Origin of the sequence: Aeromonas sp. 601027 (genome assembly GCF_049174455.1) — a bacterium.
Taxonomy (GTDB): domain Bacteria; phylum Pseudomonadota; class Gammaproteobacteria; order Enterobacterales; family Aeromonadaceae; genus Aeromonas; species Aeromonas veronii_A.
The window spans coordinates 1-57,182 of sequence record NZ_JAAKTN010000014.1 but is presented as its reverse complement, the minus strand read 5'-3'; the positions used below and the strand labels follow the sequence as shown (position 1 = coordinate 57,182).

General features: G+C 54.1%; 53 protein-coding genes, 2 tRNA genes, 1 pseudogene and 1 riboswitch (1 of these 57 running past the window's edge). Of the genes and pseudogenes, 38 read left to right on the top strand and 18 right to left on the bottom strand.

Annotated features, from left to right (window positions below; all coding sequences use genetic code 11):
- Positions 1-535: the 5' portion of an amino acid ABC transporter ATP-binding protein gene (locus G5193_RS16965; RefSeq protein ID WP_075115892.1), read on the bottom strand. Its footprint begins 236 nt before the window's first position; only the first 535 of its 771 coding nucleotides appear in the window; it begins with the start codon at positions 533-535; its stop codon lies off the left edge, out of view.
- A gap of 106 nt (positions 536-641) precedes the next feature.
- On the opposite strand from G5193_RS16965, the gene G5193_RS16960 reads away from it, so the two are divergent.
- Together G5193_RS16960 and G5193_RS16955 are read left to right on the top strand one after the other, a co-directional pair.
- On the top strand, positions 642-1,184 hold the full coding sequence (locus tag G5193_RS16960; RefSeq protein ID WP_416004608.1) for a hypothetical protein: 543 nt from the start codon (positions 642-644) through the stop codon (positions 1,182-1,184).
- A gap of 216 nt (positions 1,185-1,400) precedes the next feature.
- Positions 1,401-1,682, top strand: a complete 282-nt coding sequence (locus G5193_RS16955; protein ID WP_005337180.1) for an RNA recognition motif domain-containing protein — start codon at positions 1,401-1,403, stop codon at positions 1,680-1,682.
- A 71-nt stretch (positions 1,683-1,753) separates the two neighbouring features.
- On the opposite strand, the gene G5193_RS16950 is transcribed toward G5193_RS16955, so the two are convergent.
- Entirely contained in the window at positions 1,754-2,653 is a 900-nt protein-coding gene (locus G5193_RS16950; RefSeq protein ID WP_227342566.1) for an aldo/keto reductase, read from the bottom strand.
- Between the two features lie 149 nt (positions 2,654-2,802).
- Here G5193_RS16950 and G5193_RS16945 point away from each other — a divergent pair, with 149 nt between their 5' ends.
- The 3 genes from G5193_RS16945 (at position 2,803) to ltaE (ending at position 5,131) form a co-directional block, all read left to right on the top strand.
- Positions 2,803-3,210, top strand: coding sequence for a helix-turn-helix domain-containing protein (locus G5193_RS16945; protein WP_033137628.1), 408 nt, complete (start codon positions 2,803-2,805; stop codon positions 3,208-3,210).
- A gap of 87 nt (positions 3,211-3,297) precedes the next feature.
- Positions 3,298-3,999 (top strand): short-chain dehydrogenase, encoded by a 702-nt coding sequence (locus tag G5193_RS16940; protein WP_216953382.1) that lies wholly within the window; start codon positions 3,298-3,300, stop codon positions 3,997-3,999.
- 112 nt (positions 4,000-4,111) lie between these two features.
- On the top strand, positions 4,112-5,131 hold the full coding sequence (gene ltaE, locus G5193_RS16935) for a low-specificity L-threonine aldolase (RefSeq protein ID WP_216953383.1): 1,020 nt from the start codon (positions 4,112-4,114) through the stop codon (positions 5,129-5,131).
- An 89-nt stretch (positions 5,132-5,220) separates the two neighbouring features.
- Here ltaE and G5193_RS16930 read toward each other — a convergent pair whose 3' ends face one another.
- Genes G5193_RS16930 through G5193_RS16920 form a run of 3 tightly spaced genes read right to left on the bottom strand, consistent with a single transcriptional unit; the run spans position 5,221 to position 7,676 of the window.
- Positions 5,221-5,652, bottom strand: coding sequence for a PAS domain-containing protein (locus G5193_RS16930; RefSeq protein ID WP_005337175.1), 432 nt, complete (start codon positions 5,650-5,652; stop codon positions 5,221-5,223).
- A gap of 8 nt (positions 5,653-5,660) precedes the next feature.
- Entirely contained in the window at positions 5,661-6,683 is a 1,023-nt protein-coding gene (locus tag G5193_RS16925; protein ID WP_043823589.1) for a response regulator, read from the bottom strand.
- A gap of 54 nt (positions 6,684-6,737) precedes the next feature.
- Positions 6,738-7,676, bottom strand: a complete 939-nt coding sequence (locus G5193_RS16920) for a LysR family transcriptional regulator (RefSeq protein ID WP_216978986.1) — start codon at positions 7,674-7,676, stop codon at positions 6,738-6,740.
- A gap of 833 nt (positions 7,677-8,509) precedes the next feature.
- Between G5193_RS16920 and G5193_RS16915 the strand changes: the two genes are divergently transcribed.
- The 5 genes from G5193_RS16915 (at position 8,510) to G5193_RS16895 (ending at position 14,473) form a co-directional block, all read left to right on the top strand.
- Entirely contained in the window at positions 8,510-10,462 is a 1,953-nt protein-coding gene (locus G5193_RS16915; protein WP_421172599.1) for a putative bifunctional diguanylate cyclase/phosphodiesterase, read from the top strand.
- A 143-nt stretch (positions 10,463-10,605) separates the two neighbouring features.
- Positions 10,606-12,171, top strand: coding sequence for an AbgT family transporter (locus G5193_RS16910; RefSeq protein WP_216953385.1), 1,566 nt, complete (start codon positions 10,606-10,608; stop codon positions 12,169-12,171).
- 71 nt (positions 12,172-12,242) lie between these two features.
- Positions 12,243-12,968, top strand: a complete 726-nt coding sequence (nfsA, locus tag G5193_RS16905) for an oxygen-insensitive NADPH nitroreductase (protein WP_421206552.1) — start codon at positions 12,243-12,245, stop codon at positions 12,966-12,968.
- Between the two features lie 192 nt (positions 12,969-13,160).
- Positions 13,161-13,925, top strand: a complete 765-nt coding sequence (locus G5193_RS16900; RefSeq protein ID WP_216953387.1) for a DNA repair protein — start codon at positions 13,161-13,163, stop codon at positions 13,923-13,925.
- Positions 13,919-14,473: a VOC family protein gene (locus G5193_RS16895; RefSeq protein WP_421206550.1), complete on the top strand. Its 555-nt coding sequence runs from the start codon at positions 13,919-13,921 to the stop codon at positions 14,471-14,473. Before G5193_RS16900 ends, G5193_RS16895 begins: the two co-directional genes overlap by 7 nt.
- A 145-nt stretch (positions 14,474-14,618) precedes the next feature.
- Here G5193_RS16895 and G5193_RS16890 read toward each other — a convergent pair whose 3' ends face one another.
- Complete coding sequence (locus G5193_RS16890; protein WP_421206548.1) at positions 14,619-15,842, bottom strand: MFS transporter; 1,224 nt, start codon at positions 15,840-15,842, stop codon at positions 14,619-14,621.
- Positions 15,843-15,937: 95 nt separating this feature from the next.
- Here G5193_RS16890 and G5193_RS16885 point away from each other — a divergent pair, with 95 nt between their 5' ends.
- Entirely contained in the window at positions 15,938-16,813 is an 876-nt protein-coding gene (locus G5193_RS16885; RefSeq protein WP_421206546.1) for a LysR family transcriptional regulator, read from the top strand.
- Between the two features lie 63 nt (positions 16,814-16,876).
- Positions 16,877-17,833: a LysR substrate-binding domain-containing protein gene (locus G5193_RS16880; RefSeq protein ID WP_421206544.1), complete on the top strand. Its 957-nt coding sequence runs from the start codon at positions 16,877-16,879 to the stop codon at positions 17,831-17,833.
- A gap of 70 nt (positions 17,834-17,903) precedes the next feature.
- On the opposite strand, the gene ribA is transcribed toward G5193_RS16880, so the two are convergent.
- A complete protein-coding gene (ribA, locus tag G5193_RS16875; RefSeq protein WP_005337152.1) occupies positions 17,904-18,497 on the bottom strand; it encodes a GTP cyclohydrolase II in 594 nt (197 codons plus the stop codon).
- A gap of 247 nt (positions 18,498-18,744) precedes the next feature.
- Between ribA and cmk the strand changes: the two genes are divergently transcribed.
- The 6 genes from cmk to pyrF all read left to right on the top strand — a co-directional run bounded on the left by cmk (position 18,745) and on the right by pyrF (position 23,918).
- Positions 18,745-19,437, top strand: a complete 693-nt coding sequence (cmk, locus tag G5193_RS16870; protein WP_019444698.1) for a (d)CMP kinase — start codon at positions 18,745-18,747, stop codon at positions 19,435-19,437.
- 94 nt (positions 19,438-19,531) lie between these two features.
- Complete coding sequence (rpsA, locus tag G5193_RS16865; RefSeq protein ID WP_005337148.1) at positions 19,532-21,202, top strand: 30S ribosomal protein S1; 1,671 nt, start codon at positions 19,532-19,534, stop codon at positions 21,200-21,202.
- 92 nt (positions 21,203-21,294) lie between these two features.
- Positions 21,295-21,579, top strand: coding sequence for an integration host factor subunit beta (ihfB, locus tag G5193_RS16860; protein ID WP_005299934.1), 285 nt, complete (start codon positions 21,295-21,297; stop codon positions 21,577-21,579).
- 158 nt (positions 21,580-21,737) lie between these two features.
- The gene (locus tag G5193_RS16855; RefSeq protein ID WP_005337143.1) at positions 21,738-22,022 is read left to right on the top strand and encodes a LapA family protein; all 285 of its coding nucleotides are present in this window, start codon (positions 21,738-21,740) and stop codon (positions 22,020-22,022) included.
- 9 nt (positions 22,023-22,031) lie between these two features.
- Positions 22,032-23,198 (top strand): lipopolysaccharide assembly protein LapB, encoded by a 1,167-nt coding sequence (lapB, locus tag G5193_RS16850; protein WP_047438342.1) that lies wholly within the window; start codon positions 22,032-22,034, stop codon positions 23,196-23,198.
- An 18-nt stretch (positions 23,199-23,216) separates the two neighbouring features.
- Positions 23,217-23,918 carry an orotidine-5'-phosphate decarboxylase gene (pyrF, locus tag G5193_RS16845; protein WP_042083286.1) on the top strand — a complete coding sequence of 234 codons (702 nt, stop codon included), beginning with the start codon at positions 23,217-23,219 and terminating at the stop codon, positions 23,916-23,918.
- Here the strand turns inward: pyrF and rrtA are convergent.
- The gene (rrtA, locus tag G5193_RS16840) at positions 23,893-24,486 is read right to left on the bottom strand and encodes a rhombosortase (protein ID WP_270657478.1); all 594 of its coding nucleotides are present in this window, start codon (positions 24,484-24,486) and stop codon (positions 23,893-23,895) included. The genes pyrF and rrtA overlap by 26 nt on opposite strands.
- Between rrtA and G5193_RS16835 the strand changes: the two genes are divergently transcribed.
- The 5 genes from G5193_RS16835 to G5193_RS16815 all read left to right on the top strand — a co-directional run bounded on the left by G5193_RS16835 (position 24,485) and on the right by G5193_RS16815 (position 27,373).
- Positions 24,485-25,108, top strand: coding sequence for a tRNA-uridine aminocarboxypropyltransferase (locus tag G5193_RS16835; RefSeq protein WP_421206541.1), 624 nt, complete (start codon positions 24,485-24,487; stop codon positions 25,106-25,108). The genes rrtA and G5193_RS16835 overlap by 2 nt on opposite strands.
- A 20-nt stretch (positions 25,109-25,128) precedes the next feature.
- A complete protein-coding gene (gene queC / locus G5193_RS16830; protein WP_005359893.1) occupies positions 25,129-25,836 on the top strand; it encodes a 7-cyano-7-deazaguanine synthase QueC in 708 nt (235 codons plus the stop codon).
- Between the two features lie 61 nt (positions 25,837-25,897).
- On the top strand, positions 25,898-26,569 hold the full coding sequence (gene queE, locus G5193_RS16825) for a 7-carboxy-7-deazaguanine synthase QueE (RefSeq protein WP_421206539.1): 672 nt from the start codon (positions 25,898-25,900) through the stop codon (positions 26,567-26,569).
- Position 26,570: 1 nt separating this feature from the next.
- Complete coding sequence (locus G5193_RS16820; RefSeq protein WP_005337126.1) at positions 26,571-26,801, top strand: DUF3820 family protein; 231 nt, start codon at positions 26,571-26,573, stop codon at positions 26,799-26,801.
- Positions 26,798-27,373 (top strand): cob(I)yrinic acid a,c-diamide adenosyltransferase, encoded by a 576-nt coding sequence (locus G5193_RS16815; protein WP_106844486.1) that lies wholly within the window; start codon positions 26,798-26,800, stop codon positions 27,371-27,373. Before G5193_RS16820 ends, G5193_RS16815 begins: the two co-directional genes overlap by 4 nt.
- A gap of 69 nt (positions 27,374-27,442) precedes the next feature.
- Here G5193_RS16815 and G5193_RS16810 read toward each other — a convergent pair whose 3' ends face one another.
- Complete coding sequence (locus tag G5193_RS16810) at positions 27,443-27,847, bottom strand: H-NS family nucleoid-associated regulatory protein (RefSeq protein ID WP_279490670.1); 405 nt, start codon at positions 27,845-27,847, stop codon at positions 27,443-27,445.
- 302 nt (positions 27,848-28,149) lie between these two features.
- A riboswitch (Lysine riboswitch) is annotated at positions 28,150-28,321 on the top strand.
- A gap of 88 nt (positions 28,322-28,409) precedes the next feature.
- On the opposite strand from G5193_RS16810, the gene G5193_RS16805 reads away from it, so the two are divergent.
- Positions 28,410-29,990, top strand: a complete 1,581-nt coding sequence (locus G5193_RS16805; protein ID WP_421206536.1) for a Na+/H+ antiporter NhaC family protein — start codon at positions 28,410-28,412, stop codon at positions 29,988-29,990.
- 91 nt (positions 29,991-30,081) lie between these two features.
- Positions 30,082-30,663: a thymidine kinase gene (locus G5193_RS16800; protein ID WP_005337121.1), complete on the top strand. Its 582-nt coding sequence runs from the start codon at positions 30,082-30,084 to the stop codon at positions 30,661-30,663.
- Between the two features lie 80 nt (positions 30,664-30,743).
- On the opposite strand, the gene G5193_RS16795 is transcribed toward G5193_RS16800, so the two are convergent.
- Positions 30,744-32,081, bottom strand: a complete 1,338-nt coding sequence (locus G5193_RS16795; protein ID WP_216953395.1) for a flavohemoglobin expression-modulating QEGLA motif protein — start codon at positions 32,079-32,081, stop codon at positions 30,744-30,746.
- A 158-nt stretch (positions 32,082-32,239) separates the two neighbouring features.
- Between G5193_RS16795 and G5193_RS16790 the strand changes: the two genes are divergently transcribed.
- Positions 32,240-32,695 (top strand): YbjN domain-containing protein, encoded by a 456-nt coding sequence (locus G5193_RS16790; RefSeq protein WP_005337119.1) that lies wholly within the window; start codon positions 32,240-32,242, stop codon positions 32,693-32,695.
- A gap of 134 nt (positions 32,696-32,829) precedes the next feature.
- Positions 32,830-32,917: transfer RNA gene (locus G5193_RS16785), tRNA-Ser, on the top strand.
- A gap of 294 nt (positions 32,918-33,211) precedes the next feature.
- Here the strand turns inward: G5193_RS16785 and G5193_RS16780 are convergent.
- The 6 genes from G5193_RS16780 to G5193_RS16755 all read right to left on the bottom strand — a co-directional run bounded on the left by G5193_RS16780 (position 33,212) and on the right by G5193_RS16755 (position 39,327).
- Positions 33,212-33,934 carry an AcvB/VirJ family lysyl-phosphatidylglycerol hydrolase gene (locus G5193_RS16780; protein WP_421206534.1) on the bottom strand — a complete coding sequence of 241 codons (723 nt, stop codon included), beginning with the start codon at positions 33,932-33,934 and terminating at the stop codon, positions 33,212-33,214.
- An 11-nt stretch (positions 33,935-33,945) separates the two neighbouring features.
- The gene (gene mprF / locus G5193_RS16775; protein ID WP_421206532.1) at positions 33,946-36,495 is read right to left on the bottom strand and encodes a bifunctional lysylphosphatidylglycerol flippase/synthetase MprF; all 2,550 of its coding nucleotides are present in this window, start codon (positions 36,493-36,495) and stop codon (positions 33,946-33,948) included.
- A gap of 153 nt (positions 36,496-36,648) precedes the next feature.
- A complete protein-coding gene (locus G5193_RS16770) occupies positions 36,649-36,831 on the bottom strand; it encodes a hypothetical protein (RefSeq protein ID WP_005337116.1) in 183 nt (60 codons plus the stop codon).
- A 54-nt stretch (positions 36,832-36,885) separates the two neighbouring features.
- Positions 36,886-38,211 (bottom strand): two-component system sensor histidine kinase RstB, encoded by a 1,326-nt coding sequence (gene rstB / locus G5193_RS16765; protein ID WP_421206530.1) that lies wholly within the window; start codon positions 38,209-38,211, stop codon positions 36,886-36,888.
- Positions 38,212-38,232: 21 nt separating this feature from the next.
- On the bottom strand, positions 38,233-38,943 hold the full coding sequence (rstA, locus tag G5193_RS16760; protein WP_421206528.1) for a two-component system response regulator RstA: 711 nt from the start codon (positions 38,941-38,943) through the stop codon (positions 38,233-38,235).
- Positions 38,944-39,251: 308 nt separating this feature from the next.
- A tRNA-His gene (locus G5193_RS16755) sits at positions 39,252-39,327 on the bottom strand.
- Between the two features lie 370 nt (positions 39,328-39,697).
- Between G5193_RS16755 and G5193_RS16750 the strand changes: the two genes are divergently transcribed.
- The 4 genes from G5193_RS16750 (at position 39,698) to G5193_RS16735 (ending at position 46,860) form a co-directional block, all read left to right on the top strand.
- Positions 39,698-41,098, top strand: a complete 1,401-nt coding sequence (locus G5193_RS16750; RefSeq protein ID WP_374808343.1) for a tyrosine-type recombinase/integrase — start codon at positions 39,698-39,700, stop codon at positions 41,096-41,098.
- Positions 41,095-44,067: a VPA1269 family protein gene (locus G5193_RS16745; protein WP_421206526.1), complete on the top strand. Its 2,973-nt coding sequence runs from the start codon at positions 41,095-41,097 to the stop codon at positions 44,065-44,067. The genes G5193_RS16750 and G5193_RS16745 overlap by 4 nt, the downstream gene beginning before the upstream one ends.
- Positions 44,064-44,738 (top strand): gamma-mobile-trio protein GmtX, encoded by a 675-nt coding sequence (gene gmtX, locus G5193_RS16740; RefSeq protein ID WP_421206524.1) that lies wholly within the window; start codon positions 44,064-44,066, stop codon positions 44,736-44,738. The genes G5193_RS16745 and gmtX overlap by 4 nt, the downstream gene beginning before the upstream one ends.
- 610 nt (positions 44,739-45,348) lie before the next feature.
- Entirely contained in the window at positions 45,349-46,860 is a 1,512-nt protein-coding gene (locus G5193_RS16735; RefSeq protein WP_421206523.1) for an EAL domain-containing protein, read from the top strand.
- 88 nt (positions 46,861-46,948) lie between these two features.
- On the opposite strand, the gene G5193_RS16730 is transcribed toward G5193_RS16735, so the two are convergent.
- Positions 46,949-48,532: an arylsulfatase gene (locus tag G5193_RS16730; RefSeq protein ID WP_421206522.1), complete on the bottom strand. Its 1,584-nt coding sequence runs from the start codon at positions 48,530-48,532 to the stop codon at positions 46,949-46,951.
- A 46-nt stretch (positions 48,533-48,578) separates the two neighbouring features.
- Complete coding sequence (locus G5193_RS16725; RefSeq protein ID WP_421206520.1) at positions 48,579-49,829, bottom strand: anaerobic sulfatase maturase; 1,251 nt, start codon at positions 49,827-49,829, stop codon at positions 48,579-48,581.
- Positions 49,830-50,135: 306 nt separating this feature from the next.
- Here G5193_RS16725 and G5193_RS16720 point away from each other — a divergent pair.
- From G5193_RS16720 to G5193_RS16690, 7 genes and pseudogenes are all read left to right on the top strand, one after another.
- Positions 50,136-50,953 (top strand): annotated as a pseudogene (locus G5193_RS16720) (IS5 family transposase); the annotation flags it as partial.
- 109 nt (positions 50,954-51,062) lie between these two features.
- Entirely contained in the window at positions 51,063-52,331 is a 1,269-nt protein-coding gene (locus tag G5193_RS16715) for an IS4 family transposase (protein WP_421206518.1), read from the top strand.
- A gap of 276 nt (positions 52,332-52,607) precedes the next feature.
- Positions 52,608-53,306, top strand: a complete 699-nt coding sequence (locus tag G5193_RS16710) for a Crp/Fnr family transcriptional regulator (RefSeq protein ID WP_421206516.1) — start codon at positions 52,608-52,610, stop codon at positions 53,304-53,306.
- Positions 53,307-53,455: 149 nt separating this feature from the next.
- Complete coding sequence (locus tag G5193_RS16705; protein ID WP_421206514.1) at positions 53,456-53,923, top strand: Hpt domain-containing protein; 468 nt, start codon at positions 53,456-53,458, stop codon at positions 53,921-53,923.
- Entirely contained in the window at positions 53,920-54,681 is a 762-nt protein-coding gene (locus tag G5193_RS16700) for an Ig-like domain-containing protein (RefSeq protein WP_421206513.1), read from the top strand. The genes G5193_RS16705 and G5193_RS16700 overlap by 4 nt, the downstream gene beginning before the upstream one ends.
- A gap of 40 nt (positions 54,682-54,721) precedes the next feature.
- Positions 54,722-55,708: an Ig-like domain-containing protein gene (locus G5193_RS16695; protein ID WP_421206511.1), complete on the top strand. Its 987-nt coding sequence runs from the start codon at positions 54,722-54,724 to the stop codon at positions 55,706-55,708.
- A gap of 59 nt (positions 55,709-55,767) precedes the next feature.
- Positions 55,768-57,120 carry an Ig-like domain-containing protein gene (locus tag G5193_RS16690; RefSeq protein ID WP_421206509.1) on the top strand — a complete coding sequence of 451 codons (1,353 nt, stop codon included), beginning with the start codon at positions 55,768-55,770 and terminating at the stop codon, positions 57,118-57,120.
- Positions 57,121-57,182 lie beyond the last annotated feature (62 nt).

Below are 57,182 nucleotides of genomic sequence, written 5' to 3'. Positions count from 1 at the left end.
GGGCGGAGGTGGGCTCGTCAAACAGCATCAGCTCGGGTTGCATGCAGAGGGAGCGGGCGATGGCGACCCGCTGCTGCTGGCCGCCGGAGAGCTGGTGTGGGTACTTGTCGGCCTGTGCCTGAATGCGCACCCGCTCGAGCAGCCCGAGCGCCCGGGCTTTGGCCTCCTGAGGTCGCAACCCCAGGGTATGCACCGGCGCCACCATCAGGTTTTCCAGCACCGTCATATGGGGGAAGAGGTTGAACTGCTGAAACACCATGCCAACCCGACCTTGCAGGCGGCGCAGGTAGGAAGGGGTCACCGGCTCGCCAAACAGGAACAGCTGGCCGTCGTCGATCCCCTCCAGCCCGTTGATGGTGCGGATCAGGGTCGATTTTCCCGAGCCTGACGGGCCACAGATAACCCACTTCTCTCCCCGTTCAATGGTGAGATCGATGTGATGAAGAGCCTGAAAATCGCCATAGAATTTGTCGACGCCACAAAAGCGCACACAGGGTTGCGAGCTGGTCAAGAAGCGGGTTCCACTGAGAATCATTTACGCCATGGTATTGATTTTATAGGGGGATGACAAAGAAAACCCCCTTGTCAGCATCCTGATGCCTATTCACAATGGCGCCATTTCGTGATGACAGGAGCTTTTCATGCGTATTACATCCTTGCTTGCCGGTTCGCAGGTGCAGCTGTTGATGCCGCCAGCGGTTCGCTATCGCTGCGTCATTTTTCTGCTGTTGCTGGTGAGTTGGGGCGTGGTAGCGGCCTCCTTGTGGGATGGCTGGGGCGCCATGGCGCTGCTCAACTGGGTGGGCGTGGTCTTTGGTGGCATCACCGGGATCATGGTGTCGCTGCCCCGCAGCTGGCAGCCCTGGCGCCTGGCGGAGCTGGGGTGGGATGAACAGCATATCTATCTGCTCAATGGCAACAAGGATGAGGCGCTGGCGCTGCCCCGCAACCAGCTGGTGGCGCTTGAACGGGAGCGACGAGTGGGTCACGACGGCCAGTGGCTCGACTTCAGCCTCGATCTGCAACTGAGTGAAGATGAGCTGGCGGCGGCCATGGCCTTGCTGGATCTCAAGGCGGGGGAGCTGCATCTGGTGAGCCCGTCTGTCTATCGCTTCGGCTTTAAACGGGCCTGGCACGGTCGCCGGATGCTGGCGCAACGGTTGTCAGATCTGCAATCGGCCTGAGTCGACTATTTTCTCGACAATTCCCGGCAAAGCTCAGATACTGCCAGTGACTCGAATTGATCTTGTCTGCACTGTTAACCCAAGAGATCAATCACTTGACGACAGTGTGGAGAAGGCCACGGCATGAAGCCATGGCAGGTCCGGCATAGGGGTTGTGCCCTTACCGTTATGCTGGGAATTGCATAGAGAAGGCACCTTGAATCGAGAGTGGATGGCATGAAGATTTACGTAGGAAATCTGTCGTACCGGATGACGGCCGACGAACTGAAAACCCTGTTCAGCCAGTTTGGACAGGTCGACAAGGTTGATATCATCATCGACCGCGATACCGGCCAGTCAAAGGGGTTTGGTTTTATTGAAATGCCGGTCAATGGTGATGCCGAAAAGGCCATCGCTGGTCTGCATGGCACAGAAGTCGGTGGCCGTACCATCACCGTCAACCAGGCCAAACCGAAGACAGATGCTCCCCGTGGTCGCCCGCAACAGCGCCACCGCTAAGGTGCCTCGGCAATAAAAAAACGGCATGGGTTTCCCCCATGCCGTTTTTGTTTCTGAATGTTTTGCTGTGATCAGGGGACGTCGTAACCGAGTGCCGCCTTGCGGATGCGGAACCACTGCTGGCGGTTAAGCTCGATGGATTCGGCGGCCACGGCGGCGGCAATCCGCTCCCGCTTGCCGGAGCCAATCAATGGCAGCGGCTGGCTTGGCAGCATCATTACCCAAGCGTAGACCACCTGCTCGATAGTCTGGGCGCCCACTTCCTGACGGATCTGCTCCAGTTCGGCACGCAGCGGGGCATAGGCCTCATCGCTGAACAGTCGGCCGCCGCCGAGACATGACCAGGCCATCGGCTTGATGCCAAGCTGCTGGCACTGATCCAGGGTACCATCGAGGGTCCCTTCCTGATGAAGCGGCGAGATCTCCAGCTGGTTGGTGACTAGCGGGAAGGGGAGGCGCGATTGCAGTAGCTCGAACTGACGGGCGGTGAAGTTGGATACCCCGGCGTGCTTGATCTTACCCGCCTGTTTCAGGGTGATAAAGGCGTCGGCCACATCATCGGCGTTCATCAGGGGATCCGGGCGGTGGATCAGCAGCAGGTCCAGATGGTCGGTGCCGAGCTTGCGCAGCGAGGCCTCGGCGCTGGCGATGATATGGTCCTTGCCGGTGTTGTAGTGGTTGAGAGCATGCTCCGGCTTGGCGGTGAGGGCGATACCGCACTTGGTGACGATCTCCATCCGGCTGCGCAGGGAAGGCTCGAGGCGTAGGGCGTGACCAAAGGCCTCTTCGCACTGGTAGCCACCATAGATATCGGCGTGATCGATGGTGGTGACCCCCAGATCCAGATGATATTTCATCAGATCGAGCAGAGCGGCCGGAGAGAGCTGCCACTCCATCAGGCGCCAGTAACCCATGATGAGGCGAGAGAAGGTGGGGCCTTGCGGATGCAGGGCGACACGGGATACAGACATGGTTGACTCCTTTAAAAACGCGATGCGAAAACGATGTGCAACATGGATGACTGCGGGCATCTTGGCCCCATGTGGCTGGCAAAGCAATAATGGACAGTGGCATGATTCGAACTTTGGTTCTGACCGAAGAGAGTTGGGGAGATAATTGGATGGAAGGATTTGCCGAGCGCTTGCAGAGCCTGATCGGGGAGATGAGCGTGAGCGCCTTTGCCCGCAAGGTGGGGCTCAGTGAAGCGCTGATCCGCAAATATTTGAAGGGGGCCGAGCCTGGCCTGGCGCGGGCCAACCAGATCGCCATGGGGGCCAACTGCTCGCTGGAGTGGCTGGCGACCGGATGCGGTTATCTCTACCGTCAGGCGGAAGTGGTGGACAGGGAGGCGCTGGCTGCGGCGCAGCAACTGCTGGGCGAGCAGCAACCCGGGGTGGGGCTGCCCGATGAGGAGGCGCTGGTCACCCTGCTCGCCTACTACCAGTTTTTGCGCACCCACAAGAAAGCGGACGGTTTTCTCGACTTGGCGCTGGCGCGGGAGTTTGGCCGCCATCTGGGGGAAGCGTGATGAGGAGCATATTACCCTTTGGTCGTGTCACGGCCGGTTGATTATTCTGATACGCTCTAAGCAAGATAAGTCTCCATGGAATGGGCGATGAGCTACTTGATCCTCGGAAGTGGTGCGCTGGGCTCGGCGCTGGCAAGAGAGCTGATGGCAAGGGGAGAGTCATTCCTGCTGGCCGGGCGCAACTATCCCAAAGGGATCGAGATGGAGGACTTCTTCCCGCTGCCAGATGTCGATGCCATCTCGTTCGATGCCTTGTTTACCCTCTACGATTGCGATCCGCTTCCCACCGTTGTGATCAATACCATCGGCGTGTTGCACGATGTCAGCTTTATGCCGGAGCGGCGGGTCGAAGAGGTGCACCCCAAGTGGCTGTGCGACAGCCTGCTGGCCAATGCCTGGCCAACACTGGCGCTGGCTGCCCGTTTCAGCCGGTTGATGGGCAATGACCATCCGCTGTGGCTCTGCGCCATCTCCGATCTGGCGGGCTCCATCACCGCCAATCTGGAGGGGGGACGTTACAGCTACCGGATGAGCAAAGCGGCCCTCGACATGGGGGTGAAAACCCTGGCCCTTGAGTGGACGCAGCGTTTCCCGCAAGCAGGGGTGGTGGCCGTTGCGCCCGGCTTGATGGACTCCCCGATGAATACCCCCTTTCTGAGCGAGTTGCCCGCGGATCAATTGCTGGATCCTGCCGAGGTGGCGGTGAAACTGCTCAATCTCATCAAGGGGTTATCATTGACTCAATCGGGCCAGCTACTGGATCTGAACGGTCAGCCGCTGCCTTGGTAAATCCCGCCTGCGGGTTCTACGGACGTCTATTGGCTTCACATTCTGCTCATGCGCCCCTTGCCAAGCGAGGGGCGCATGGCTAACGTCACTCTCCTGTTTCAGGAGGGATCTCATGCGCTATATCGATTTACGAAGTGACACCGTCACCCAGCCTACTGACGCCATGCGTCAAGCCATGCTCCACGCCGAAGTCGGTGACGATGTCTATGGTGAAGATCCGGGCGTCAACGCGCTGGAGGCCTTTGGGGCCAGATTGCTGGGCAAACAGGCGGCGCTGTTTGTGCCGTCCGGCACCATGTCCAATCTGTTGGCGGTGATGAGCCACTGTCAGCGCGGTGAGGGGGCCATCCTCGGCAACGCCGCTCACATCTATCGCTATGAAGCGCAGGGGAGTGCCGTGCTGGGCTCCGTAGCCCTGCAACCCTTGCCGATGCAGCGCGATGGCACACTGGCATTCGATGATATCAGGGCTGCGCTGGCCCCTGATGATGCCCACTTCGTCCAGACTCGCCTGATCTGCCTTGAGAACACCCACAACGGCAAGGTGCTGCCGCTCTCCTATCTGCAGGAGATGGGGGCATTCGTTGCCGAGCGCGGCTTGAAGCTTCATCTCGATGGCGCCCGGCTTTTTAACGCCGCCGTGGCCAGCGAGACCCCGGTCGAGGTGATCGCCGCTCCATTTGATAGCATCTCGATTTGTCTCTCCAAGGGGTTGGGCGCACCGGTGGGCTCGCTGCTGGTGGGCAGACACGACTTCATCGCCCGTGCGCGCCGACTGCGCAAGATGCTGGGGGGCGGCATGCGTCAGGCGGGGATTCTGGCGCAAGCCGGTCTGTTTGCCCTCGAGCAGCACGTGACCCGCCTGGCCGATGATCACCGCCGTGCCAAACGGCTGGCCGAAGGGTTGGCTGCACTGCCGGGCATCGAGCTCGACCTCTCGCTGGTGCAGAGCAATATGGTGTTCCTGCGGCTGCGTGAGGGGGAATCAGCCCCTCTGCTCGCTTTTATGAAGGAGAGGGGGATCCTCTTCTCCGGTTACGGCGAGCTGCGGTTGGTGACCCATCTGCAAATCAACGATGACGATATTGAAGAGGTGATCGACGCCTTCACCGAGTATCTCGGGGCGCGTTGAGACGGCTGGTGAGGTAGAGGTTATACCGAGACCTGTTCATACCGAAATAAAAGAGGGCGCCGCGGCGCCCTCTGTTATTTGCTGCAAGCTCAAGCCTGCCGCTGGCCGCTCATCAGCATGGCCTCATCGGTAGCGTCGTAGATCATCACCGCGATGTGGGTCACCTGACCGCCGAAATCGGCCAGTGGCACCAGCGTCAGGTTCTGGAACATATGGGGGGCCGAGCCGGTAATGGGGCGATAGTTGGAGAAACGTAGCAGATAGGGCTTCTGCTCCCAGGTGCTGAAGGCGCGGTTGTTGAGCTTGAAGACCATGTTGGCCTTGCGCTCGAACCAGGCTCTGTCCACATCGGGGAAGAGCTCGAACAGTACGCCATCGCGCACGTCACTGGCCAGTCGGCCGCTGTGGCTCTCCATAAAGCCGTTCCACACCTGTACCTTGTACTCCTTGTCGAGCACTACCAAGCCTACGTCCAGGTTCTGGACTATGTTCATCAGCCAATGAAATTCACGGATTTCCATAGTCACTCCTAGAGCATGTGCATGATTTTGTTGTTCATGGTGGCGATGGAATCTTCGGTAAACAGCAGCAGCAGATCACACTGCACCGCGTAATCCTGGATCCGGTAGTTGATCTCGATGGCGAGCGTGCGGCGCCAGCGACTCTTGTTGGTGTTGATCAGCTCGTTGATGGGTCTGTGCTGGCCGAGCACCACCGGGTGCCCCTGACTGAAGGGGGTGTCGAGCTGGTTGGCGTAGCCGCGTAGGAAGGCGCCGATCAGCACGTTGGCGGTATCCATCAACAGCTCCAGTTCGGCGGTGCGATCCAGCGTCCCCTGATGGTTCATCAGCTTGGCCAAATCTTTGAAGCTGGAGTCATGGAACAGGATCAGCGCTTCACCGGCGATCCCAGCTCCGATAAACCCCTGACAGACGGCGGAGAGGGTATCTGAATCCGCAGCGGCCGAGAGGGCCATATGCAACTCTGATACTTCCAGCACGTTGACGTTGGGGATGGGCAGTACCACGAAGGCGTTGAGCAGACGAGCCAGCAAGTCGGCGGCCTGACCCATGGAGACGTTGGCCAGCTCCTGATAGACATCGCGGATTTCGGGGGTGATCTTGACGCCTGCATCGGCTACCACTCCGTTTGGCTGCTGCTCGGGGGCGCTTGGTTGACCGCTCGGGGTGGCACTCCAGAAATCATGCTTTTTGAGCAGGGCGAGCAGGGTTTCTGGGGCGGCAGGTTTCTTGATGAAATCGAGCGCCCCTAGCCCCATGACCCGTTGATAGGCCTCTGGTTGGATATCCCCGGAGACCACGATCACCTTGTTGCGTAGACCCTCCCGTTGGAGGGTCTCCAGCACGCCGTAACCGTCCATTTCCGGCATGGTCAGATCGAGAAAGATGAGATCCCCATGGCCCATCAGCACCTGTTCGATCCCTTCAAGGCCATTCGCCGCATAGTGCAAATCGACTTTCCAGTCAGCCGGTAGCGCTCGTGCCAGCTGTTTGCGGGCGAACCCGGAGTCATCACATATCAATACATTCATGGCGTTAGGCAGGCTCTGTTGGCAAGGATTGCTATAAGTGTGGCCCGCTAACAGTCAGATGCAATGTGGGAGGTTGTCACCCTGTGAAAATTGGTTATCCCATTGCCGGTTACGATAGCGTGCGGAGTATTTCTCAACAAATTCAGCGAACATCTTAACACGCAACGGGGCGAATTGGTGCTGGCAACACAACATGTAGAAGGGGCGATTGCCGGTCTGCCAGTCGGTCAGTACCGGTACCAGCTGCTCGTCATGGAGGAAGCTGCTCAGATAGTGCAGCGGGGCGTTGACTATCCCCAGATGACGCCGGGCTGCGCGCACGGCGGCCTGAGTCTGGTTGACGGTCAGTTTGGCGCTGCGTTTGATGCAGATGTTTTGGCCATCCTTGTCGGTCAGTTGCCAGTGCTGGTGTGGCCAGCAGTAGATGAGATCATGTTCTTCCAGCTGGCTGGGGTGGGAGGGGGTTCCCTTCTTGGTCAGATAGAGTGGCGAGGCAAACAGGCCGTACTCGATATGACCGAGACAGATCGCATTGGGCAGCGACTGGGGCAGCTCACCGTTGAAGAACACCAGATCCCGATCATTGTCGAACAGGTGCTGGTGATCATTGGTCTGGGTGATATCGAACTGTACCTCGGGATAGTGCAGCCCGAATTCGGCCAGCATATCGATGAGGATGGTGTTGGAGAGCGCGATCGGCGCGGCTATCCGGATAAGCCCGGTGATGTCTGCTTCTTTACCCCGGATCTCGCTGGTGGCCTGCTCGATTTGTGCAAGCGGTGTGCAGAGACGCTCGTAGTATCTGAGCCCTTCATCGGTAAGACGGAGTTTACGGGTAGAGCGATGTAGCAGGGAGCAACCCAGTTGCTCTTCCAGCTGGGAAATGCGTCGACTGATGGTGCCTGTTGGCATGCCCAGTGCGGCTGCAGCATGGGAGAATCCTCCCTCTTGCACCACCTTGACGAACAGGTAGAACTCTTCGATGTGCTTCATAAACGCTGTTCTGGGTGTAACAAGGGGGCAACCATAAAAAGAGCCTTATCGCTTGGCAAGGGTAATTCAGCGTTTAATTGATCTGGATTCGATTTCTACTGATACCAGTTTAAATTTTCAATTGTTCTCGAATGAGGATTATTTTCTGCGCCACAGTCATTGTTGCGAGATGTCACCCGTTAGCTCAAGAGAGAGAGGCGACATGGTATGACTACAATACGACCCATCCTCAGGAAAAAAGAGGATCGCGCTGGTCAAGAGCAGTTCTTTTTTTCGGCGATGTGAATGTGATGACAGTCGCATATTCATCATGCCGGTCTGGTGAAGGTAGATATTCGGTTTTGAGGTATTTAAGTTCCTTGTTAAGTCGCTATTTGGGGCCGGTTTTGCTCTTTTTTGTCTGTTTATTCAACGCGCTGGTTAATAAATGAAAGTTTTACGAGGGAAATGCCGGCACTTTTTTTAGTTGACTTTTTTGTCAGTAAATAAGTGTTTGTTGTGAATCGTAAAAATGTTTTTTGAAGTATCCAGAGTGCAATTCTTAGTGCTTGTTTTTGCTGGGAAAAAAAGTTAAAAACGAACGAGGGATTTGTTCTGATTGACAGGAGTATTGGCTGAGTCCTTTTTTCTGTGGCTGGATTGGCTCTCCTGTTGTTGATTTCTGAAATCAGTTATCTGCTTTTGGCCATCGCGAGAAATAGTGGCCGAGAGGTGTTGTCACCTTGCATTCTGCATACGGCGGTTTGCCCATTTGTTTTCCGGTTCACCAGTGACCATCCAGCATGAATGATTTTGACCAGATGAATACGCTTGACGAACGGTTACTGAAGACAATGGATGTTCTGCATACCCCTATCTGGGTATATGACATCGAACATCACCATATTTTCTGGGCAAACCGCGCAGCACTTCCTCTCTGGGAGGCCACCTCCCTTGACGAGCTCTGTTCCAGGGATTTTTCGGCTGATATGGCCACAGCCATAGCGCTGTTGTTGCAACGCTACCTCGGTGATTTTCAGCAGGGGCGAAGTTACAACGAGTGGTGGACTATCTCCCCAAAGGGGGTCAAGAAGCAGATCTATCTACGCCTCTCCGGCATTCAGCTGGCTGGCCGTCTGATGATGATGACCGAGGCGGTGCTCGACTCCGATACCCTCTATCAGGAGTCCTCGCTGGCAACCGGTGATACCCTGGCCTGCCTGTTCGATAGCAATGGCGCGTTCGAAAGCGGCAACTATCACTTCGAGATGTGTTTCGGTCACCGGATCGCCACGCTCTCCCAGGTTTTTTCCGGTAGTGACGACAGTTTTTACCAGAAGCTCTCCCGACTCGATGAAGTAGTGACCGAAGGGGAGTGCCGAACCCTCAAGGGGATGCGCTGGTTCCAGTATCAGTTCCGCTATATCCAGCAAGGAGCACGGATCCTGCTCACCATGCGCGATATTACCGATCGCAAACTCGAGGAGCTGGAGCATCGCCACCTCGCCTGGCATGACTCCCTGACCGGCCTGCTCAACCGTTATGGCTTGATGAAATCTCTCGAGGCCTATTGCGGGCTGGGGGAGCGTTTCGCGCTGGTATTCATGGATCTGGACAACTTCAAGCTGGTCAACGACAACTACGGCCATAAGGCGGGAGACCGCTTGCTGGAGCGGGTTGCCGGTCGCCTCAAACAGATTTGCCCCCGCGATGTTGAGCTGGCCCGTCTTGGCGGGGACGAGTTTACCGCGTTGGTTCCCTTGGGAAACCAGAGTGAACGAGCCCAGGATGTGGCCGATCAGATGCTCTCCCAGATGACCAAGCCGCTGCAACTGAGCGGTCTGCCGGAGGTAACCATCGGCGGCAGTATCGGCATTGCCATCTATCCCGATGATGCGGACGATGGTGATAACCTCATCACCCGCGCCGATATGGCCATGTATCAGGCCAAGCAGATGGGGCGGCTGCGCTGGCAGCGTTTTACCCCCAGCATGCAGCAGACCCTGCAGCGCAAGCTCAATCTTAAGCAGTTTCTGGCCAAGGCTATCGGTCGTCAGGAGCTGAGCCTCTGTTACCAGCCACAGGTCGATGTCGCCAAACGGCGTCTGATCGGTTACGAGGCGCTGCTGCGTTGGTATAACCCGGTGCTTGGCCATGTCTCGCCAGTGGAATTTATCCCATTGGCCGAAGAGATGGGGCTGATCCGCGAGATCGGCAGCTGGGTGCTCTCTACCGCACTTGCCCAGATGGCCAGTTGGAAGAAGCGCCTCCATCACCGGGTGCCAGTCTCCGTCAACCTCTCCGGTTTCCAGCTCTCGTCGGCACTGCCCGGGCAAGTGCGCCAGCAGCTGGAGCTGCACGGAGTGGATGCTTCCCTGTTGACGCTGGAACTGACCGAAACCGTGCTTATGCTGGATATGAAGGGGTGCCTCGATATTCTCGATGACTTGAGTGAACTGGGGATCAAGATTGCCATCGACGATTTTGGTACCGGCTACTCATCCCTTGCCTATCTCAATCGCCTGCCCATCGATACGATCAAGCTGGATCGCTCTTTCGTGGTCGGCCTCAACCTGCCGGTGATCCGGGCGACCGCCGCCATGGCCACCAATCTGGGGTTGGGGATCATGGCGGAAGGGGTGGAGGAGCCTCACGAACTGGCCGCACTGCAGACCCAGGGGTGCCATGTGTTCCAGGGATATCTGTTCAGCAAGCCGCTGACGGTGGCACAAGTCGAGGCAAGCGGTTTCGTGGTGGAGTGTCAGGTTGGGCGTTATCCACTGTTAGATGCCGTGATGGCAGAGTAACAAGTGTGCGTTAGGCCACAACTTGGAATTTTATTCCGCAATATTTAATCAAAATTAATCATTCTTTTGCGATCGGTCATGAGACGGATTGGCTGGAATTGCTAGCATGCGACCTCGTTTCTAGGGAAAGGAGTATCGCAATAATGAGTCATGCTGCTGTCAATGACCGTCCGGCCAGCCCTCCCAAAGGTTGGCTGAACCGTTTCCTCAATGGCGTCGAGAAAGCCGGGAACAAATTACCCGACCCCGCCATGCTGTTCCTCTACGCCTTGCTGATCGTCTGGGTCGGCTCCTGGGTGTTGTCACAATTCCAGTTTGATCTGGTCAACCCCCGTACCGGGGAGGCGGTAGTGGTCAACAACCTGCTGACCGGTGCCGGTCTGGCCGAGTTTCTCTCCACCATGGTGACCACTTTCACCGGCTTTGCCCCGCTGGGCATCGTGCTGGTGGCCATGCTGGGGGTCGGGGTGGCCGAGCAGTCCGGTTTTATCAATACCGGTCTGAAAAAGTTGCTCAAAGTGACGCCTGCCCGTTTTCTCACTCCCATGCTGATCCTGGTAGCGATCGTCAGCCACACCGCTGCAGATGCGGGCTATGTGCTGGTGATCCCCATCGGTGGCATCATCTTCCACGCTGCCGGACGCCATCCGCTGGCGGGGATCGCCGCCGCCTTTGCCGGTGTCTCCGGCGGTTTTGCCGCCAACTTCCTGCCCTCCGGCGGGGATGCGTTGCTGCAGGGCTTTACCCAGTCCGCCGCTCAGTTGCTCGATCCTGACTACATGGTCAACACCCTTTGCAACATCATCTTTACCGGAGCCTCTTCGCTGCTGATCATCTGCGTCGGCTGGTTCATTACCGAAAAGGTGGTGGAGCCGCGCCTCAAGCATGTGGCGCTTAACGAGGATCTGGAGAGTGCCGACGAGATGGGGCGCTACAGCGCGCAAGAGAGCCGAGCCTTCAACTGGGCCGGGTTTGCCATGCTGGCGGCTATCGTGCTGCTGGCGCTGGCGCTCTCCCCGAACGATTCCCCGCTGCGTGCTGCCGATGGCTCCCTGACCACCTTCGCTGCCCCCGTGATGAAGTCCATAGTGCCGCTCATCTTCCTGCTCTTTATCCTGCCCGGGATTGTCTACGGCTTTGTCGCAGGCAGCTTCAAGAGCGGCAAGGATGTGATCGATGCCATGTCGGCCACCATGAACAAGATGGGCTCCTACATGGTGATGGCTTTCTTCTGCGCGCTCTTCATCAAGGCGTTTGGTGACTCCAATCTGGGCACCCTGCTGGCCCTTTCCGGTGCCGAAGTGCTCCATGCGCTGGCGCTGCCAGGTGAGGTGACTATCGTCGGGATGATCCTGCTCACCGCCACCGTCAATCTGGTAGTCGGCTCGGCCTCCGCCAAGTGGGCGCTGATCAGCCCGATCCTAGTGCCCATGTTGATGGCGGTGGGGATCTCCCCCGAGCTGACCCAGGCGGCCTATCGGGTCGGGGATTCTGCTTCCAATATCATCACCCCGCTGATGGTCTTCTTCCCGCTGGTGGTGGTCTATTGCCAGCAGTATGTGAAGAGCACCGGGATCGGTACCCTAGTCTCCATGATGCTGCCCTACTCGCTGGCCTTCCTGGTGAGCTGGACGATTTTCCTGCTGCTCTACTGGGCGCTCGGCTTCCCGCTCGGGTTGCAAGCCCCTTACGTCTATCCGGCCCCTTAAGCTGGGTGTGCGAGGGAGCCTTGGGCTCCCTCGTTTTTTTCGCTATGGTGTTACCTCATTTTGGAGGTGCCATGAATCAGACCATCGATCTTATCCTTTCCCATCGCTCCATTCGTCAGTTCACTGCCGAGCCGATCGCCCCGCAGCAGCTGGATGTCATTCTCGCCGCCGCCCAGTCCGCCTCGACCTCGAGCTTTTTGCAGGTGACCAGTATTGTGCGAGTCAGTGAACCCGAGGCGCGTCAGCAGCTGGCCATGCTGGCGGGCAATCAACCCTATGTGGTGCAGGCGGCCGAGTTTCTGGTGTTCTGCGCCGATTACCATCGTCACAGCCAGATCGTGCCCGAGGCCCAGACCGGTTATGCGGAGCAGTTGTTGATCGGTGCCATCGACGGCGCCCTGATGGCGCAAAATGCTCTGCTGGCGGCGCAGTCGCTGGGGCTGGGCGGGGTCTATATCGGCGGCATTCGCAACCATCCTGCCGAGGTGAGCGAGCTACTGGGCTTGCCCCATCAGGTGATCCCGCTGTTTGGCCTCTGCCTTGGCCACCCTGCCCAGCAGCCGGAGCAGAAACCCCGCCTGCCCAGGGGATTGGTGGTGCATCAGGAGCGCTACCAGCACGAGCTGGATCGCGACCTGCTGGCCCGGTACGATCAGCAGATCGAGGACTACTATCAGGCCCGCAGCAGCAACAACAAACAGCAGACCTGGAGTAGCCAGATCCGCGCCATTCTGGGCAAGGAGTCCCGCCCTTTCATGCTGGGATTCCTGCAATCGCGGGGCTTTAACCTCAAGTAATGGCGCTGATGGGCGATACTATGGGAGTGATGACCATCATGGTCATTTTCCCGTGATCCTGAAATCTTTCCCTGAGACCGGGTATACAGCTTGGCGACAAATCGTGGGCAAGGGGGGATCTACAGGCTACCTTAAGTAGATAAGCTGTTGTAGGATCACGCAATTGGATTGGGACAGGGGTTTGGACATCCTATGATTTTAACTTTGGTATTGCTGTCTATCGGCGCGCTCCTGTTTTTGGTTATCGCCTATAACGTGGTACAGCAATATAAGCAGAAGGCGGAGGCTGAAAAGCGTCACGCCGTTGCCAGACACAAGACGGTAGCCGACGAGACCGAAGAGGTACTGCTGAACGTCAATCTGGTGCCTTTCTCCAAAAACATGGTGTTGCTGTTGCAGCACCGGATCCTTGATGCCTATCGCGCCATCGCCCAGGTGATGCCCAACAACCAGATCAAGCAGCGCATCGCCGATGTGCAGATCCAGATCAAGAACGTGCAGGAAAATTACAGTGCGCAGGATGAGGGGCACTTCAAAACCCCCGAGTCTGATCGTCAGGCGATCCAGATGTTGCAGCTGGTAAAAAAGCTACGTGCCGTACTGCGTGTCGAGCACAACAAGGGCAAAATTGATCCGCAGGGGTTTGCTCAGGAAGATCGTCGTCTCGAGCTGATGCAGCTCAAAATCAACATCTCGAATCTGGTCAAGCGGGCGATGGATGCCCGCATTCAGGGCCAATATGGTACTTGCCGCCAGCTCTATACCAAGGGGTTGTCGGCAATGGCCAGCATTGGCGACAAGGATCCCTATCTGTTGGCTCGTGAAGAGGATATGCGTCAGGGGCTCAAGGAGCTTGAAGAGCTGCAGCAGCAAAACAGCGCGCAGGATCTGCAAAACATCAAGGACAAGGAAGCCGACGAGCTCGATGTCCTGTTTCAACCCAAGAAGAAATGGTAAGCATGTCCCACCCACTCGATTCCACACTGGGGCCAATGGCCCCATTTGTTTCTCAGCTGTTGACCGAACTGGCCGCTGCTGGCGTCACATTTTCCCAGCCAACGGTCGATCACCTCTGTTATCGGGCGGCGACCTTGCAGGAGTACCGCGCGCTATGTACTGTATTGGCTGAAGCGGGCTCCTTGCTGGTGGAGGGGATGATCGGCGGTCGCCCGATTGCCACTTATCAGTTGCATCAGCCACTGCTGGCTGGTGAGGTGCAGGTACCCTGTATCGAGCTGGCGGCGCCGAAACCGGGGCGCGTCCATCAGGCAGGACTGGAACATATCGAGCTGGTGGTCACTTCACTGCAGGATCTGGTAGCGCGCTATCCCGAGTTACCGTTCAAAACCGGCAACATGCAAGATACCCGTAACCCCGATATCGGCCTGATGTTGCCCTCCGGCCAGATCAAGTTTCATCTGCGCTCGCTGGCTGAGGTGATCGCCGAAGAGGTGGCGACCGGTGCTGTGGTCGCGGTGCCGGCGGATTATTTCGATCAGGAGTGATCCTGCTCTAAATGCGGTGCGAGCCTGACAGGCTCTTGAATAACGCAGTAAAAGGGGTCACCGGTGTGACCCCTTTTGCTATCTGGCGGTGCTGGGTTGCGAGAGCGCTATCTGCTCGTGGGTGACCCTGTTTGCGCTGAGCCCGTTACCCGTGCCGGTGGGGTTGCTGGGCAGAGAGTGGCGATTGGCTTCGCTGCTTGAGGCGACCAAGCCAGAGGCTCAAGCCCGCCGTCAGGATGAGGACCAGTTCAATTCCCATGACCAGACCGCCCAGCTCGCCTTGCTCCCAGAAGGGGTGCAGGTAAAGTCCCCCCAGACTGGCTCCCAGATAGTAGGCCACCAGATAGAGAGAGGAGGCGAGGGCCCGGTTGTGTTCGACATGATGACCAACCCAGGCACTAGCGCAGGCGTGTGCCAGGAAAAAGCCGAAGCTGGAGATCAGCAAGCCACTCAGGATCCCGAGCAGGCTAGCTTGCAGTAGCCATAGACTGCCGAGGGCCATCAGGGCGATCCCGACCAGCAGCATGCGTTGTGCCCCCCAGCGGTTGGCAAAGCGGCCGCTCAGTGAGGAGGCCACCGTCCCCGAGAGATAGGTGAGAAACAGCATGCCGAGCCACTGGGTGGGCAAGGAGAAAGGGGGCTTGGCCAGCAGGAAGGTGAGATAACTGAACTGGTTCAGAAACACCATAAAGTTGAGTCCCCCGATAAGGTAAGCCCCTACCAGCAAGGGATTGGTCAGGTGCTGCTGCAAGGCGCGAGCAAATTGGCCGCGAACGGGGGCGCTCGCCACAAAGCGGGTCTGATGGGGCAGCAGCCAGAAGACCAGCGGCAGTAGTGACAGGCTGATCACACCGATCCCCAGAACGGTATGCTGCCAGTCGCCAAACCAGCCCGCCAGCAGGCCGCCGACCACCCGACCGGCAATGCCACCGAGGGAGTTGGCGGCAATATAGACCCCCACCGCCGAGAGCAGTGCCCGTTTACTGAACTCTTCCCCCATATAGGCAATCGCAGTGGCTGGTAACCCGGCCAGCAGCGCGCCCTGCAGGATACGCAGCAGCAGCAGGGAACCAAACTGCTCAACCAGCGGGATTAACAGTGAGAGCAAGATCGCCAGGGTGAGGGTACCCAGCATGACCTGCCGACGGCCATGGCGATCCGCCAGTCTGGCGCAGATCAGCAGGGAGGCGGCGAGGCCTGCAGTGCATCCTGCCAGGGTCCAGCTGGCCGAGAGGGAGTTGACCGAGAAGACCTCGGCAATCAGGGGTAACAGGGGATGGGTCTGGTAGAGGTTCAGAAACACCAGAAAAGAGCCCAGGCTGAGGGCCAGGGTTGCACGTATCCACTCGCGACTTCCAACTTCAATCATTGCGTATTGTCCTGACTGCTTTTGGTCAGGGTAGAGGCCTTGCGGTTATAAATATAATATATTTAAGTTATCTATCTCATAAGATGAATTGATACATGGATCTGAAGCAGCTCACCTATCTGCTGGCGGTCAGGGATGCCGGCTCATTTACCAAGGCAGCCAACAGTCTGCATGTGGCACAGCCGGCCATCAGCATGGCCATCGCCAAGCTGGAGCAGCAGCTCGAATTGCGGCTGTTTGATCGACAGGACCGGGCGGTACGGCTCACACCGGAGGGAGAGGTGCTCTGTCGCCATGCAGAGCGTCTGTTGCTGCAGATGCATCAGGCCGAGGCCGAGATGGCCGAGCTCAAGGGGCTGGAGCGGGGGGAAGTGCGGATCGGGATCCCCTACATGATGGGCTCCTACTATTTCCCCCCTCGTCTGATGGCCTTCAAGCACCGCTACCCCGGCCTCAAGATCCGTGTTGAGGAGGCCGGTACCCGCGAGCTGCTCAGCCGGATGGTGGATGGCTCCCTCGATCTGGCCATTCTCATCACCAGTGATCTCCCCCCCGCCATCGAGGGGGCACATCTGCTGAGCGAAGAGATGTTGATGGTGGTGGGGGACGATCACCCCTTGCGTGGCGCATCGGCCGTCACCCTCTCGCAGTTTTTCGCTCAGGAGCTGGCGCTGTTTCGCCGTGGCTTTTATCACCGGGAGCATATGGAGGCGCTGGCCCAGAGCCTGGGCGTTGAACCCGATATCGCCTTCGAGAGCAATCTGATACCTCTGCTCAAGGCGGTGGTGCGGCAAGGCTTTGCGGTGACCACCTTCTTGCAGATGGTGCTGGAAGAGGAGCCGGATCTGAGTGGCGTACCCTTCGACCCGCCCATCTACCTCGACCTCTGTGTGGCGTGGCGGCGTGGTGATCCGCTATCCATGGCCAACCGTGCCTTGCGTGATTTTCTACTCAAGGAGCGCCCGGCCTGATGGCGGCGGGCCATAGCTGAAAGTTTGTTACTATTAACGGTGGGTTCGCTTGAGGGCTACACCATGAAACTGCAGCAATTGCGCTATATCGTCGAGGTGGCCAACCACAGGCTGAATCTGTCGGCCACCGCCGAGAGCCTCTTTACCTCCCAGCCCGGGATCAGCAAACAGGTGCGGATGCTGGAGGATGAGCTGGGGATCCAGATCTTCGAGCGCAGCGGTAAACACCTGACCCAAATCACCCCCATAGGTCGGGATGTGATCAAAGTGGCCGCGGAGGTGCTGGACAAGGTCGCCACCATCAAGGTAATGGCCAGGCAGCATGTGCATCCGGAGCAGGGAACCCTCACCATTGCCGCCACTCATCTGCAAGCTCGCTATATTCTGCCCACCATCCTCAAGGGTTTTATGGCCCGCTTTCCCAAAGTTGCCGTAACTGTGATGCAAGGGAGTGCGGCGCAGTGCCGCGCAGCCGTGCATGATGGCGCTGCCGATCTGCTGCTGGCGGATGAACCGGAGGAGGGGAGCGATCTGCTCATGCTCCCCTCTTTTCAGTGGCAACGGGGCTTGGTGCTGCCCAAGGATCATCCGTTGGCCAAAGCAACATCGCTGACTCCGGCTGAGCTGGTGGAGTTTGCATTGGTGACCGATGGAAGGGCTTTCTCCACAGTTCATGGCACTGATTGCGCTCATGCCGAGAGCCGGATCTCCTGCTGTGCGAGCGACAGCGATGTGCTCAAGACCTATGTCAGACAAGGAATGGGCATCGGGGTGATGGCAACTTTTGCTTGGGAGCCCCAGCGCGATGGCGATCTGGTGCTCAAAACGGCGCCCTCGCTACCAGGCGGTGTGGCCGCTATCGGGTTGCGCAGAGGGGCATTTTTATGCGGCTATCTCTACGATCTGATTGAACGTCTCGCGCCGCAATTGACCCGCGAGCGGGTCGAACAATACTGTGCTGCCCGCACTGGCGAAGAGCTTGAAGCTCTGCTGGCCAATCTGACCGTACCACAGCGATAGCTAGGGTCGTCCCAAGAAAAACGCCTCCGTTCGGGAGGCGTTTGACTATCTGACATTCGTCAATGCAGGCTCACTTCTTCAGCATATGATCCAGCTTGTTGGCCTTGGTCGACAGATAGAACTCGTTGTGGGGATTGCGTCCTTCCTGCAACGGAACCCGTTCGGCCACCGGAATACCGAAGGATTCCATCGCTTTCATCTTGCGCGGGTTGTTGGTCATCAGTTTGAGAGACTTGACTTCAAGCTGCTTGAGCATGTCGGCGCAGATGGTGTAGTCGCGCATATCGGCGGCGAAACCAAGGGCCACGTTGGCTTCCACGGTATCGGCCCCCTGATCCTGCAGGTGATAGGCGCGGATCTTGTTGAGCAAGCCGATGCCACGGCCCTCTTGACGCACATACAGCAACACGCCACGACCGGCTTTGGCGATATTCTCCATGGCCGCCTGCAACTGGAAACCGCAGTCACAACGCAGGCTGAACAGGGCGTCGCCGGTCAGGCACTCTGAGTGGATCCGGCCCAGCACGGGCTCTTCACCGGTAATGTCGCCCATCACCAGTGCGGCATGATCTTTGCCTGTGCCGGTTTCCTGAAAACCTACCAGCGTGAAGGTGCCCCAAGGGGTGGGCAATTTGGATTTGGCCACGAGGGTAACGCTGCTCATAGGTTGCTCCTTACTACTAACGGCTCAAAAAAGGGGGCCAGTTTAGCGCGCCTTGTCAGGAACGACCATAAGAACAAGTCCCTGCATTGCTTAATGAAATCTCCAAATGAGATACAAGCACAGCTGTCCGACGGGTTTTGGCCCTTTGTGCGGATTGATGACTGCCAGGCTCACCACATTCGGGTATAATCGGCGCCCATTAACCCACCCCTTCGGGATGGGAGCAACACAGTGCAGGAGAGAAGTTATGCCTCAGATGGCCCCCGTAATGACAATTGATGGCCCCAGTGGTGCAGGTAAAGGCACCTTGTGTCAGCTGCTTGCTGAGAAGCTGGGTTGGCACTTGCTGGACTCGGGCGCCATCTATCGGGTGTTGTCCCTGGCCGCCCTGCATCACGATGTAGAGCTGGATAGTGAAGCTTCACTGGTGCCACTGGCTGCCAATCTGGATGTGCAATTTCAGGTTGAGGGCGATCTGGTCAAGGTGATCCTGGAAGGGGAAGATGTCTCCCGCACCATCCGCACCGAAGAAGTGGGTAATGCTGCCAGTAAAATCGCCGCCTTCCCCCGGGTGCGCGAAGCCTTGCTGCGCCGTCAGCGTGCTTTTCGTCAGGCCCCGGGTCTGATTGCCGATGGTCGTGATATGGGCACAGTTGTTTTCCCCGAGGCCGAGGTGAAGATTTTCCTCGACGCCAGTGCCGAAGAACGGGCCCAGCGTCGCTATAAGCAGTTGCAAGATAAGGGCTTTGATGTTAACTTTGAGCGTCTTTTAACCGAGATTCGGGAACGTGACGATCGCGACAGAAATCGCGCTACAGCACCCCTGAAACCGGCAGAAGATGCTCTGGTGGTAGACTCTACCGCCATGACCATAGATGAAGTGCTGGCAACAGTACTCGCCTATGCAGAGCAACAACTTGGTGATGCCAGCGCAAGCTGACATCCGGTCGTCTGCACCAAGGATGGCGCAGATTATTTAAAACAGCCCCGCTTGTGCCGGATTGCAAGTGGATGTTTCATTTGTGACATAAACAATGATCGAATCTTTTGCTCAACTCTTTGAAGAGTCCCTGAACGCCGTTGAAACCCGTCAAGGTTCCATCGTCAAGGGTACTGTCGTTGCTATCGAGAACGGTTTCGTACTGGTTGACGCCGGTCTGAAATCCGAGTCCGCTATCCCGGCTGAAGAATTCAAGAACGCCATGGGCGAGCTGGAAATCAACGTCGGCGACACCGTTGACGTGGCTCTGGACTCTATCGAAGATGGTTTCGGCGAAACCAAGCTGTCCCGCGAAAAAGCCAAGCGCCACGAAGCCTGGCTGCAGCTTGAGAAGGCTTACGAAGAGCAAGCTACCGTTATCGGTATCATCAACGGCAAGGTCAAGGGTGGTTTTACCGTTGAACTGAACGGCATCCGTGCCTTCCTGCCGGGTTCTCTGGTTGACGTGCGTCCGATCCGTGACACCGCTCACCTGGAAAACAAAGAACTCGAGTTCAAAGTCATCAAGCTGGACCAGAAGCGCAACAACGTTGTTGTTTCCCGTCGTGCCGTGATCGAGACCGAGAACACCTCCGAGCGCGAAAGCCTGCTGGCTAACCTGCAAGAAGGTCAAGAAGTTAAGGGTATCGTCAAGAACCTGACCGACTACGGTGCATTCGTAGATCTGGGCGGTGTTGACGGCCTGCTGCACATCACCGACATGGCGTGGAAGCGCGTTAAGCATCCTTCCGAAATCGTCAACGTTGGCGACGAGATCGCTGTCAAGGTTCTGAAGTTCGACCGCGAGCGTACCCGTGTATCCCTGGGTCTGAAGCAGCTGGGCGAAGATCCCTGGGTTGCTATCGCCAAGCGTTACCCGGAGACCACCCGTCTGTCTGGCCGCGTGACCAACCTGACCGACTACGGCTGCTTCGTTGAAATCGAAGAAGGCGTTGAAGGCCTGGTACACGTATCCGAGATGGATTGGACCAACAAGAACATCCACCCGTCCAAAGTTGTTAACGTTGGCGACGTGGTTGACGTGATGGTTCTGGACATCGACGAAGAGCGTCGTCGTATCTCCCTGGGTCTGAAGCAGTGCAAATCCAACCCGTGGCAGCTGTTTGCCGAAACTCACGCCAAAGGCGACCGTGTTTCCGGCAAGATCAAGTCCATCACTGACTTCGGTATCTTCATCGGTCTGGATGGCGGCATCGACGGCCTGGTTCACCTGTCTGACATCTCCTGGAACAACCAGGGCGAAGAAGCCGTGCGTGAATTCAAGAAAGGCGACGAGATCGAAGCCGTTGTTCTGCAAGTGGATCCGGAGCGTGAGCGCATCTCCCTGGGTGTCAAGCAGATCGAAGAAGACCCGTTCAACAAGTACCTGGCTGACAACAAGAAAGGTGCTATCGTGAAGGGTAAGGTTACCGAGGTTGATGCCAAAGGTGCCGTTATCGAACTGGCTGATGGCGTAGAAGGCTACCTGCGTGCCTCCGACGCTGCTCGTGACCGCGTAGAAGACGCCACTCTGGTGCTGTCTGTTGGTGACGAAGTTGAAGCTAAATTCATGGGCGTTGATCGTAAGAACCGCACCGTAAGCCTGTCTGTCCGTGCTAAGGACGAGGCTGATGAGCGTGTTGCTATCGATAACCTGAACCAGCAAGAAGAAGTTGTGTTCAGCAATGCTATGATGGAAGCGTTCAAAGCCGCCAAGGGTGAGTAATCCTTGATGCAAGAAAAGGGCGGCATTGCGCCGCCCTTTTTTATCCTGGCAAAATGAATATTGCATGTGATCGGGGAAGGAGATTTAACGTTATGACCAAATCAGATCTCATCGAACAACTGGCAGCCAGCCGCATGCATATGCCGGCCAAGGATGTCGAAGCCGCCATCAAGGAGATCCTTGAGCAGATGGCGTCGACCTTGCAAAACGGCGACCGGATTGAAATCCGCGGATTTGGCAGTTTTTCACTGCACTATCGTGCGCCCCGTGTGGGCCGCAACCCCAAGACTGGGGACAAGGTTGAACTGACCGGGAAATATGTCCCGCACTTCAAACCTGGCAAAGAGTTGCGCGAGCGCGTCAACATCATTGAATAATGCAGAAATGGGCATACCTCGGGTATGCCTTTTTTCTTTTTGGCACCGATTCATGTGCCAATCGTCTTGTTTCTTAAACTCTTTTCCCATTCACTCTAGAGTCTGCCTGCGATTTTAAGGATAATCAGCCTCTCATTAGATACTGACAGGGAGCTCTTATGAAGCGTATTTTGGCCCTCATTCCGCTGGTGCTGGTGTTTGTTCTGACCCTGGCGCTGGGCTCACAAAATGGCCAGCTGGTTCAGTTCAATTACCTGATCGCTCAGGGTGAGTTTTCGCTTGCCATGCTGTTGGGCTTCTTCTTCGCTGGCGGTTTTTTGCTGGGCTGGCTGGTATTCGGCCTGCTGTTCCTGCGCCTGAAAATGCAAAACCGCACCCTCAACCGCACCATGCGTCGTCAATCCCGCGAGTTGGAGCTGGCCCGGTCACCGGGTAAGGAATAATGTTCCTCAATGCTTGAACTGCTTTTCCTGCTGTTACCCATCGCCGCCGGTTATGGCTGGTACATGGGTCGCAGGAGTGTTCGCCAGGACACCCAAAAACAGAGTAACCAGTTTTCCCGCCAGTATGTGGCGGGCCTCAACTATTTGCTGTCCGATGAATCCGACAAGGCGGTGGATCTCTTTATCCAGCTGCTTGAGGTGGACAGTGAAACCATCGAAACACACCTCTCCCTCGGCAACCTGTTTCGCCAGCGTGGGGAGGTCGATCGTGCCATCAAGATCCACCAGAACCTGGTAACCCGCCAACTGACCCGGGAGCAGCGTCAGCTTGCCCTGCAGGAGCTTGCGCGCGACTTTTTGGCTGCTGGTCTGCTGGACCGAGCGGAAGCGCTCTGGAATGAGCTGTGTGATGACAGCGACTATGAAGAGACGGCGCTGGCACAGCTGTTGATCATCCATCAGCAGTTGCGGGACTGGGATAAGGCCATCGATGTGGCGGTTCGTCTGCAAAAATTCCAGGGCAAGAAGCTGGCCGACCCCATCTCCCATTTCTATTGCGAGCAAGCCGAGACCGCGCTGCGTGAGGGCAATAAAGGGGAGGGGCTGGCCAAGCTCAAACGGGCGCTCAGTATCAATCCGGCATGTGCCCGGGCCAGTTTGCGCCTCGCTGAGCTCGCCATGGCAGAGGGGGAGTATGAGCAGGCCAGCAAGGAGCTGCTGCGGGTGTTCGAGCAGGATATCGACTTTGCCTCCGAGGCAATGCCCAAATTGCTCGAGTGCTATCAGCAGTTGGGGCGCACGCCTGCGTTGATCCCGCTGCTTGAGAAGGCTGTGGAAGATCACGCCGGTGTCAGCGTGACCCTGGCCCTTGCCAAGCTGGTTGAAGAGCGTGATGGCCTGAGCCAGGCCCGTTCGCTGGTGTTGCGTCAGCTGCGTCGTCATCCGTCGATGAAAGGTTTTTACCAGCTGGTGGGTTTTCAGCTGGCCAGTGCGGAAGAGGGGCCTGCCAAGGAGAGCCTCGAACTGCTGCAACAGCTGGTCGGCGAGCAGATCAAAATCAAGTCAACCCACAAGTGTCGGCAGTGCGGCTTTGCCACTCACTCGCTGTTCTGGCAGTGCCCGTCTTGTCGCCAGTGGGGTTCCATCAAGCCGATCCGTGGTCTGGACGGTGAATAACAAGCAATAGGATGTGAGATGCAAGATCCCAAAGTACTGGTAGCGCTGGATTATCAGCACGAGGCAGATGCCTTAGCGTTCGTTGAACGTATCTCTCCGGCCCAGTGCCGTCTCAAGGTAGGCAAGGAGATGTTTACCCTGTTTGGCCCGCAATTTGTACGCCAGCTGGTGGCCAAGGGATTTGATGTCTTTCTGGATCTGAAGTTTCACGATATTCCCAATACCGTTGCCAAAGCCGTGGCAGCCAGTGCCGAGCTCGGTGTCTGGATGGTCAACGTGCATGCCAGTGGTGGTGAGCGGATGATGCGTGCCGCCAAAGAGGCGCTGCTGCCTTATGGCGACAAGGCGCCATTGTTGATCGGGGTGACCGTACTGACCAGCATGGAGCAGTCCGACATGATCCCTCTTGGTCTGGATGTGAGCCCTGCCGAGCAGGTGATCCGGCTGGCTACCTTGACCAAGACATCCGGCTTGGATGGGGTTGTCTGCTCTGCCAACGAGGCCCATGAGCTTAAAGCCTTGCTGGGCGAAGATTTCAAGCTGGTGACCCCGGGTATTCGCCCGACCGGTTCAGCGGCCGGGGATCAGCGCCGGGTGATGACACCGAAAGCGGCGGTCGAGGCGGGGTCCGATTATCTGGTTATCGGTCGCCCCATTACGCAGGCTGCCGATCCGGCCGCCATGCTGGCCAGCATCAATGCCGAGCTGGCTGGTGCGTAACAGGCTCACTCAGTGATACGCGGTGCAGGCCGAGCAACAGGCCTGCACCGGCCCCGATAAGATGAGAGCCGATGTGTACCCTGGCATTGATCAGGGTGGATATCGGGCTCTCTCCTGCGTTGTAGAAGTCCATCGCCAGCTTGAGTCCCATCCCTGCCAACAGTAGCCAGCCCGATGTGCGGCGTCCGTGGCGAATATCCTGCATTGCCCCCCAGACAAACAGGCCATGCAGCGAGCCGGATAGCCCCATGTACCATTGGGTCTGCGGGCACCACCACCAGATCCCCAAGCCCACTGCCAACCAGAGCAGCAACATCAGCAGCGGCAGGTGAGCCCCACCCAGATAGTCGCGAAACAGGCTATAGAGGATGGCGAGGCCGCCCAGATTGAGCAGCAGGTGCCACAGATTGGTATGAGCCAGATTGCCTGTTATGATCCGCCACCCTTCGCCCCCGGCGATCAAGGGCCGATCGAAGGAGAGCTGAAGATTGGGAACGGTAAAGAAGAGTAGCAAGCTGGTGAGAGAGAGCGTGATAACCCAGAGCAATCCAGATTTGTCTGACAACATGAAACAGTCCAACGACAAGAACAGTCGATACTGTACACGTTGCACCCGAGCCCTCAAAGCCTGCCTGTGCGATTATATTGTGCCGGTTGACAATCACACGCCCCTCTACATCTTGCAGCACCCCAACGAGGTGGCACATCCCAAGGGGACTGCCGCGCTGCTGGCGGCCTCTTTGCAACAGTGCGAGATCCATGTGGGGGAGGACTTTTCCCGCGATGAGTGGCTCAATGTGCTGCTGGCTGACCAATCCCGTCGTTATTATTTGCTCTGGCCGGATGAGGATGCCATTTCGCTGACCGATCTTCGCCAACAGTGGGAGAGTGAATCCTCTGGCTCCGCATCCGTCGCCTTTATCTTGCTTGACGGCACCTGGCGCAAAGCCTATCGCATGTTGCAGAGCAACCCGGCACTGGCCCGCTTGCCCCGCATCGGCATTGGTGCCATTGCCGGTCAATATGCCATTCGAAAGAAACCCTTTCCCGATGCCCTCTCTACCATAGAGGCGGGCTATCACCTCTTGTCCCGGTGGGAGGGGAGGCCGGAGCACTATGCGCCCTTGCTGACCCTGTTTAACCGGTTGAATACCCAGTGGCAGGACTTTGCCGAAGGCCGCCGCGCGTGACAATTCAAGGAGTTATCAAGATGAAAAAAGCAGTCGTGGTTTTCAGTGGCGGTCAGGACAGCACCACCTGTCTGGTACAGGCATTGGCCCGGTATGATGAAGTGCACGCCATCACCTTCGACTATGGCCAGCGCCATCGGGAAGAGATCGACACCGCGCGTCGTCTGGGCAGTGCTCTGGGGATCGCCGCCCACAAGGTGATGGATGTGACGCTGCTCAATGAGCTGGCGGTCTCTGCCCTGACCCGTGACGACATCCCGGTCAGCTGCGAGCTGCAGGATAATGGCCTACCCAACACCTTCGTGCCGGGTCGCAATATCCTGTTCCTGACCCTGGCTTCCATCTATGCCTATCAGGTGGGCGCCGAAGCGGTGATCACCGGTGTCTGCGAGACCGACTTCTCCGGCTATCCCGATTGCCGTGACGAGTTTGTCAAGGCCCTCAATCAGGCGGTGTCGCTGGGGCTGGATCGCGGCATCCGTTTTGAAACTCCCTTGATGTGGCTCGACAAGGCCGAAACCTGGGCACTGGCGGATCACTATGGTCACCTCGACACGGTGCGCCAGCAGACCCTGACCTGCTACAACGGCATTGCCGGTGACGGTTGCGGCACGTGTCCTGCGTGTGAACTGCGCAGTCGCGGTCTGAACAACTATCTGGCCGACAAGGCGGGTATCATGGCCAGACTGTTTGAGAAAACCGGGCTGGGCGAGAAAAGCGCAGAGTGAGCCTGCGTCTTGCCGTGGCTTGGGGTATAATCCGCGACTTTTGCAACAAGCCGTGATCGAGATGCACTACCCAATCAACGAGATTTTCCAGACCATCCAGGGGGAGGGCATCTTTACCGGCCTGCCCGCCATCTTTGTTCGCCTGCAGGGTTGCCCGGTGGGCTGCCCCTGGTGCGATACCCGTCATACCTGGGTTGTTGATCCGGCTCGTGAAGTGGGTAAGGCGGCGGTACTGGATGGTTCCAACGAATCCGATTGCTGGAGCCAACTCAGCACCGCGCAGATTATCAAGAGCTTTGGCGATCTGGGTTATCAGGCACGCCATGTGGTGATCACCGGTGGGGAACCCTGCCTCTACGATCTGCACGAACTCTCGTCAGCATTACTGGCGGCGGGTTATCAGGTGCAGATTGAAACCAGTGGCACCAGCGAGATCAAGACTCATGAGCAGACTTGGGTAACCGTCTCCCCCAAGATCGGTATGAAAGGGGGGCTGCCTGTGCTGGTCTCGGCGCTGGAGCGGGCCAACGAGATCAAGCATCCGGTGGCCACCGAGCACCATATTGAAGAGCTGGATGCGCTGCTCGCTACCGCAACCCTGCGCCCGGACGTGGTCATTGCCTTGCAGCCGATCAGCCAGAAACCAAGGGCCACCCAATTGGCGATGGATACCTGTATCGCGCGTAACTGGCGACTCTCAATCCAGACTCATAAATATCTGGATATCGATTAATATGGATTGGCTATCCGACGAACAGGTACTGCTGACCCTGACCAACAAGATGCCTTACGGTAAATATCAGGGTCGACGTATCATCGATATTCCCGAGCCCTATCTGGTGTGGATGGCGCGCAGCGGTTTTCCGGCGGGTAAATTGGGCCAGACGCTAGCGTTGGCTTACGAAATCAAACTCAATGGACTCGAGTCCATGATTATTCCCATTATTAACAGGATGTCGGTATGAGAATATATACGAGGCAGGGCGACAAGGGCATGACCCGGCTGGCCGATGGTATCCCATTGCCCAAGGATCATTTGCGGGTCGAGACCTACGGTTATATCGATGAGCTAAACTCCCATATTGGTTTGTTGATTTGTGACGTCCCATCGCAAGAGGTCGGCTTATTGGCTGATTTACAGCTGTTGCAACAGGAGTTGTTTGATCTGGGGGGCGAGTTGGCATTCTCCAGCGACGCCCAGAATGAATCGATTTGGCAGGTTAATGCCGCTTGGACAACTCGCCTTGAACAGCAGATAGATCGTTATAGTGAGCCATTGCCACCGCTGCGCCAATTTATATTGCCCGGTGGTTCCCGTGCTGCGGCGCAAGCGCATGTGGTGCGCACTCTGGTGCGTCATTGCGAGCGCTTGCTGCTGACATTGAGCCGGGAAGAGCGGGTCAATCCCGAGGTGCTGCCCTATCTGAACCGGATGAGTGACTGGTTCTTTACCGTTGCCCGCTATCTCATCTGCGTGGCAGGGGAGCGTGAAGTGCTGTGGGTCAAGGCAGCAGATCGCCCGCAATCAGCTATCTGATATTTCACGTTTAAGCGGCAATAAAAAACCTCGCCTTGGCGAGGTTTTTTATTAGCAACGAGATTGAGATCAGATAGCAAAGTCTTCCAGTGATTTGCCTGCTGCCACTGCGCTGGCAATGACCGAAGGCATACGGCCCTGGCCGGTCCAGGTTTTCTCTACGCCATTATCCTGATAGCGATATTTGGCCGGACGTGGCGCCCGCTTGCCTTTTTCTGATTTGCCGGGGTTGGTAGCGACAGCGCTTACCAATTCTGCCGGGTCAATACCGGCGGCTTTCAGCATTTCGCTATATTCGTTAATTTTCCGCAGATGCTCTTCACGGGCCTGACGCTCGGCAGCTTCATCTTGCTGACGTTCAGCAACGATAGTAGAGAGTTTTTCCAGTGCCTCTTCCAGTTGTTCCAGAGAAAGCTCGCGGCAGGTCGCACGCAGACTGCGGATATTAAGCAGTACCTTTAAAAATTCATTCATAGGAGTTACCACGTCGAGTCAGAGAAAAATATTATGTTCCAGCTGATTCTTGCTTGGTGATTTAAATAAGTCAAGCCGGGTTAAATATTATATCCGTGGGGAACATCAATACAGATATTTAATATGGCCTGCAATAGGCTTGGTGATTGGATGCCAATGAAGCCGCAGTAGGTGAAAATAGCGTCAAAGTTGGCGTTGTTGCATCATTTGACTACCATTTTCCGACCTTGATTTGTTTATTATGATTATTTAATCAAAAAACTTGCTATAAGCTGCCATCTCGATAAAATGTGCGGCGAATACCTTTAAGTAGAGGCGCGCTGCCTATGAGTATTTGTGCGGAGGGTGATGCCTGTGATGCACAAGGAAAGGAGTCAGCGCCGAAGTGGCCAGGCCATCATACCGGGCTGCTGGTTCTGCATCTAATAGGTGCAGGACTGCCATAGTCATCCACTATGGAGCGCTACCTGAAGGGGCTGAGGAGTATAACCTCCCCATAGGTTTTGTTTCTTTAGATCCTCTCGGTAGATCTCCACCTGTAATCTTTAGGTGCAAAGAGATCATGGACATTAGTCATTTCGCCGACTCCGGTTGGTCCGTTCTTCCCCCCCTGTTGGCTGTCGCGCTGGCGATCATGACCCGCCGCGTGCTGCTGTCCCTTGGTGTGGGCATCGTCACCGGCAGTTTGCTGCTCAATCAGTTTTCACCCCTCGAATCCCTGCATTACATGTTGAATACCGTGCTCAAGATCTTCTGGGTCGATGGCGCGCTCAATCGTGACAATGTCAACATGATCCTGTTTATGCTGCTGCTGGGTGGCCTCATCAGCCTGATGAGCGTCTCCGGGGCGACCCGTGCCTTTGCCGAGTGGGCCGAGCGTCGTGCCAAGACCCGCAAGGGCGCCAAAGCCCTGACTGGCATGATGGTGTTTGCCTTCTTTATCGATGACTTCTTCCACAGCCTGTCGGTGGGGGCCATCTGCCGTCCGGTGACCGACCGCTTCCAGATCTCTCGTGCCAAACTGGCCTATCTGCTGGACTCCACCGCGGCGCCGGTCTGCGTGCTGATGCCCATCTCCTCCTGGGGGGCTTATATCATCGCCCTGGTTGGCGGCATCATGGCGGCACACGGTCTGACCGAACAGAGCCCCATCGCGGCGTTTGTCGAGATGATCCCGATGAACCTTTACGCCGTCTTCACCCTGATCATGGTGCTGGTGGTGATCGCCTGTCAGCTCGATATCGGCCCGATGCGTCAACACGAAGCGTGGGCGCTGGAAGGCAAGCTGTGGGATGAGTCCAAGGGCCGCCCCATCGGTCTGGATATGGAGAGCCCGGAAGAGAGCAACGGCGGCATGATCGACATGGTATTGCCGATCCTGACCCTGACTGCGGCCACCATCTATTTCATGATTGATTCCGGTGCTGCGGTGCTGAGCGAGAAAGGGCTGCCGTTCAGCGTGCTCGGCTCGTTCGAAAACACCAACGTCGGCTCTTCGCTGGTCTACGGTGCCCTGTGCAGTCTGGTGGTCTCCATCGGTCTGGCGATGCGTCTGAAGCTGGGTGCCAAGAACTGGATCAAGGCCGCGCCACAAGGCGTCATGGCCATGCTGCCGGCCATCAACATCCTGCTGTTCGCCTGGACCATAGGTGCCGTGGTGCGTGATGTGGAGACTGGCAAGTACCTGGCTTCGCTGGCTAACGGCAACCTGCCGATCGAAGTGCTGCCTGCCGTGGTCTTTATCCTCTCCTGTGCTATGGCGTTTGCCACCGGCACCAGCTGGGGAACCTTCGGCATCATGCTGCCACTGGCCGGCGACATGGCTGCCGCCAGCGACATCAGCCTGATGTTGCCGATGCTGGCCGCGGTACTGGCTGGCTCGGTGTTCGGGGATCATAGCTCGCCCATCTCCAGCACCAGCATCCTCTCTGCCACCGGTGCCGGTTGCCATCACATCGATCACGTGATGACCCAGCTGCCTTATGCACTGGCCATTGCCTTCGGTGCGGCCATCGGTTACCTGGCGATGGGCTTGATGCACTCCAGCCTGGCCGGTTTCAGTGTCAGTGCCCTCTGGTTTGTGCTCTTTACCAGCTATCACCTGAAAAAGGCCAAAGCGCGGCCAGCGCTGGCCACCGCGTAACATTTATAGAGCAAGGGGCCCGCGGGCCCCTTGGTTTTGTCAGGGGCTTTGGTTAGCATGCGCCCCATAAATTCAGTTTCGGAACAGTATCATGGCTTCACTGCACTACAAATTTGCCACCATGAATTCAGGCAAATCCACCCAGCTCATTCAGGCGCACTTCAACTATCTGGAGCGGGGCATGCATCCTCTGGCGATGACGCCAGCCATCGATGACCGTTTCGGGGTCGGGGTGATCAGTGCCCGGGTAGGTCTTGAACTGAAGGTGGACGTGTTCAGCGACAGCTGTGATCTGTTTGAAATGGTGAAAGAGCGTCATGCGAAGAAACATATCGATGTCTTTATCGTGGACGAGGCCCAGTTCCTGACCCGTGAGCAGGTCTACCAGCTGGCCCGCATCGTCGATGAGCAGGATATTCCGGTGATGGCCTATGGCCTCAAGACCGATTTTCGCGGCGAGCTGTTCCCGGGCTCATACCATCTGCTCTGTCTGGCCGACAAGTTTGAAGAGCTGAAGAGCATCTGCTGGTGCGGCAACAAGGCTCACATGAACTCCCGGGTCAACGAGGCGGGTCAGGTGATGCGTGATGGCGAGCAGGTGGAGATCGGTGGCAACGATCGCTATGTGTCACTGTGCCGCAAACACTATCTGGAAGGTCGGGCCTACAAGTAATTCGGCTGCGATATTTGAATCGTCGAGAAGGGCGTCCATCTGGCGCCCTTTTTATTTTCCCCAACTTGTATCGCTGTGGTTCAGTCTATCTCGATATCCACCGGCGCAATGATGGGGTCGGCCACCGGCAGGCGTTGAAATAGCTGGCGAAAATGGTGCTGTACCCGGCCGATATCCACCAGCGACATGCCGGAGGCAAAACCGAACCAGACATAGAGGCCGGTGAGATCGCGAAACATCGGCGGCAAATAGCGGGGGGCGGCAATCAGCCCCTCCAGATAGTGTTGATAGAGTACCGGAATATCATCAAGCGTCACCTTGCCGACAAACAGCATTGGCAGGATCTCGGGCACCCCTTCCAGCACGGCGCTGCGGATAAAGTTGACCGTCTCCACATAGCCACGCACGTAGGAGAGATCCTTGGTAAAACAGGCGCCGCCGCCCACCATGCCGCCACGAAAGACCCGCTGGGTGATCTTGTAGGCGTCGTGCTCGCTGGTGCCCTGCTGTACGAAGTGCTTAAACACCTCGATAAAATCGGCGCCGCGCTCGGCCATGTCGATGGCCATCACCCGATCGGAGATGCGCTTGGCCCGATCCGGAAAGGAGCTGAAGGTGAGGGTCTCTATCAGGACAGCCAGCCCCTCCTGACAGGCGGTGATCCGCGGTGAACCGGCGCTCAGCCAAGTGGCATAGGGCTGCTGGCGACCGTTGAGGGTGGTGCCGACATGGACCCACCCCTCGTGCACCTCCAGCACCTGCAAGTCCAGCTCGGAGAAACGGGCGTGGGAGTTGAGCTTGATGTAGTCGCCACCGGCAGCGGCATCGGAGACAATCCCATCGCTCAGCTTCACCTGCACAGTGCCGTCACTGAAGTAGCTCGACAGCTTGCCCTGCAGTTTGGCGACCGCGGCCTCTCCTTCGAACTCCTTGGGGTAGGGACGCACCAGATGGCGGGCGCCGGGCAGGGAGAAGATATCGCACAGGCGGGCGCCCAGCTCCTTGAGAGTCTTGCGATCCCCGCGCAGGTGATCGCTGGCAGAGCCATAAAGCAGCTGGCTGTAACGCTGAAAATCGGGTTGGCCGCGCTGGCGCAGCATCTCGATCACCACCATGTACTGATCGACCGTCTCTTGCAGGATCCGGCCAAGATCGTCCTGTGGCCCCAGTTTTCTGCGGATCCTGTCCCGCAGCTCCTTGAGTTCCAGATACTTGTTGCGCGGATCGAAGCCGAGGGGGAGGGCATCATAGAAGTGCCTGTCGATAGCGGGCAGCTCCCTGCCACCGCTTGCCAGAAAGCGATCCTGCAGATGGCGTGGCCATTTGATGGCATCCAGAATGCGGATGGGTTTTTGCAGGGTGAGCAGCTCATCCGAGAGTGATTTCAGATGAAGGCGATACTTTTCTTGGATAGTCATGGGGCCCCCTGTGGGGCAAGCGTCGTCGTGGATTTGGCTGAGTATATGCATAGCGCTTGCCAAAAAGAAGCGAGCCGCAGGGTTATTGGGTTGGCGTGCTTTTTGTTGATAGCAAATTGGTTTAGACTGCGCCCCTTGATCCCAATCTTGTCGTGGAAATGATGAATATCCCCAGCTCCGAAATGATAATGCGTTGGTTGCAACAGGCTCGTATCGAGCACTATGTCTGCGACCAGTGTCACGGTATCCACATTGTCTCTTTGCAGTCGGTCGATGGTATTCAGGAGAGCCGGATCTTCGTGGAAGAGGAAGGCCTGCTGTTCTCCTCCGAGCTGGAAGTGCGCCCCTCCGCAATGCTGCCGCTGGTTGCCGAACTGGGCCGACTCAATATGCAGTACCCCTCCCTCAAGGTGTTCCTCGATATCATCGATGACAACCTGCCGCGGCTGGTGGTCGGGCACACCGTCTTTACCAAGGCCGGACTCAGCGTCGAGCAGTTCCTGCTGTTCGTGCAAAGCACCATCGCTGCCACCCACGAACTGGTTGCCGAATGCGAACGTTCCGGCTTCCTCAACCTGCCGGAAATCCAGGTTGCACCGGAATCTGTGCATTAAGTGTTCGAACGGTTCGCCAGGTGAAAAAAGCCGTTGACGCGGGCGGGGCTTTCCCCTAAATTACGCCCCGTTCCAGCGCAACAGCGCAGCGAACACCGTGTTGGCTGAACACGTTAAACCACAGACCAAAATTTGGTGAGGTGTCCGAGTGGCTGAAGGAGCACGCCTGGAAAGTGTGTATACGGCAACGTATCGAGGGTTCGAATCCCTCCCTCACCGCCACATTGCAAAGCCCTGATGGAAACATCAGGGCTTTTTGCTTTCTGGCGCAATCCCCGCGTGGTTGCTGGCATAGGAATGCAAATCCTCATTGTTGATAGCCCAGCATCTGGCTGAACCTCTTGGGCAATCGTAGTGAAAAGCCTCGGTGACTTTGACGCCACGGCCAACCCATTGGTCGATCCTTTTAAAGTTTCCGCCCAATTCAGTACAAGGGCCTCTCGCAAGAGAGGCCCTTTTCATTGCTCGCTGATTTGCCCTGCTCGGTACTTAAAAGGCATTCCGTGGTGATACCGATTAATGCTCCACAGTCAGCGGATCCGGGGGCAGGTTCAGATGCTTGGTGATGGCCTGATAGAGCTGGGGGTAGTTATCGTCAAAATGATGTCCTCCCGGCAGGGTGATGCTGGTGACGTTGGGCTGGTTGAGACGGGGGCAGAGGCGGTCGTCATCATCATCGTCGGCTCCTTGCAGGCAGAGCATCGGCAGGTCGCGGATGGTCTTCACCTGCGGCTCGGTCGGGTAGCTCCGCGCCTTGTGGGTCAGCATGTCGCTGACGTGGATCTCGAAGTCCGAGCTGGTGGAGGGGGAGAGCATCACGGCCCCGACCAGCCTCTGACGATAGTGCTCCGGCAACCGGTTGATGACGAAGGGGACAATCTCGGCACCAAACGAGAAGCCGACCAGCAGCCAGCGGGGGCGCTGCCAGCGAGTCTGGTAATCATCGAGGATCCGCTCCAGATCGGCGGTCACCTGCTCCGGGGTTTTCTTCTTCCAGTAGTAGGTCAGGGAGCTCCAGCCCACGACCGGCATGCCGTGCAGCTGAAACTGGGCGCTCAACCCCTTGTCGAGGGCTGCCCAGCCACCATCGCCGCTGAGAAAGATCACCATGGGGGCGTCGGATGGCTGCTTGACCGGCAGCTCAATCAGGCTCAGGTCATCCTTGACTGGGGCGGCGTGCGCCGCAAAAGACGAAACGGGCAGTACGAGACTGAGTAACAGCAAAATCAAGGCTCTCATTGGCCATGCTCCTATTTCTTGATCAGCCCCAGCGGGCCGCGGCTAATCAGGGTGATCAGGTGAGTCAGGGTTCTGGGCAGTACCAGCTTGCTGCTGCAGAGCAGGTAGCGGGGTTCCCAGCGGGGCGAAAATTTCTCCTTGTAGCGTCTGAGCCCCTGGAAGTTGTAAAAGCGGCTGCCGCGCACAAACAGGGTATTGCCAAGGCGGGCCCAGTAGCTGCCGAGCGGGTGATCGTTGAACCCAGACATGGGGGCCATCCCCAGATTGAAGCTGGCGTACCCTTGCGCCTTGCCCCACAACAGCAGTTCGACAAAGAGAAAATCCATGATGGGGGCGGTGCCGGTATCCAGGCTGTAGCGCATCAGATCGATGGAGAGCATCTCCTTGCTATCGCTCACCCAGAGGTTGGCAAAGCCGACGATCTGCCCCTCGTGCCACACCAGCGCAGCCGGGCTCAAGGTCAGGTAGTCAGGCTCGAAGCGGCCGACCGAGAAGCCCTTCTCCTTGCCCATCTTGCTCTGCAGCCAGGTATCGGAGACGGTCTGCAATCTGGGCAACAGGGGGGCCACGGCACTTGCCTCGACCACCTCGAAGGTCAACCCTTCCCGTTTGCCCTTGGCGTGGCTCTGGCGCAGGTTGCGCAGCCGGCTGCCCGCCAGATCGAAGGTAGCCAGATCGACCATCGCCTCTTCACCAAGCTTGAAGGGGATCAGCCCCAGCTCCAGATAGAGCGGCAGATAGCGGGCCGAGACCTGATAAAAGACCGGATTGGCGTCGTGTTCATCGCATCGCTCGCGAAATTGCCAGAGCAGCTCTTCGATCTGCTCGGGGCGACCGACCGGATCCCCCATCACAATCCAGCTGTTGCCCTCGATGCCATACATCAGGAAGGCGTCACCGGCGGGGTGGAACAGCAGGGACTTGTCCTGCAACTGGGCCAGATAGCCGTGGATCCCCCCTTCGCGCACCACCAGCTCGTGAGCGCGCGCCAGCGTCTCCTTGTCCGGCTTTTCGCCGACCATGCGCAGCGGCGCAAGCAGCTGGGCAACCCCGGCAACGGCCAGCACGGCCACCACGCTCCCCATGGCGCGCAGGCCGCGGGCCGCCCCACCGTGGGGCGAGAAGTGGAACCAGAGGGCGTGGTCATACTCCACCTGACGATAGGAGAAGAGCAGCAGCCACAGCGCCCCCAGCAGCACGGCGCCGACCGAAATGAGCCAGCCTGGGGTGTACTGGGGATAGAGCAGCGACCCCTTGCGATAGAAGAGGGTGCGGCAGGGGGTCATGATGAGCAGGAAACTGCCAAGCAGCAGGGCTGACTCCCAGTCCCCCCCCTTGAGCAGGGAGAAGGCGATACCCAGAGCCAGCAGCAGCTGGGTGATGCGAAACGCGGCGTCGTGACGGCGATAGAGGCTGCGCGCCAGCAGGATCAGGAGGATACCGCTCACGCTGCCGAGCACGTGGGAGAGCTCCAGTAGGTGGAGCGGCAACACCTGCAGCCACACTTCGATGTGGCTTCGCATGGTCGGGATCATCCCCGAGCAGAGCAGCAGGCTGCCGGCGGCGAAGGTGCCCATGCTGATAAGGGCGGGAAGAAATTCGCGCACTGCGCTCATCAGCCCCTGTAGCCGCTGCCAGCGCGCTTTTTGTTGCAACATCTCCTGGCTGGTAAAGAGCAGCAGGGCACAGAGAAAGGGAAGCAGATAATAGATGCAGCGGTAGAGCAGCAGCGAGGCGAGCAGCTTGTCGGTTGGCAGGTAGTTAGCCAGCAGCAGGCTCATGCTCGCTTCGAACACGCCGATCCCGCCCGGCACGTGGGCCAGTACTCCGAGGAAGCTGGCCAGCACGAAGGCACTGAGCAGCACAGGGTAGGGGACGCTATATGCGGGCAGCAGCACAAACAGTACGGCGGCGGCGGCCATCCAGTCAGCCAGCGCGACCAGCAGCTGCGACAGACGAACTTTGAAACCGGGCAGGGTCAGGGTGTGTTCGCGCCAGGAGAGACGGTGTGTGGGCCAGCAGAGGTAGCAGGCCACCAACAGCAGAGCCATCATGCCCGCCAGCCTGAGCAGGGTATCTGCCCACTGCGGCCAGTCAGGCAGCAGCTGTGATACATCGCAGGTCAGTAGGGCGCCACCTTCCCACGCCAGCAGGCCGAGGAAAAAAGTGATGGAGCAGAACAGCACCACGCGGGCCACTTCTCCGGTGGCGAGCCCCAGTGCGGAGTAGAGGCGATAGCGTACCGAGGTACCGGTCAGCAGGGCAAATCCCAGGGTGTTGGAGAAGGTGTAGGCGATAAAGGAGGTGATGCTGACCTGTTGCCAGGGAAGGCGCTTGCCCAGCGCATGGAGCGCCAGCATGTCATAGCTACAGAGACAACCATAACTGAGCAGGGTCAGCAACAGGGCGCCCGCCAGTCGCGGCAGGGGTTGGGACCAGATAGCCACACGAATATCGTGCCAGTGCCATGCCTGAGTCAGGTGATACAGCACGGTCAGTGCGGTGCCGAGCAGCAACAAGCTGCACAAGGGGCCTAGCCATTTAAGCAGATGACGCCACATGCCATGTTCCTGTGGTCATTGACCGTTTCCCGCAAAGGGGGAGCCGGGTCGTGGATCCGGTTTGGACGAGGGAGGCGCTCGTCAGGAAAATTTCGGGAAGAGATGGAAAGGGAGGCGTCAGCCTCCCTCTGTGCTATCCAGTGACCGGTTGGATCACTTGGTTTTCGGTGCGACTTTGACGGCAGGGGTCTTGGCGTGGGTGGCTTTATGGTGTTTTTTCACCACCTTGGTCTGGGTCGCCTGCGGTGTGGCTGTCTTGGTCGGGGTGGCCGCCATGGTGAAACCGGAGGTGAGAGCGAAGACGGCAGCCAGGGTCAGGGGAATGATCTTTTTCATGTTCAATTTCCTTATTCGGGTTGATGTTATGGAGCGTTCTCCATGACAGTCATCCTATGACGGTTGCGGTGGCCCTTCAGTGAGCGGTTGGTGACGGTTTGTATCCAAATGTACAGGCAGGGTGAGGCAGAAGCGGGCGCCGTGGTCACTGGCCTGCAGCGCCACATCGCCCCCGTGATGACGGGCAATGCTGCGCACGATGGCCAGTCCCAAACCAGTGCCGCCGGTGCGACGATCCCGGCTTTGATCAAGGCGTACGAACGGCTCGAAGATCTGGGGCGCCAGCGCCGGATCGATCCCCGGTCCATCGTCGCTCACCTCCAGCAGATAGTTCTCCTGCAGCCGCGAGATGGAGAGGGTAACCTCGCTCTCGGCGTAGCGCAGAGCATTGCCGATGAGGTTCTCCACCGCGCGCGTCAGCAGACGCTGATCGCCGCACCAGGGCATGTAGCGTTGCGGCAGATCGAGGGTGAGCTTCTTTTCGGGGACCAGCGCTTGCCAGTCGCCAAGATGCGCTTGTGCCCAGTGACTGAGCTCCAGCTCGTCCTGCTGCAACGGCAGCTCCGGCCTGTCCAGCTTGGCGTAGGTGAGCATCTCTTCGATCAGAGCGTCCAGCGCTCCCAGATCTCGCTCCAGCGCCTGCTGCTCCTGCTCGGCAGGGGCAGGATCGAGCATGGCAAGCCGATAGCGCAACCGGACCAGCGGGGTGCGCAACTCGTGGGCGATGGCATCGGTCAGTTGCTTGCGGCTGGCAATCATGGCCTGCAATTGGGTCGCCATTTGATCGAAGGTGCGTCCCACCCGGGCCAGGCTGCTGCCCGGTGGCAGATTGGTTCGGCAGGAGAGATCCCCATCGCCCACGCGACGTGCGGTTTGCTCCAACTGCTGCAAGCCGCGCCAGTGGGGACGCAACCACAGAAGGATGGGCAGGCCGAGGGATAGGCCGATCCCCAGCAGCAGCCCCACATCGACCCAGTGCAGCTCGTGCAGGTAGGAGAGGTAGGGAACCGGGCCGACAATCAGCACCCGATCGGTATCGGGGATGCGCTGCAGGAAGGTGTCATCCTCCTCAACGATGACAATGTTGCCGGCGGCCAGAAAGGCTTGATCCTCGCTGGCCAGGGGCTGGCGTGTCAGCTCACCGATCTTGAGGGGGAGGGTAAACTGACTGCTCTGCTCGGCCAGCCGATCGGGCCAGCGCTGTGGCGGGGTTCTTGCCAACTCGCCGGTCAACAGGCCAAGAGAGCCCTGCATCATGCGTTCGAGATAGCGATCACCCGCCCGTTCGGCGGTCACCTGATAGACCACACCAACCAGCAGGATGGCCAGGGTGAAGCAGCCGATCAGCAACAGATAGAACTGGATAAAGAGGCGGCGCATGGCGGTGCTCCCGAAAGAGGGTTATTCCCAGGCGTGGGGGACGAAGAGGTAGCCTTTCTGTCGCACCGTCTTGATCCGGGTCGGGTTGTCGGGGTTATCACCCAGTTTGCGGCGCAGGCGGGAGATGGCCACATCCATGCTGCGATCCTGACCGTCGTACTCCCGGCCGCGCAAGCTGCGAAAGAGGGCTTCCCGACTCAAGATTTGGCCCGCGTGGCAGGCGAGCTCCCACAGCAGATCAAAGTCGGCGGTCGAGAGGGCAATGCTCTCGCCATCGAGGCGCACATCTCGTCCCGGACCATCCACCCGCAGCCGACCAAATTGCAGCTGCTGGGGAACGCTGCTGGTGGCTGCCGGTTGGGTTGGTGTTTGCTGGTGCTGGCGAAATTGCACCCGAAGTCGGGCCAGCAGCACCGGTGGTGGTGTCGTTTTGAGGATGTAGTCGTTGGCGCCCAACTCCAGACTCAGGATCTGGTTCATGTCGCTGTCCAGCGAGGTGAGCATCACGATGGGGCCGTCGAAGCGCGGCCGCAGATCCCGACAGAGGGACATGCCATCTTGCCCCGGCAACATGATATCGAGCAGCACCAGATCGGGCTGTTCGGCCTCGACCCGGGCCAGTGCCATGTCCCCTCTGGGCTCGAGGGTCACGTCCATATCGTGGCGACCGAGCCAACTGCTGATGAGCTGGCCAATCTCGGGATCATCTTCGACAAAAAGAATGCGTTGCATAGAAAAGCTCCAACGGAAAGCAGGAGAGAGGAAGAGCGATCAGCATATCAATGGCGCTTGGGAAATACAGAAAAAGAACCGAGCAGACTGATGTGCGGGGGAGTGTGGCTGTGTATCGACGGGGAGCGCGAATCGTGACAAATGGGCAGAGCCGCGTTTATCGAGCTGGAGGATGCCTTGCCGACAAGGCATGGCGCTGTCGAGTGCAAAACAAAAAACCGGCCTTGGCCGGTTTTTCGCGGAGCAGACCAGAAGGTCACTGCACCAAGTCGATGGACATCACCTTGCGGCGATTATCGACAGAATAATGGGGTGGCTGATGGGGCTCGAACCCACGACAACCGGAATCACAATCCGGGACTCTACCAACTGAGCTACAGCCACCACTAAAATCTTCATCAACACTCGCCAATCTAGAAGAAAAGGAGAGTATCAATGGCGCGCCCTGCAGGATTCGAACCTGCGACCCACGGCTTAGAAGGCCGTTGCTCTTCTAACCCCTTTACTTATGTTACCACAAGTTACTACTAAGCGCTTTATGGTGCGGATGATAGGTTGATAAATCGTGTAAATCAACAAAATTTTATAGATTATTGATTTGACCAACCCCCTAGCAGATCTTACCATTAAGTTAACACATGGAGTGTCATGTTAAATGGTGGTTGCTTTGAGGTTGAAAGAGAATTCTCCTATAGGTAGGTCTCATGTTGTGGTCATCCAGAGGTTGGCTGATGTCTCAACCATGAAGCTACCAATGTTATACTTGATTACTCCAAACGGGCTTTCTGTTTTCTGGCCTCTCGTTGAGTACCTCAAAGCTCGTCCGAATACTAGCTTGTCGTGGGCGAGACAAACATCAAGAGCGCTGGGCCTGCTATATGATTACTCCGTTGCTGTTGCCAATTTAGGTTTATCAAGACAAGAGATTTTTCGGCGGTTCTCGCTATCCCTTTGTCACGGCACTATTGATACCGAGACCTATCAAGACAAGACAGGACTTTATTGGGCCCCTGGTTCGGTTTCTGTGCAAAAAAAGATGTGCTCTAGCATAACTAGGTTTATCGCTTGGAAAGATGAAACCAGCAGGAAAGATGATCCGGTTTTCCTTCGGTATTTAGAAGAAGTCCCACCTAGCCTAAAGAGGCTGCTGACGGCTAGTAAAATAATAGCCAGTAAATCCATGCTGTATCACACCAAGGACGTCAAAATGCTGGCGGAAGGGTTGGATAAAGCGAGACATTTTTTTGGTATGGAATTGGGTAATGATCCCCGAGAATCGATAGGTAACATTCGAACTGTCAACGACTTCCCTTCAGAGCTAATTCCTCAGCTAATAACACACGGCTTCATTCGTGATCCTCATGCAACTGATCCATTTGAACGAGAGGACATGACGGCCAAAATGATCACTATATTGCTTGCGGGCGGTGGGCTTCGAAAAGGGGAGCCATTTCATCTCTGGTTTAATGATGTCATGCCTGAACCAGCGAAAGGATGCACAGTTACCTTATTTCATCCATCAGGCGCACAAACAGGCCTTAGAGGCAACAAACAAACCAGAGAACAGTACTTGGCACAGAGGAAAATGTTACCTAGAAATCGGAGTAGTGCTAGCAAAAGTCACCATGCTACCTGGAAATCTCTGGCCGTAGATAAAAAAACGCTGTCAGCGCCTGTTTATTTCATACATGAGTCGTACTCGTTCTTGTTTTGGGAAATGTATTTACTCTACATGAACCGTTATCGTCCATTACTAATGGAGAGCTACAAGGCTAATCACGGAACCGAACATCCATTTTTATTTGTATCTAATGGTGAAGATCGTGGGGCAGGCATCAGCTATCGAGGTGCTCCTTACTCAATGGCTGCATTCGATAAATCTTTTGAGAGGGCTCTAGGGCGGTTGGAGAAAAAACTTGGGCGGAAGTTGCCGCGTGGTCGAGATTATGGACTCAATCCGCATGCGTTACGGCACCACGTTGGACATGTAATGGCCGAAGCTGGAGTTGAGCCCCAGATAATTAAGGATGTAATGCACCATCGAACCATTGATGCTCAAGAAGTATACAAAAAACTACCACCAGATAAGGTTCAGAAGATCTTGGCCAGTTACACACTTAGCTCACAACTAAACAATATAGGAATGGTCAAATGAAATTGCGCGGTATCAGTGCAAGAAATGGCAACGCAATTGAACAAAATGATGAAATAGCCCTATCTGTGATGGTCATTTCCCCTTTTGCTGCATCCAAGGTTTCAAGAGAGGCTGAAAATGCTTTGGAGCGTTTGATAAAAAACTACAAAACATGTAAATGGATGATAACGTCTGAATTTTTTTACGCTAGGTATGGGCAGTCGTACATACCCAAAAATTTAAGAAGGCTACTTGTCCCAAAGTCAATAGTAGATAGGCTTGAAAAGGATATAGCCTCTCATGGGGTTGCTAATAGCCCAAAAAGCGAGCGAGCAAGAGCCACTCTCGTCAATAATATTATCACTGCTGCGAGTGAACTTCTTTTTCTGATGGAGAGGAAGTATCTTAATGACGTCACTATGGAGGACTGGGAGGAGTTTTTAGCTCCTATAAGAACAGCTGACGGTGACCGGTATATTAATGATCTAGGCATTCATGATATAGCAGGTTTAAAGGGGGTAGCTCAACTACTAACTTTAATGGTAAAAGGGTATAACTTCTCTAAGGCGATTCACGTAAAACGCTCAGATAAAGTCAACAAAGGCGAGGATCTTCTGGCTAAGCCTCCTGAGCATCTTGTTTCATGGGTTGAGCGTTGGAACCACTATATTGAATCAACTCGTAACTATACGCTAAAAACTTATCATACTGCATTTCATAGATTTCGTATCTTCTTGGAAGATGTCTATTTTGGCACCCAAATACCATCGCCAGAAGAGTTCTTTAGCTCACAACCACCAGTAGATTTCATAGCATGGTCGGAAGCAAAGTTTCATGAAAAGTTATTTTCCAGTGAGGCCGCTCTCTGCGATTTTGTAAGATACAACACGAATTTTTCCAACTGGTTTATCGAAACCTATTTATCTGACACCGAAGAAAATGGTGATAAATTTTCTGCCGCATACCCATTAGTTCGTCCGCAAGCACTTAAATCTTTTTTTAATTCGCATAAAAGTGATTTGGATGTGCCAGGATCTTCTACCAAGGAGGTTATGCCATTATGGCTTAGAATGAGGTTAAGGGATTTGCTCTCAGGAGAAGATTATGCATGGCCAAAAACATTAAGTAGTGAATATAGTGACCATTTAACAAACGAACTAGGTGAGCCTCTCTGGTTGCCTTCAGTTACATATATCTACCTGATGATGTTAGAAATTCCAGTTCGGCGTATCCAGTTGCTACGGTGTGATTCTGGAGAGGGCGATACTAAGCAATTCTCACCAGAGTTAAATAAATGGATTGCAAATAAATCAAGTACCGCTAATTTTTGGAAAAACGATCCTAAAGCTAGAGTTTATGACCGTGGTTTACTGAGAGAATCTCGCTCATTTGAAGAAAGTGACCAGAATCTGGTTCTTTACATAAACTCCAATAAAACAGCAGACAAAGATGTGGGGTTTAGTGAATTTTCTGGTTATGAAATTCCTTGGAAGCATCCAGAAATAATCCGTCTGGCAACAGAGTTAAGAGCATGGCAGGAAAAGTATAATCCGTGTTACAATCCTGTCTCTGCCAGAGAAATTCCAGATTCTGTATTTCCTCAAACAGCCAATCAGGCTATCGCAGATAGTATTCCTGACCGTTTTTATCTTTTCCGTTCGGGCATAAACTCGAAACGAAGTGCTGCAACTAGCATGGTCCCTCCAACTGAGCGTTCTCTGGTTCAGTATTGGAATCTGGCAATGGCTGAACTGGAAAAACAGCTTAATGAAGAGGGACTGGATATCCAACTTGTTCTTAATTGGAATGAGGTTGGACAACCCCAATTAGTATTCTTTACACCTCACGGATTAAGGGTTGCGGGACTAACCTCACTGGCAGAACAAGGGGTTCCAATTGATGTACTTAGTAAGCTTGTTGCTGGGCATAAAAGCTTGACCATGACCCTCTATTACATAAAACATTCGGTAGCTCACGTCACAGAAATACTGAATGAGGCCAGTCACAATATCCTGCTAAGTGAACAGGAGGACTTTGCTCGGTGGATTAAGAGTTCTTCGTGGGATGAGGTGAAAAAATATGCAGTATATAATAGTGAAGATGCTGCAATCGCATTAAGCAGAAATTGTACTGCCATTGTCGGTATTTGGAATGCAACCCATCTAGGAATTTGCCCATACGGTGGTACGAGGTGTTACGATGGTGGAGAAGTTATTCGTAAAAATGGGAAAACTAATACTTATGGAGCAGTTTCAGATAAAGACTGTATTAATTGCCGTCATTTCATTACCGGTTCTCCTTGGAAAATGGAGTTGATAGTACACGGAAACAAATTACTACTTGAGATAGAGAAAAAGATAAAGGCAACTCAAGATGCCACCGAAAATGTGAATAAACTTCAGGTTAATTTGAGAACAGCCGTGAAGGCTGGAGAAAAGCCTGATGCAAAATTGAGGACTGATATTAACAAATTACACTCAATAATTGAGCGCCTTAGTAATGAAACAGATACTCTGATCCGTTCGCTTCATGCGACTCATAATCTCATCAGTAAAATTCGTCAGATACCAGATGGAAGTCCTGAAGGGGGGATTGATCTTGTTGTGCACTCACAAAGCCACTTCGATATAGAATATGCTGAGTCACCTAGCAATTTCAAAACACTGGATCTTGTTGTTCAGGCTAGCAGAATTTATATCAATGACCGTGATGAAAACTATGAGCGAGAGCGTGATGAGGTGATGAATATTATCCTTCTAAATAACGGATATAAGCCGCTCATGATGCTACCGCTGACAATAGATGAAAAACGGAGAGTCGCAGATAGCCTGGCAAAACTCCTTGTAACTAGAGCTACAGGAGAGGAAATAGTAGCATTGCAATCAGGTAATGTGACCCTGGAAGATCTTGGCTTTACCCCTAGTATGCCGCGTGAAATGGCAAGACTACAGTTATCTAGTCAGATTTTGCACAAGGAAAATAATCAATGACACCCGTAACAATTAGCCAAGTAGAGGATTTGTATCAGGAGTTGTCTAAAAATAGAAAAGCAGACCAAAGGAAAATGCTTGCAAATATCCATGAGGTTTGTGCAAAACTGGTAAAACAAGGTTCAACACCTTCTGCTGCATCTGTAGTAAAAATATTAGGAACACAAGGGTATAAGATATCGACTAGAACTATTTACAACAAGCGTAATGGCCAAAATCCTTATCCCATTTTAATCGATGCTTGGATAGAGGTTCTGGCTGCGAAGAAGGTTAAGATTACGGAGACAATTGATAATGGTGTAATCCAAATTGATGAACAAGATCTGGCAAAAATTTGTGATCCAGTTCTTCAGCATAAAATGATGATATTCATTGGCCAAGTCCGCTCGCTAAAGGCTCAAAATGACGCTTTGAGAAACATCGAGAAATTACCAGTTGTATCTATGGATATAGGGACTACTAATTTGGTAGCAACTATGTTGAGTGAGTTGAATCGGGAAGTTCTCTCAAACCTGCTCAATCAATCTAACCCGAGTTTGTCTTTCAACAATGATGGATGTCTGATAGCTAAACGGCCAATTCCAGCAGGAACAGTACTTTCAGATCCAGGTTTAGTAGAGGCGTTGAAAGCAATTCTGGACAGTCAAGATTTAAACTATAAGCAGATATGACTTGTACAGTTCTAGTTATCACCTGACACCGCTCTCAAACCTGTGTCTTGCTTTGGCTTCTTTTGGGCATACTGCCTTTCAGAGCCTATTCACGTGCTGTAGGGGACGGCCATTCCCTCATCCTGCTTGATGGTCAGCCCGCTCCTACACATCCTCTAAAGTTCAATGAGTTCGCCTGGTTAGGAAGTAATCGATATCCCCTTTGCAACCGAGCAACCTGTCGAGCCAGCGATTGGTTGCATAGGTCTGCTGAATGCAGCTGATTTCGTAAAACTGCTTTGCGCTATTTGCTGACGAAATTGAGCTCCTTGGCGAGCTGTAGCTGACGCACAACTTTCTTATTGGTGGGCAACTGCCAGGTGAATACCATCTCCATACAAATGGCCATTCAAAACAGCAAGTCGTTGAACTGCGTTGATTCTGTGATTGATAATGGATTGTCATGGGCGTTGCATAAATGTTAGTTCTATTTGAGCTGTCCAGCAGTTAAGATACTTAGCACAACAGGGATACCTCAAAACTGGGTAGCTGTTTTTAGAGTGACATTTTTAATTGAAGGTGGTTAAAATGTCATCGAGTCCATGGTTTTTGCGAACTAGGAAGGTTGGCTATGTCTCGATTCAAATCATTTGGGGTATGTTTAGGTTTATTCATTTCTCCAACACTAATAATGCTAATGCTCACTCCATTTCTAACATCACCAATCACAAGTTACCTTCTACAGCAGAAGGCACAAGAAGTAATTACACACACAGAAGAAAGAAATAACCTATTGGAACATAATATAGCATTTCAGTTACCACGAATTAAATTTGATTGTGGCACGGGAGATATGGCGTTGTTACGCAATCCATCATATTACAATAGCCATATCCGTTTCGCAGGGATTCAAAACTCAGAAGGAAAGAGTTGCTCGACTCTTGGTGCGGGCTTGCCTATATCTTATGCAATAAAAGATATGCCAGCTACTGCTGATTACATCATTTCGACAACATCAGGGGCAACAGGTACAGAGCAAGAGTTTGTAGTTTATTCAAAGCGTGGTGGAAACCTCGTTTACTGGGTAATCAATAATAGCTTCGTACATGACTTACTACTTAAACCCTGTAAAAATTGTTTTTATCTTGAGTACACTTATAATGACCCACACTTTAATGAAGTTAACATACCTAGGGGTGACGCAAAGATAAAACATCAAAATAAAGCCATATCAACATCCAATTTTGATAACTTACGAAACGTTGAACAAAAAATCTGGGCTGGAGAAGAGCTACGGAATTATTCAACTCATCTAATAAGATACTACGGCTTATTTATCTCATCTTTTATCGGCATGTTGTTGACAACAGGATACTTGCTACTTCGCAATCATAACCACTCATTAGGTGGAATGCTCAATCTAGCACTTAAAAATAATGAGTTCATACCATTTTATCAACCTGTAGTTGATAGCCGAACAAAACAAGTTATGGGTTATGAGGCTTTAATAAGATGGCGCCGTGCTGGGGAGTTAATCCCTCCTGGAATGTTTATCGATTATGCCGAACGCCAAGGTTTAATAATACCGATGACTACCCAGTTAGTCAGTCAGATTGTAGCCGATTTGCATAAGCTTCATGAGATGCAATGGGTCAGTATCAATTTAGTTGCAGCACACGTAGAACAGCCATATTTGCAAGATATGTTGAAGAAGTTACAATGGCCAGACCCCAAAAGATTAACGTTCGAGCTAACCGAACGCATTCCTATTTCCGATGTAAAGGCTGCAACACGAGAAATCGCTACTCTAGGTTTGAGAGGATATCACTTTAAACTCGATGATTTCGGCACGGGCTATGGCGGCTTTGCATATTTACAGCAACTAGGTATTCGTTGCATCAAAATTGATAAAATGTTTATTGATACAATCGGCACAACCGACCTCAAGCGAAATGTACTCGATGCTATTATTGCATTTGGTCGTGAATCGAATATGGAGATGATCGCCGAGGGCGTTGAAACAAATGAGCAATTAGAATATCTGCTTGAACAGGGTGTGTACTTGATCCAAGGATATGTGTATGGAAAACCCATGCCAATAAACCAACTGATTGAGTGGGAGTCATCATTTAAGAAGCACTAACTGATAGCTTTCGCTCCATTAATATAAAAGAGTCATTCTTGAGAGTTATAAAAAGCGGCTTGCTCAGCCGCTTTTTATATTATATAAATCACTGCTGTCCTTTTTTTATCGTTTCCGACACCAAGTTTGACATATCAAAACTGGTGCCGCCTTGTACAGGTGGATATTGGACAAGTGTCTTAAGATGATTGCTCACAATTTCGTTTACAGGGGCTAACAACCATGACATCTTTTGTAATAAATGCCCTTGAGCATCACGAGAGCTATAGCTTTCAAAAGGATCTGCTCTCAAGTTATATATTTGGGGAACTGTCAATGGCACAACATTTGCGTAGTAATCATCCTTGGTTGAGAAATGAAACTTCCATTGACCTAGGCGCACAGCAGTTAATTTATCCTCATAATAATATAGTATAGAGTTTCGACTGGACTTATTAACTTTCCCTTCCCAATATTCAAGGTTGTTCACACCATCAATATATTGTTTTTTCTCTTTCATCATCTTATCTACAACATTATTTTCCCCCGCAGCGGCGGCTAATGTTGTAAATAAGTCTTGATGTCCTTGAATGCCATTCAATACAGTACCAGCAGGAATATGATCAGGCCAGCGCACCATCATTGGAACTCTGACACCACCTTCATAAGTGGACATTTTTTCACCACGGAAAGGCGTTGTACCACCATAAGGCCAAGATGAATGTTCTGGGCCATTATCTGTGCTGTATACGACAATGGTATCCTTATCTAAGCCTTTCTTTTTCAAGTAATCGAGAACGAGACCTATATCATGGTCATGCTGTATCATTCCACTGCCATGATAGTCATATTCGCTTGTGTAGGTCTCCGCAGCATAACGCCATTTTTCATTAAGGCGAGTGTATAAATGCATGCGGCTAGTATTTAACCAGACAAAGAATGGTTTATCTTTAGCTTCAGCTTTATCCATAAAACCTAAGGCTTTCGGGATCACCTCATCCTCATCAAAGGCTTTCATTCGCTCTTGAGTAAGTGGCCCAGTATCAATACATTCTTGCTTTCCAATGACACCAAATCTAGGCTCATGAGTTTTATCTTCAGTTGTTTTTGCGTAACAATGTAATACACCTCTGGTACCAAATTTTTTATCATATTCCTCAACAGACCCTGAGTGCTCTTGAGCAAATCGCTTATAGTCTCTCTGCTCTGACTCTTCTTGCGTATTTAGGTGATAAAGATTACCAAAGAATTCATCAAAGCCATGAACTGTAGGCAACGAGAAGTTATGGTCACCCAAATGGTTTTTGCCGAATTGACCAGTGACATAACCTTGCTCCTTAAGCACTTCTGCTAACGAGGGAGAGGCTGCTTTTAGGCCAAGCGAACCACCAGGCATGCTTACGGTCGTCATACCTGAACGAATAGGGTATTGACCAGTTATAAATGCAGCTCGTCCAGCGGTTGAGCTTGGCTGAGCATAATGATCTGTAAACATAACCCCTTGATGGGCAATACTATCAATGTTTGGTGTTCGGTAACCCATAGTGCCCATTCCATAAGCACTAACGTTTTGCCAGCCAATATCATCACCGAAAATGACTAAAATATTGGGTTTTCTTTCTTCTGCGGCATGTAATGTTGGGACAACAAACATAGTTGTTAGCATCGCAGTCGCAATAAGCGATTTACGCATTATAACTCTCCTCTGTTGGTGCTTACATTTCCATACATCTGGATTATCATTTAAGATACCCCAAGGTTTTTAAAATCTGAATGACATCATGGTCTATATGTTGATAAAATTCATATAATCCATGACAAAGGTAATTCAAACCTGGCTCACCAGACTTTGTTTTTATAATTCTATTTTTGGGACATTCCCCCCAGCATAACTTAAGATAATCACAGCTTCGGCATTGTGATGGTAATGTGTTACGTTTATTCATACCGAATTTCTGCTGAGCATTAGAAAAGGCTATATCACCAAGATGCTGATGTAATATGTTACCTATATGGTGATGTTCATAAACGAAGTGATCACAAGAAAAAACATCGCCATTATGTTCAACGGCAATCGCCTTGCCACAAAACTCTGATTGAGTGCATGTCTGTGCTGGAAGACCTGCTGATTGAGCGATTACGGTTTCAAATAAATTCACATGGATTCTTCCTATGTCTGACTTTATCCATTCATCCCAGACCTTACTCAGAAAACTACCGTAGGCATCAGGATCTACAGACCACTTTGTAACAATAGAAAGCGGATGACCAGGTGTAGCACGAGCATCTCCCTGCCTTGGCTGACTCTCAAACGAGAGTTGAGATGGTGATTGCACCTTAAAACCTTGAGGCTCCACTACTGGAGTAAATTGAACTCTTGTCGCCCCCACTTCATCAACCAAAAAACGATAAACTGATTCAGGATGTAATGCATTGATTCGATTGACAACACATAATGCAGCAAAAGGGATATCTGCATTACGCAAATTTTTGGCGGTAGCCATAACTTGGTCAAAGGTTGACTTACCACTGCGAGTCTTCCTATATACATCATGTAGGCCTCTAGGCCCATCAATAGAAAGTCCTACATGAAAGTTGTGTGCTTTTAGAAAAGCAATCCATGAGTCGTTAAGAGCAATACCATTAGTTTGTAGATCATTACTAATATACTGCCCTGGCTTAGCGTAGCGGGTTTGAAAATTGACGAGTTTTTTAAAAAACTCTAATCCCATTAATGTCGGCTCACCGCCTTGCCATGAAAAAATCACCTCATTACCACTTTGTGCTTCTATATACTGGCGTATATGCTGCTCTAACACTGATATATCCATTTTGGAATGCTGATCATGACCTAACAAATCACTCTTATGCAAATAGAAGCAATAGTCACAATCTATATTGCAGCGTGCACCACTAGGTTTAACCATTGCATGGAACCTATATTGGTGTCCGGCTGGTAGTTCAGGTAATTTCATCTTTGGTTGGTTCATGAATCGCTCTGAAATAATGTGACGAATGTATCAACTTTAAAAAATAAAACCTTTTGCAATATTTGTTATAATAAACACAGTATCTTCTTATGTGATAGTGAAACTTTGATGTATATCACATGATTGAAAATAGAGAAAATAATCTGATGATTATAGTGATTATGCTATGCCTCACTCATCGGCGATATGCACAGCATTGCTCATAATACATATGAGATAAGTGGCGCTGTTGCCCAAATCGATACAGCTTGAATGGAACTAACTGAGGGCTCGGTGATCTGATCACCATCATCCTCTTCAAATCTGCATCATGGGCGTCGGGGCCGCAGTCAGCTTTACACCGACCAGACCATCTGTACCTTCCTGATGCTCAAAGGGATTTTCAACCTCACTCTGCGGGCCACTCAGGGATTACTCGACTCCCTGTTCCAGTTGATGAACGTACCGCTTTGTGCCCCGATTACAGTTGTGTCAGCAAACGGGCCCGCACGGTGACAGTGGCCTATCGGCAGCCCAGCAAGGGGCAAATCACCGACCTGGTTATCGACTTGACTGGCCTGAAGGTGTTTGGTGAAGGCGAGTGGAAGGTCAGAAAACATGGCGCTGAGATACGGCGAGTCTGGCGCAAGTTGTACCTGGCGGTAGACCCGGTGACCCACGACATCGTGGCGGCGGAAGTCTCGCTGGAAAAGGTCCATGATGCCGAGGTGTAGCCCACCTTGCTCAACCCTCTGTGGCGTAAGCTGGGACATGTTTATGTGGATGGCGCCTATGACAGCAAAGCCAGCCATCAGCTTATCTCGTGCAAAGGGGCGACAGCCTGTATCCCGCCTCGCAAAAGCGCGGGGTTATGGGAAAAGGGACACGCAAGAAATGACGCTGTGCTGGTGATGCGCAAGGAAGGACTGGCGCACTGGTGGAAGACGATATCGGGGTATCACCGTCGCTCGCTGGCAGAGACGGCGATGTATCGGTTCAAGCAGTTGCTGGCAGTTGCTGGCGGGGAAAATCAGTCTGCGTAACTACAATGGCAATGGCCAAGTGGGAGAAGTCATGGCGTATGTGTAAGCGCCATAAACAAGCTGAATACCCTTGGTCTACCTGTCAGAAAGCCCCGAGTGTAGCGGTAACTCATGTACAGGATCTTTAGCGGCAACCAATTGAAATAAATATAAAAAAGCTTCGTTTGTGATCTGATTTTATCGTCAAACAAAATCAACACGCGCGAAGCCTATGACTATTATCAATGCTAATCACTATCTGGAGCAACTCCTGGCTCCCGCCGCACTCGAGCGAATTGCTCGGCTCTGCAAGTTCTGTCTGCGTCAGCGCGCCATTACCCCTGCCATGCTCGTCCCTGCACTGCTGCGGGCTATGGGGGGCGACCAGGTCAATGACATTGCCGGTTTACACCGTCATTTCAATGCCTTGCAACTGGTGAACACGCATCAGGTTTCCTACAAACCGTTTCACAATCAGTTGTGCAAAGAGAGCTTTGCCCTGTTTATGAAAGCCCTGGTTGAACGGGCTATCGCCTTGCGGCTCGACCCTCAACTCAAAGTGGCTTCCCTGGGCGCATTCAAGCAGGTGTTATTGCACGATGGCACCTCCTTTGCGGTACATCGGCGTCTGGCGGCTGACTTTCCTAGCCGGTTCAAGACCATCAGTCCGGCGGCTATCGAGTGCCATATGACTGCGCCTTTGTCGGGGCAGAGCCCGCTGTGCATGAGTGTGTCTGCCGATACCGCAGGGGAGCGGCAATTTCTCCCTGAGGCTCACAAGCTGGGCAACTGTCTGCTGCTGGCTGACGCGGGTTACATTGACAGAGCCTGGTTTGCACATGTGAACGATGCCGGTGGATTTTATCTGGTGCGAGGCACTCAAAGCCTGAACCCCAAGATAATCCAGGTCTGGCGCGGTGATGGACGGGAAGTGCCAAAGCTGGCGGGACTGCCACTGAAAGAGGCCGGACGGCGGCGCTGTCGGGCCGAGGTACTGGATATGGTGGTGAAGTCCGGCAAGGTGGAATATCGGGTGATCTGGCGCTGGTTTGCCGAGGAAAAGCGGTTCTGCCTGTGGATGACGAACCTACCGCGAGCGGCATGGTCAGCAGAGCAGGTAATGAGCCTGTATCGCTGCCGTTGGCAGGTGGAGTTGTTATTTAAAGAGTGGAAATCGCACAACCGGCTCAAGGGGTTTGTGACGGGGGAGAAAGCCATCGCCGAGGGATTGGTGTGGACGAGCCTGCTGTCGCTGGTGATGAAAAGACGGGTCGCGCAGAGTGTGATGACAGGGAAGCTATCGATGTTGAAAGCGTCAAAGAACAGTACGACATGGTGGTTGCCGCTATTGGAAGCAGTGGTCCATAGGGCGTTGACAGAAATAAGGGTACGACTGGAATGGGCTGCTGATTATTTGGCCAAGAACGCCTGCCGAACCAAGCAGAGAAAATCGATACAGAACAGGACTTTGGAAGGCGTTTTACAGGAACTCAACGCTTAAGGTCCTGTACATGAGCGGTAACTAGGGGCTGGGGAAGTCAGACTTGTTGGCTGATTTGGGAAACAACGCCCGCTACATATTTAAGCTCTGGAGTCGCAGGCAATTCTTCAATTGAAAACAAGACCTTAAGGCGCAGATGAGCGCCCCATTTATATGGAGGAATTATAGATTAATACCTAAGTGTTCTTTACGGAACGGATTTCATTTAATCAAGACTCTATCTTGATTACAAATGTCAGAGGCCTCAAGGCTAAAGCATGGGCTCGAGGAGGTGGAGTGCGTTATCAGGAAGAACATCATCAAATTATCGATATCAAATGGCCTTGTACTCTTTCCGCGCAAGCTTGTAGGCAATTGCTTGAGATAGCTGTGCCTTGTCGCGATGGGTTGTTGCGGGAGCCGTCACCGGGTATTTTTTATGTGGCATCGGGTTGCCTGGTCCACTATATGACGCTCTCCGCTACAAGCAACTCATTTGGGCTGATATTGGGCCGCGGCAGTTGGTTTGGTGTTCAGTCAATCCATAGTTCCAAGCGCATTCATGAGGTTTATGAGCCCATGCAATCCGCTGAGTTATTGTTCTTTCCCAAGGCGAGCATTGAGTCGTTGCTTAAACGAGAGCCGGAGCTTTATGTGTTTTTATTTCACATTGCACAAAAGATAAGTCGCTTTGGTTTTCAGTTGGTTTGCAATTCATTACGAAGCCTCAAGGGGCGCGTTATCTATGCACTGCTGCATTTGGCGGAGTGTCACGCTGAAAGTCGCTCCGGAGAGTATGTCCTTCATGTTACGCAACATGCACTGGGGCACATTGTTGGCGCGACACGTCCCCGGGTTAGCGAAGTATTAAAGGCCCTTGTCGAAGCGGGTGCGATACGCATTGAACGAGGGAAAATAACGTTATTGCGACCCGATTTCCTGCAAGCCAAATTGATACCGGGCGACCATCAATATTACTTGCCAAAAATAGCATAACAACATGGCTCTGTTGAATAAAATCAGCGTAACCTTCTCGTCTGCACGGACAAGGTCTGGGGGAGCGCATGTCAATAGCGGATAACCACCTTGATGTCGGCAGAGAGAAGAATCGACGCATCGACTTATTTTATTGGGCAGGGTGAACAATGAGTATTCACAATGAAATAATGGATATAGCATCAACGCGTGACGTATTTACATCGCACCCACTGCCACTTCTCAACAAGGCGTTTGTCATTGAAACCTTGGGGGGAGATGAGCGCCTAATAAAAACCCTGTTAAGTCAGTACCTCATCTCCATCCCCGCATATGAGCAGGCCCTGCGTACTGCGATTGAGTGCGAGGATTGGGAAGCGATAGCCAGCGCCGCCCACTCGCTGCACAATTCATTGCTCTATTTTGGCTCACGGTACTTGGAAGAAAAAATAATCGACCTAGAGTGCGCTGCGTTGCATGTGGCGATGATACGCAATAACGCACAGCCCATTGATGAGCGGGCGGGTGTGTATGTCTCACTGTTTTCGGGGGCGATCATGAAACTGATTTCAGCGCTGAACATCGAGATTGAGCAATGGTTAGCGCTTATAAAAAACGGTAGAGAGATATTCCAGTGAATATATGTAAATACCTTATATTGCCTATATTGGTTTATTTAACCAGTGGCTGTGGCGGGGCCGGTGCGCCATCGCAGTCTGGCGGGGGCAGCACCGGCGCCAAAGAGGATGCCACCGTCGTATCACTGCAAGTCACGCCAGCCGTGGTGAGCACCCCGGTTGGCTTAACGCAGCAGTTCGTGGCTCAGCTGAACATGAGTGATGGCTCGGTCATTGACGTAACGCGCGATGCCAATGTGACATGGAGTAGCAGCAATCCTGATATTGCGACGATTGACCCGCATGGCAAGGCGTTGGGGGTAAATGTCGGCGCTGTCACCATTGTTGCCACCGGTAGCCACAATGACACCCCGTTTAGTGGGCAGGCGGAATTAACCATTACCAGCGCCTCTGTGGTTGGCTTGCAAATTACGCCGACAAGTCAACGTATCCCTGTCGGGCTCCATTATGAATTTGCCGCTACCGCGATTTTTTCTGATGGCACCACCAAGGATGTGACTCAAGAGCATGCCGTGACCTGGCGCTCCAGCGAGCCCAGCATTGCCACCATCACATCCGGTGTTGATGAAAGCGGCCTGCCGCAGGGGGTTGCAACAGGTGTGCGTGAAGGTGAGGTTACCATCACAGCGGTTGGCGCCATGGCTGGTGGGTCTGTCAGTGCAACTGCCACATTGGTCGTCACCAAAGAGACGGTCACCGCCTTTCAGCTGGCACAGTGGAGACCTGAGTGTTGCGACCGTATCGAGCAACTTAACTGACCCGATGGGGCAACCCGCCCGCAATGGTCGGGTTCGAGGCATGTCTGTCGGCTCTGCAACCATCAGCGCCAACCTGGCGCTTCATGATGGTGCCACATTGGAGGCCACCACCACGCTGCGCGTGACAGATGAAGTCATGACTCGCTTGCAGGTGACCCCGGCTCATGATGCGGTTGCCAAGGGGATGGATAAACCGTTTATTGCGACAGCTGTCCTGTCCAACGGATTGACGCGTGATGTCACCAATGACAGTGCTGTGAGTTGGAGCAGCAGCAACATTACAATTGCTGCCGTGACCAGTAGCGGCAGTGCCAACAATGGTGTCGCAAGTGGTGTCAATCCCGGCACCGTCTTTATCAAGGCCACCTACCTCGATGGCACAACGACATTCAGTGCGCAAGGTCGCCTCATCGTCAAGGATGCCGCCCCGGTCTCGTTGGTTGTCACACCCGATACAGTCTCGGCACCAAAGGGGATGACGAAGCAATTTACCGCCACCGTGACGTTTTCTGATGGTACCACCGCTGATGTGACCCAAAGTGACTTCACCAGTTGGACCACTGAGGGGGATGCCGCGACGGTATCCAGCAGTCTGCCTGCCCCTGAGCTCAATGGTGTCGCCCGAGGGGAAGAGGAGGGTAGCGCCTATATCGTCGCGACCTATCGCAGTGGCAAAATCACCCTTGAGAGCAAAGGGCTTCTCAATGTGACTGCACCGGTCATCACCGGTGTGCGTGTGTCGCCAACCACAGGGCGCGTCGCCAAAGGGCTGACACGGCCCTTCCAGGCCTATTTTGTCTTCTCTGACGGCTCAGAGGAGGAGGCAACGAATAGCCCGGATATGAGCTGGCGCTCAGATGATGCCGCGATTGCCGCCATCACCTCCGCCGAGCCTGACTATACTAACGGTATCGCAACTGGGATAAATAAGGGGACCGCCACCATCACTGCAACCGGTATGGTTGACGGCACTGCATTCAGTGGCTCGGCCAGTCTGGAGGTGGGGATGCCATCGCTCGTGAGCTGACAATTTCGAATATTCCTCCCCGTCTCCCCATTGGCATTTCGACGCCGATTAAGGCACTAATGACGCTGACTGATGGCACTAGTGAAGATGTGACGGAGGTGGTCAGCTGGAGCAGCGGCGACCCCAGCATTGCCATCATCACCAGCAGCCAGGCGGCTGGAAATGGTAAAGCGTTCGGGGTGAGCGTTGGCGAGACGCCCATCACTGCGACCATGGAGCGCGATGGCGTGCGATTGTCCGACACAGGGACGTTAACCGTCGTGAATGCTATCGCGATCGGTTTGCAGGTCACACCAGACGACAGCACCTTGGCAAAAGGGTTGAGCAAGCAATTCCATGCCACGGCCATTTTCTCCAACGGGGAAGCAAAAGATGTCACTGCGGCGGTGGATTGGAACGTCGAAAACACCGCTATTGCCTCGGTGGTCACGAGTCAGCCCAGTGGCAATGGCTATGTGAAGGGGCTGGAGATTGGCAAGACCATTATTCATGCCAAACTGACGACAACTGAAGGGTTGGAGGTGGCATCCTCAGGGAAATTGGAGGTAACCAATGCGGTTCCCATGTCATATCGTGTTACGCCAAAACGCAGCTCGGTGCCACTGGGCATGGAGAGCACATTCACAGCCAAAGTAAAATACTCCGATGGCTCTGAGAGCGATGTGAGCAGCGACCCGGCAACCACCTGGCGCAGCAGCAACAGCGCGGTGGCCACCGTTGACACAGATGGTATCGCCAGCGCGACCAATACAGCGCCGACGTCTGCGGCGCAAGTCAGCACACAAATCATCAGCTCAACGGTCATTGATGGGGTCGAATATAAAGACGCGGCCACATTGGCTCTCAAAACCGCTGCGTTGTGGAAAATTGAGGTGACACCGGGGACATATGACTTGCCGAGAGGGCTTGCCTTCAATGGCTTCAAGGCAACCGGGTATTTCACTGATGGCTCGACTAAAGATATCACCGCTGAGAAAGACATCACCTGGTCCTCTGCGCACGATAAGGTATTCGTTGCGCGTGATGAACGCGGGGTGGTGACCGTCTCGACCGACAAAACCATGCCTAATGCTGATAAAGGGATCCCCATTGACATCAAGGCCACTTCAACCGCCACCGGTATTGCGGGGGTTGCGCACCTGACAGTGACTGATGCGATGCCTGTCGCACTGAGAATGGACCCAATAACAGTCGCTCGTGGTAGCTCTAAAGATATAGGCCTTAAGGTGGTGCTCAGTGATGGTGATGAAATGCTTTATCATCATGGGTATTCAGACTTAATTGCGGAAGCTAGCTCTGCCGCTCCTGATATCGCAACTGTCGAAAGCCTCTTTGGAGGGGGGATATATGCGGTGCGTGGAAATGCGGTGGGAAACACCACGGTAACTGTAACGATGGGCGTTGTTGCTTAAATCGATGCAGTTTGAAGGGAACTTACTGAGGACTCGGTGATCTGATCATCACCATCCCCTTC

Coding starts and splice junctions, on each gene's coding strand:
- G5193_RS16960 (WP_416004608.1), top strand. CDS start 642: ATGCGTATTACATCCTTGCTTGCCGGTTCGCAGGTGCAGCTGTTGATG.
- G5193_RS16955 (WP_005337180.1), top strand. CDS start 1,401: ATGAAGATTTACGTAGGAAATCTGTCGTACCGGATGACGGCCGACGAA.
- G5193_RS16950 (WP_227342566.1), bottom strand. CDS start 2,653: ATGTCTGTATCCCGTGTCGCCCTGCATCCGCAAGGCCCCACCTTCTCT.
- G5193_RS16945 (WP_033137628.1), top strand. CDS start 2,803: ATGGAAGGATTTGCCGAGCGCTTGCAGAGCCTGATCGGGGAGATGAGC.
- G5193_RS16940 (WP_216953382.1), top strand. CDS start 3,298: ATGAGCTACTTGATCCTCGGAAGTGGTGCGCTGGGCTCGGCGCTGGCA.
- ltaE (WP_216953383.1), top strand. CDS start 4,112: ATGCGCTATATCGATTTACGAAGTGACACCGTCACCCAGCCTACTGAC.
- G5193_RS16930 (WP_005337175.1), bottom strand. CDS start 5,652: ATGGAAATCCGTGAATTTCATTGGCTGATGAACATAGTCCAGAACCTG.
- G5193_RS16925 (WP_043823589.1), bottom strand. CDS start 6,683: ATGAATGTATTGATATGTGATGACTCCGGGTTCGCCCGCAAACAGCTG.
- G5193_RS16920 (WP_216978986.1), bottom strand. CDS start 7,676: ATGAAGCACATCGAAGAGTTCTACCTGTTCGTCAAGGTGGTGCAAGAG.
- G5193_RS16915 (WP_421172599.1), top strand. CDS start 8,510: ATGGATGTTCTGCATACCCCTATCTGGGTATATGACATCGAACATCAC.
- G5193_RS16910 (WP_216953385.1), top strand. CDS start 10,606: ATGAGTCATGCTGCTGTCAATGACCGTCCGGCCAGCCCTCCCAAAGGT.
- nfsA (WP_421206552.1), top strand. CDS start 12,243: ATGAATCAGACCATCGATCTTATCCTTTCCCATCGCTCCATTCGTCAG.
- G5193_RS16900 (WP_216953387.1), top strand. CDS start 13,161: ATGATTTTAACTTTGGTATTGCTGTCTATCGGCGCGCTCCTGTTTTTG.
- G5193_RS16895 (WP_421206550.1), top strand. CDS start 13,919: ATGGTAAGCATGTCCCACCCACTCGATTCCACACTGGGGCCAATGGCC.
- G5193_RS16890 (WP_421206548.1), bottom strand. CDS start 15,842: ATGATTGAAGTTGGAAGTCGCGAGTGGATACGTGCAACCCTGGCCCTC.
- G5193_RS16885 (WP_421206546.1), top strand. CDS start 15,938: ATGGATCTGAAGCAGCTCACCTATCTGCTGGCGGTCAGGGATGCCGGC.
- G5193_RS16880 (WP_421206544.1), top strand. CDS start 16,877: ATGAAACTGCAGCAATTGCGCTATATCGTCGAGGTGGCCAACCACAGG.
- ribA (WP_005337152.1), bottom strand. CDS start 18,497: ATGAGCAGCGTTACCCTCGTGGCCAAATCCAAATTGCCCACCCCTTGG.
- cmk (WP_019444698.1), top strand. CDS start 18,745: ATGCCTCAGATGGCCCCCGTAATGACAATTGATGGCCCCAGTGGTGCA.
- rpsA (WP_005337148.1), top strand. CDS start 19,532: ATGATCGAATCTTTTGCTCAACTCTTTGAAGAGTCCCTGAACGCCGTT.
- ihfB (WP_005299934.1), top strand. CDS start 21,295: ATGACCAAATCAGATCTCATCGAACAACTGGCAGCCAGCCGCATGCAT.
- G5193_RS16855 (WP_005337143.1), top strand. CDS start 21,738: ATGAAGCGTATTTTGGCCCTCATTCCGCTGGTGCTGGTGTTTGTTCTG.
- lapB (WP_047438342.1), top strand. CDS start 22,032: ATGCTTGAACTGCTTTTCCTGCTGTTACCCATCGCCGCCGGTTATGGC.
- pyrF (WP_042083286.1), top strand. CDS start 23,217: ATGCAAGATCCCAAAGTACTGGTAGCGCTGGATTATCAGCACGAGGCA.
- G5193_RS16835 (WP_421206541.1), top strand. CDS start 24,485: ATGAAACAGTCCAACGACAAGAACAGTCGATACTGTACACGTTGCACC.
- rrtA (WP_270657478.1), bottom strand. CDS start 24,486: ATGTTGTCAGACAAATCTGGATTGCTCTGGGTTATCACGCTCTCTCTC.
- queC (WP_005359893.1), top strand. CDS start 25,129: ATGAAAAAAGCAGTCGTGGTTTTCAGTGGCGGTCAGGACAGCACCACC.
- queE (WP_421206539.1), top strand. CDS start 25,898: ATGCACTACCCAATCAACGAGATTTTCCAGACCATCCAGGGGGAGGGC.
- G5193_RS16820 (WP_005337126.1), top strand. CDS start 26,571: ATGGATTGGCTATCCGACGAACAGGTACTGCTGACCCTGACCAACAAG.
- G5193_RS16815 (WP_106844486.1), top strand. CDS start 26,798: ATGAGAATATATACGAGGCAGGGCGACAAGGGCATGACCCGGCTGGCC.
- G5193_RS16810 (WP_279490670.1), bottom strand. CDS start 27,847: ATGAATGAATTTTTAAAGGTACTGCTTAATATCCGCAGTCTGCGTGCG.
- G5193_RS16805 (WP_421206536.1), top strand. CDS start 28,410: ATGGACATTAGTCATTTCGCCGACTCCGGTTGGTCCGTTCTTCCCCCC.
- G5193_RS16800 (WP_005337121.1), top strand. CDS start 30,082: ATGGCTTCACTGCACTACAAATTTGCCACCATGAATTCAGGCAAATCC.
- G5193_RS16795 (WP_216953395.1), bottom strand. CDS start 32,081: ATGACTATCCAAGAAAAGTATCGCCTTCATCTGAAATCACTCTCGGAT.
- G5193_RS16790 (WP_005337119.1), top strand. CDS start 32,240: ATGATGAATATCCCCAGCTCCGAAATGATAATGCGTTGGTTGCAACAG.
- G5193_RS16780 (WP_421206534.1), bottom strand. CDS start 33,934: ATGAGAGCCTTGATTTTGCTGTTACTCAGTCTCGTACTGCCCGTTTCG.
- mprF (WP_421206532.1), bottom strand. CDS start 36,495: ATGTGGCGTCATCTGCTTAAATGGCTAGGCCCCTTGTGCAGCTTGTTG.
- G5193_RS16770 (WP_005337116.1), bottom strand. CDS start 36,831: ATGAAAAAGATCATTCCCCTGACCCTGGCTGCCGTCTTCGCTCTCACC.
- rstB (WP_421206530.1), bottom strand. CDS start 38,211: ATGCGCCGCCTCTTTATCCAGTTCTATCTGTTGCTGATCGGCTGCTTC.
- rstA (WP_421206528.1), bottom strand. CDS start 38,943: ATGCAACGCATTCTTTTTGTCGAAGATGATCCCGAGATTGGCCAGCTC.
- G5193_RS16750 (WP_374808343.1), top strand. CDS start 39,698: ATGTTATACTTGATTACTCCAAACGGGCTTTCTGTTTTCTGGCCTCTC.
- G5193_RS16745 (WP_421206526.1), top strand. CDS start 41,095: ATGAAATTGCGCGGTATCAGTGCAAGAAATGGCAACGCAATTGAACAA.
- gmtX (WP_421206524.1), top strand. CDS start 44,064: ATGACACCCGTAACAATTAGCCAAGTAGAGGATTTGTATCAGGAGTTG.
- G5193_RS16735 (WP_421206523.1), top strand. CDS start 45,349: ATGTCTCGATTCAAATCATTTGGGGTATGTTTAGGTTTATTCATTTCT.
- G5193_RS16730 (WP_421206522.1), bottom strand. CDS start 48,532: ATGCGTAAATCGCTTATTGCGACTGCGATGCTAACAACTATGTTTGTT.
- G5193_RS16725 (WP_421206520.1), bottom strand. CDS start 49,829: ATGAACCAACCAAAGATGAAATTACCTGAACTACCAGCCGGACACCAA.
- G5193_RS16715 (WP_421206518.1), top strand. CDS start 51,063: ATGACTATTATCAATGCTAATCACTATCTGGAGCAACTCCTGGCTCCC.
- G5193_RS16705 (WP_421206514.1), top strand. CDS start 53,456: ATGAGTATTCACAATGAAATAATGGATATAGCATCAACGCGTGACGTA.
- G5193_RS16695 (WP_421206511.1), top strand. CDS start 54,722: ATGTCTGTCGGCTCTGCAACCATCAGCGCCAACCTGGCGCTTCATGAT.
- G5193_RS16690 (WP_421206509.1), top strand. CDS start 55,768: ATGACGCTGACTGATGGCACTAGTGAAGATGTGACGGAGGTGGTCAGC.